Genomic DNA, 54,516 nt, shown 5'->3' on the forward strand with positions numbered 1-54,516 from the left:
TCTGATCGACACCGGCGCCGAAGGCGATCTGGTGCTGATCAACGATGCTGTGGGCGACCCGGCTCAGCATGCGCTCCTGCTCGAGTTTGACAGCGTCCATGGCCGCTGGGCAACACCGGTAGGCCACGACAAGGACGGCCTCACCCTGAAGGGTCGGCACGTCCGCCTCACCTCGGCCAAGCGCATCGAAGATGTGCCCTTGGCTGAGATGGGCGTCGATCTGGTGATCGACTGCACCGGCGTCTTCAAGACCGCCGAAAAGATCGCGCCGTATTTCGCGGCAGGGGTCAAAAAGGTCGTGGTTTCCGCGCCGGTCAAGTCGGAAGAGGCGGTGAATGTGGTCTACGGGGTGAACCACGACCGTTATGACCCTGCCGAGCATGCGATCATCACCGCGGCCAGCTGCACCACGAACTGCCTCGCGCCGGTGGTGAAGGTCATCCATGAGAACATCGGCATCCGCCATGGATCGATCACCACGATCCATGACGTGACCAACACCCAGACCATCGTCGACAGGCCCGCCAAGGACATGCGCCGCGCCCGCTCGGCGCTGATGAACCTGATCCCGACCACTACGGGCTCGGCCACGGCCATCACGATGATCTACCCGGAACTGAAGGGGCGGCTGAACGGCCACGCGGTCCGCGTGCCGCTGCTCAATGCCTCGCTGACCGACTGCGTGTTCGAGGTCGAACGACCGACAACGGCGGAAGAGGTGAACGGGCTGTTCGCCGCCGCGGCGGAGGGCGAGCTGAAGGGGATCCTCGGGTATGAAACCCGTCCCCTTGTCTCGACCGACTATCTGAACGACCCCCGCTCCTCCATCATCGATGCCCCGTCGACCATGGTGGTGAACGGCACCCAGGTGAAGGTCTATGCCTGGTATGACAACGAATGGGGCTATGCCTGTCGCCTGGCGGACGTTACCCGTCTGGTTGCACGGTCGCTGTGATGGCCGAGAGCGCGATCTCCAACCCGCTTCGGGCCTATGCGGCGGTCACCGCCGCCTATTGGGCCTTCATGCTCTCCGATGGCGCGCTTCGGATGCTGGTGCTGTTGCATTTCAACAGCCTCGGGTTCTCGCCCATCCAGCTTGCCTATCTGTTCCTGCTCTACGAGATGGCCGGGATCATCACCAATCTTTGCGTCGGCTGGATCGCCGCCCGGTTCGGCCTGGCCGCAACGCTCTATGGCGGGCTCGCCCTCCAGATTGCTGCCCTGGCCGCGCTGACCCAGCTCGATCCATCCTGGAGCGTTGCCGCATCGGTGGCCTTCGTCATGGCTGTCCAGGGCGCGAGTGGCGTCGCGAAGGACCTGGCCAAGATGTCCTCGAAGTCGGCGGTCAAGCTGCTCGCGCCATCCGGTGAAGGCGGGCTCTTCCGCTGGGTCGCCATTCTCACCGGCTCGAAGAATGCGGTGAAGGGCGCCGGGTTCTTCCTCGGCGCGGCGCTCCTTGGCCTTGCCGGCTTCGCGGTGGCCATCTGGTCCATGGCGGCCGTCCTGGCGGTGATCCTGATCGCCACGGCCATTTTCCTGCCGAAGGGCCTGCCAGTCGGTAAGAAAGGCACGAAATTCAGCAGCGTGTGGTCGCGCGATCCGCTGATCAACCGCCTCAGCCTGGCGCGGATGTTCCTGTTCGGGGCCCGCGATGTCTGGTTCGTGGTCGGCATCCCGATCTACTTCCAGGCCGTGCTGTCCGATGGCACCGCGGAGGGGCGGCGCGAGGCCTTCTTCCTGATCGGGGGCTTCATGGCACTGTGGATCATCGCCTATGGCGCGGTCCAGGGCTTCGCCCCGAAGATCGTCAGGTCCGCGACCGACCCGAAACGCGCCGCGATCCGGTGGGCCGGGCTGCTGGTGCCGATCCCCTTTGCCCTGGCGGCGCTCGCCTTCCTCTCGCCGGCTCCGGCGATCTGGCTGACGGCCTCGATCGTCACCGGACTGCTGATCTTCGGCTTCGTTTTCGCCGTCAACAGCGCGGTCCATTCCTACCTGATCCTCGCTTTCTCGAAGAATGAGCGGGTCACCATGGATGTGGGCTTCTACTACATGGCCAATGCGGCGGGCCGTCTTCTCGGAACGCTGCTTTCTGGCCTGAGCTACCAGTTCGGCGGCCTGCCGCTCTGCCTCGCGACCTCGGGCGTGATGGCACTGGCCAGCTGGCTCGCCATCCAACGACTGAAGCCGGACGCGACACCCGGCCTCGAAACCACCTCTTCCGCCAAATCTGCCTAGGAGAAAGCGCCGCATCGCTCTGAGGCGTCGGACCCGACTTTCCTGGTAGCTCCGGCGGCTTGGGTGAAGATGGCCGCGAACGATCCATCTGCTCACTCGAATAATACGTTCAAGACACCCAACGGCTGTGAAGATATCGTGGCCTATCTTCGCGGAATTGTGAGATAGGTTCGGGCGAGCTTGGGAGGGTATACCCGCCTGGGTGTCAGACGAGTTTTAGCGCTCCTCGCTACCCGGAGAGGACGCATCCGGCAGGCAGACCCTTCCCGCACAGCAGTCTTCCATTAGAAATCGCAGCAGGCCGTTCAGGGCATCGAACTCGGCGGTGTAGAGGATCGACCGGCTTTCTCGGCGCGAGGACACCAGGCCCGCACGCTCCAGCTCTTTCATATGGAAGCTGACATTCGATGCGGTGACCCCGGCTTGTTCGGCGATCAGGCCCGCAGCCAAACCTTCCGGCCCCGCGACGACCAGCATCCGCAGGATGCGCAGGCGGGTTTCCTGAGACAGGGCCCCGAAGGACAAGAGCGCTTGACGTTCATCCATTATTTGACGATCCTAGAAGTGTCGAATCAATAGGTATCGCAAATGACGGTCCAAAGCAACATCGGCGCGCCGACCGGCGCGGCCGACCCGCAAGATATCACCATCGGCGAGCTTCTCGAGGCCCTCCGCAACGTCGAGGATCGGCCCTTGGTCTTCACCTATGACGGCCAGGAGGTGCGACCCGGTTACCACGTCACCGAGGTGAAGGCCGGGCAGTTTCGCGCGCTGGATTGCGGCGGAAACCCGGAGGCCTGGACGGAGATCTTCGTCCAGCTCTGGGACGTCAATGAGGATCGGGCGCATATGCCCGCAGGACTTTTCACCAGGATCATCGGCAAGGTTATCGATCATGTGTCTCTCGACCCACAGGCGAAACTGACCTTCGAGGTCAGTGACGCGGTGAGGCCGATGCAACTGCATCGCGCGGCTTACCCCAGCCTCGCGGACGACCGCGTGATCGTTGCGCTGTCACCGCGCCCGGCAAGCTGCAAACCACGCGACCGCTGGCTTGATGACCAGAAGGCCGCTTCGGCCTGCTGCGCACCCGTGGCGAAACAGAGCTGCTGCGGGTGATGTGGGAATGGACGTCATCATCTACCACAATCCGGAATGTGGCACCTCCCGGAACACGCTCGGGCTGATCCGCAATGCCGGTATCGAGCCGCATGTGATCGAATATCTGAAGACCCCGCCGTCGCGGATCATGCTGGAGAGCCTGGTGGCGCGGATGGGCATCCCGCTTCGCGCGCTGCTGCGTGAGAAAGGCACGCCATATGCAGAGCTGGGTCTTGGCGACCCGGCGATGACGGAGGCGCAGATCCTCGATGCGATGCTCGAACATCCGATCCTGATTAACCGTCCCATCGTGGTGAGCCCCAAGGGGGTGCGTCTCTGCCGCCCCTCCGAGGCGGTGCTGGATCTCTTGCCGCCCCAGCTGGGCGCATTCTCGAAAGAAGACGGCGAGCCGGTGGTCGATGCGAATGGAAATCGCGTCCTGCCGGAAGCGCCCTGAACGGAGTTCATCCCTTATGACGTCCCCTCAACCGACCAGACGGCTGTCCTTTCTGGACCGCTGGCTGACGCTCTGGATCTTTGCGGCCATGGCGATTGGCATCGCCCTGGGCACTGTATGGCCGGGGCTGCCGGTCGCACTCAACGACCTTTCGATCGGCACGACCAATATCCCGATCGCCATCGGCCTGATCCTGATGATGTATCCGCCCCTGGCAAAGGTCAGGTATGAGGAGTTGCCGCGGGTGTTCCAGGATCGCCGGGTGCTGATCCTGTCGCTGATCCAGAATTGGATCATCGGTCCGGTCCTGATGTTCGTTCTCGCCGTCATCTTCCTGCACGATCAGCCGGAATACATGACCGGACTGATCCTGATCGGGCTGGCACGCTGCATCGCCATGGTGCTGGTCTGGAACCAGCTCGCCCGGGGCGACGGCCAGTATGTGGCGGCGCTGGTCGCCTTCAACTCGGTGTTCCAGATCCTGTTCTTCTCGGCCTACGCCTGGTTTTTCCTGTCGGTCCTGCCGCCGCTGTTCGGGCTGGAGGGAAGCGTGATCGACGTGAGCTTCTGGACGATCACGGAGGCGGTGCTGATCTATCTTGGAATCCCGTTCCTCGCCGGTTTCCTGACCCGCCGGATCCTCGTCGCGCACAAAGGCGAGGCCTGGTATGAAACCGCCTTCCTGCCGCGCATCGGCCCGATCACCCTGGCGGCGCTTCTGTTTACCATCGTGGCGATGTTCAGCCTGAAAGGCGGCGATGTCGTCGCGCTGCCGACGGATGCTCTTCGCATCGCCGTGCCGCTGGCGCTCTACTTCATCATCCAGTTCCTGGTCAGCTTCGCCATGGGCCGGATGATCCAGGCGGATTATCCGCGCACCACCGCCATCGCCTTCACGGCGGCCGGGAACAACTTCGAGCTGGCCATCGCGGTGGCCATCGCCGCCTTCGGCCTCGCCTCGCCCGTAGCCTTTGCCGCGGTGATCGGCCCCTTGGTCGAAGTGCCCGCGCTGATCCTGCTGGTCCATGTCGCCCTGCGGCTCGGGCGGCGCTGGTTCCCGGACGCGCCTCCGGCTGAGGAGGTCCGCGCATGACCGATCTGCCGAACCTGACTGATGCCGTTCAGCTGCCGTCACTAGCGGACCTGACCGGCCCCGCATCCGGCCACCCGCCCCGCATTCTGCTCCTCTATGGCTCGCTGCGGGAACGGTCCTACAGCCGCTTTCTCACCCAGGAAGCGGAACGGCTGCTCCGGCACTTTGGCTGCGAGACACGGGTGTTCGACCCTAAAGGGCTGCCCTTGCCGGATGAGACCGATGCCGATCACCCGAAGGTGCAGGAGCTGCGCGAGCTTTGCCTCTGGTCCGAGGGCCAGGTCTGGACAAGCCCGGAACGCCACGGCGCGATGACCGGCGTCATGAAAAGCCAGATCGACTGGATTCCGCTGTCCATGGGTGCGGTCCGCCCGACCCAAGGCCGGACACTGGCGGTCATGCAGGTCTCGGGCGGCAGCCAGAGCTTCAATGCGGTCAATCAGATGCGCATCTTGGGGCGCTGGATGCGGATGCTGACCATCCCGAACCAGTCCTCCGTCGCCAAGGCCTATGAGGAGTTCGACGCGGCAGGAAGGATGCGGCAATCGCCCTATTACGACCGGGTGGTCGACGTGATGGAAGAGCTGGTGAAGTTCACCCTTCTGACCCGGGACATCTCCGGGCACCTCACCGACCGCTACAGCGAACGCAAAGAGGCGGCGGCCAAATTGCACCATCGCCTCAACCTCGGGGCCGCGACGTGAGGCAAGCCCCAATCGTGGCCGCCCTGGGCGTCACGCAGATCATCGGCTACGGGTCGATCTATTACGCCTATCCTATCCTCGCGCCCGCGATTGCGGCCGAGTTCGGCGTGCAGGAGCCGGTCCTATTCGGCATCCTCTCCGCGGGCCTTCTCCTCGGCGGGCTGGCCTCTCCGGTGCTCGGGCGTCAGATCGACCGGTTCGGCGGGGCGCAGGTCATGTGCGCGGGCAGCCTGGCGATGGCGCTGCTGAGCCTGCTCATCGCCGGATCCCCGAACATCTATGTGTTCGGGGGCCTGACACTTCTGATCGAGCTCCTTAGCTTTGCGGTCCTCTATGACGCGGCGTTTTCCGTCCTGGCGCAGAAGAGGCCCAATGACACGCGGCGCGCGATCACCAATCTGACCCTGATCGCAGGCTTCGCCTCGACGATCTTCTGGCCGGTATCGGGCTGGCTTGTCACAGAGATCGGCTGGCAGGGAGCTTACCTCGTCTTTGCGGCACTTCACCTGTTCCTGGCCGTGCCCTTGCACGGCTGGATCTCCGCGGCGCCACGTTCGGCCGAGAAGGCTGCGGTTGAAGAGCAGAGGCCGAAACCAGACGAGAGATACATCCCTCTTAAGGGCCGAACCGCGCGGCGCGCCTTCATCCTTCTTGGGATCGCCTTTGGGCTGACAGGCATGGCGATCTCGGCCCTGGGTGTCCACCTTGTCCTCGCCCTGCAATCTCTCGGCCTCGGAAGCTCATCCTACCTGATTGCCATGCTGATGGGGCCGGCACAGGTCGCCATTCGGGTGGTGGATGCCACCCTGTGGCGCAACCAGCATCCGCTCCTCGTCGCCATCGTGTCCAGTGCGGCCATCCCGGCGGCGCTCGCCCTCCTGCTGCTACCGGGGCCGGCAATGATACTGGCCGTTTGCTTCGCGATCAGCTTCGGTGCGGGTCAGGGCCTGTCGAGCATCGTGCGCGGCGCGGTGCCGGTGGCGTTGTTCGGGTCAGAGGGAACAGGGCAGAGGCTGGGCCGCCTAGCCGCTATCCGCAGCGTGTTGGGTGCCTCTGCCCCGTTTCTATTTTCCTGGATTGCCTCAGCATCCTCGATGCCGTTTGCTATCGGCATCGTAATGACGGTGGGCCTGTGCGGCCTTGGAGCGCTGGTATGGCTTTATCGTGAGCTTCGGCTGGCAGAGAAGTATGGTGCAAGGTGAAATAACGAAGAGTGGCAGAGCATCCACTTGGTCGGCTTTGTTGCAAAAATCGGTCGTTGTTGAGATGTGCTCCTTTTCCGCTTTGTAATTAGGCTACGCGTTTGATCTCGGCGGTGCCGAGTGCATTGAAGCGGTTCATGAGTGCTACGCGGGTCTGGACTTCAGCTGTCTGGCGATCCGGATCACGTGATGCGATACGTTCCCCGAATGCCTTGAGACACTTCATCTTTGCCTCTATCCGACTTCGGGCATGATCTCCGGACCAGCGTTTCCAGGCTGCCCGCCCTATGCGTTGTACAGCCTTGAGGGTCTCGTGGGCGGGACAGCTCTCCCTCCATAGTCGGCCGCTCTTGCGGATGGGTATGACCGCTGTGCCGCCGCGCTCCAGGATCGCGGTGTCGCATCCCCTTGTGTCAAAGGCACCGTCGTAGATCCAACCGTGCGCGAGTCATATCGCTATGCCCGCAGTTCATGACTTCTCGATCCGCCGCAGGTCAGCGACGAGTTAGACATCATTTCTGTATGATGGGAACAGCTACAGCCCGAAACGCCCTCAGTTTCGCAGGCCAAGCGCTTTCAGCCAAGCATCGACCTGACCGAAGGCATCTCGCTGCCATTGATCCGCATCTCGGCCACCCAGTATCTGGCTGTCCTCCACAAAGCGACGAACGCTGGTGGGACCAAAGCCTTCAATGGCGTCAAACTTTCCGTCGATGTAGCGGTATCCTGTAACTGCGCTGATGTGCTCCACCAACGGCCTGCACGCGGCGGCTAAGGCGTCTACACCCTCGGGATAGTTACGGATGCAGTAGTATATGTCGTAGGCGTCCTTCTGCTTAAGGCGGTTCTGCAGCGCATGCCCTTTCATCGCGAGCAAAGCAGGCACCGAACAAACCGCCAGCTCAACGGTGTTGCGACCGCCGTTAGGCATGGTGCCATCAATCGAGACCAGTTCGTGAAAACGAATGGCCAAATCTGCTCCGTCGGCTCGCTGCACAGCAAAGTCTGCGATGATCGGCGGATTATTCTTCACGACCTCTGCGTCGCGCGGCATCAGAAAATCAACTACGACATCAATTCCAGGACCGTCGTCACGAGCCGAAACGGTCCGGACGAGCTGAAACCTTCTGAAGCCAGCTCGCTGACTGTAACCTTGCGCCATTAGCGCTTCGACCAGCGTGGCGTATTCACCGTCCCCCAATGCTTCTGCGTCGAGGCTCAGATCGACGTCAAGCGTGCCGACATGAGGCATTTCCTCGTTTTCGAGCAAGAGCCAGGGAACCGCACCCCCGATAACCGCAAACTTTCCACGGAAACTTCCGAGCACCTGGCCTATTTCTATCAAAACGCTTTTGACTGCCTCGGTGGTGCGGTCATCATAGTCGTTGGCAGATTGCGGGTCTTGCGGCATTACTACCAACTCAATTTCTCCTGCCGCAAATGTTCAGCAGCCTCTTTACCTCTTTCACCGCTAGCAGACAAATCGAGATAGGTCTGGACCGCACCCGTACAACGGATGCCTTCCGCAGGCATAATCGTATCTCGGAACAGGCCATCGTCCTTCAAGACCGTGATCGCCACATTTTCTCCCTTGGCTGTGCGCTCGAGCCCCAGTTCCGCGACGAGACGCTCGAGCCCATCATTGTCACAATAGAAAAACTGCGTGGAATGCCGCCCGAACGGAGCGATCCACTGTGCCGCTGAAAACGACGCAAGAACGACTGTGCCGCCTTTCGCTCGCGCGCCAACTACTTTCCCGATGGCTTGTTGCAATGCGCTCCCATGGAGTGGCGTATAGAATCGCAGGCGCTTGCCCATCGGAGGCTCGTAATCTTCAGCCCAAGCATCCAACAATTGATCAGGTTCCGAAATAGCGAGGCCACCGTCCACAACACTGGCCCACTCTCTCGCCAGCAGCGCATTCCGGACATTGCTCACATGCCCGATGCTGACCCCTGCCGCCTCTGAGATATCCGTGACCCGCCATGGGCGCGCAGGATCCTGCAGCATGACACGAAGAACCTGCGACGCCTTTGGCTTGAATAACGACTTCATTTCACGTGCCTCTGCCGCCGGAGAACCAGCAGCTTCGCGCTCGATGAAGGTATTCCCAAAGATCAGTCGAGCATTGCCATGCAAGTCGACATAGCTGACGTCATCATCGACACAGAGCTTTCGGGCTTGTGGCGACAGGTAGGGCGCTATCAGAACTGAGACCCATTGGGAGTTGTTGTGCTGACGGTACTCGTCCATTTCGTGCAGAGCTGCCCGCACATGGCGGGGCTGTCCGTTGGAAGTTATCTCGCAGACGAGCGTCCAGTCTTGACCTCCAGCTGTAATGTCGACCACCAGATCCAGCCTGTGATCCCTGTCGACATGCATCTCGAGTGTGTGGCTATGAATGTTGAGCCTGGGCACACGATCCAACAGGCTCAGCAGGGCCGCCTGAGCTTGCTCTCCAAGTCCTATCACTGGTCGACCACCTTTCAGCATTCGCTGAAACTATGCCAACCAGTGAAAGTTGGCAAGATATTTCATCGAAATCCTTCATTTCAGCACACGTTGAAAACCTCAACATCGCTGAAATTTCCCGATGCCTTGCCAGATCGACATGTTCGGCCAAACGCCTAGCCGCCCTGAAACTCTTGGCAATCCAATGCCGGCAGGAACGGACAGACCCTCGTAGCCTACTCTGCGTCTTCCCCCGTAGCCTCGCGCTCCTCTCCGAAGACCGGCATGTCAGAAATGCCACCGCCGTCCTTTTGCAGCAGGCCCGCATCCTCGAGCGCCTCCATGTCCGGCAGATCGCGCAAGGTGTCCAACCCGAAATGCTCTAGGAAACCCGCCGTCGTCACATATGTATAGGGGGCACCCGGCTCGGGACTGCGGGGACCACGGGCAATGAACCCGTTGCGATGCAGGCGGCCGATCACGTCCCGGCTGACCTCTCGCCCCACCATCCGGGAAATCTCGCCACGGGTCACCGGCTGCAGATAGGCGATCGCTGTCAGCACGAGACCCTCGGTCGGAGAGAGTGGCCGCGTCTCATCAAGGCTACCACGCACGGCCCGGATTGCATCTGAGAACCTGGCGCGCGTGCGGAACTGCCAGCCGCCGGCGACCCGGGCTATCTCGTAGGGCCGGTCGTTCAACTCGCTGGAGATGTCCTCGATCAGGAGATCGATGCTGCACTCGCGCCCGACAATCCCGGCCAATGCTTCGCGCCCGACGGGATCGGCTGAGGCGAAGAGGACGGCTTCAATCCGACCCATCCAAGTTCGCCAGCGCAGTGCTTGCGGCAAATCCGCGAGCTCCGTGTCGAGAGCAATCCCTTCCGCGCGCGCCATGGTCAGAGCCCGAACAACCGGAAGCCGGGACGGCCGCTCAGTTCGCGCACCGCACCCTCCGACATCAACCGTTCGAACAATCGCCTGCTCGCCCAACGGGACATCTTCGCCGAACTCCAGGAGCCAGATACCGCATCATCGCCACGTAGCAGAGCCAGTACCTCGCCAGCGCCTTTGGCCCGAAGTTTCGGCTCGATCTGATCCAGGCGCTGCGCGATCACGGCCATCCCGGCAGCCAGCCGACAAGCCTCGGCCGCACCACTCGCCGCCGCAAGAAGGATCGCACGCTCGAAACCATCACCGCCCGGCCGGGACCGCCCCCTCCCGGGACCAAAACGCATGAAAGAAGCATGAATCTGGTTCGCGAGAACCGGGACCGGCAACGACCATCGCATCCGCATCGAAAGTGCGAGATCGGCGGCCCACCATGCCAAAGCCTCCGCATCCGCCTGCCGCGCCACGATGGCAGTCGCTACCCTGGCAGCCGTGACCGGGGCTGGCGCCTGGAAGCCCAGAAGTTCCGTGAGCACCTCGGGAAGATCTCCGAGCGCTTCCGTCCATCTGACGCCGAGCAACCCGGCGGCGCTCCGCAACCGCTCTTCGTCGAAGGACGCCGAACGTCGGCACACCCGCCGCCAGGCTAGCAGTACATTTCCTGCCGGTCCGGGCTCGCTTCCGGACGGTTGCAGGCACCAGCCATCCCGTAACGCATTTTCGTCTTCCCGACGCCCCAGCAACCGAACCGTTGCAGCCGCCGCTTTGAGCGCCAGACGATGCCGCCATGCCCCACTCCAGGAGGTCTCGCTGCGCACAAGATTATCCAGTGCGGACAAGGCGCTACCTGCCATAAAGGAGGCTTCGACATCCGACGAGACCGCGGCCCTCGGTACCGCCCAGGCAGGAACTTGGTAAGCGGCGCAATGGTGTCCCGATGCCGGTTCAATCTTCTTGTTCATAGCCCCGGAAGCTAGCGCGCATGTGCGCTTTATGCCAGTATTATTGCGAATTACCGCACCACATGTCTGGGTGTGTATATGTCCAATAATGTTGAATTATCGGATGTTTCTCCGCCTTAACAGGAGAAACACATGCAAAAACAACTACTTAGCAAAGCACTTGTGGCAATCGTGCCCATGGTGCTTGGCTTTCTCGGTGGAACCCTTTCCGCCTTCTATCCGGCGCACTTCAACGCCCTCTGCGCGGGAGCCTTCTGATGGGTGTGCCTGCTCATTTCCAGCTTATCTCGCTGGAACCCCGCGCCTCCCGCCTCTCGGTTCTTGCGGAGGCGCAAGAGCCTGTGTCGTCCTATAAGGATGCACTCTGGCGGCTGTTCGAAATCCGCCCCTCTGAGGGCGGCATGCTCTCTCAGAACATCACGTTTGAGCTGGACCCCATCGCGGGCCGCATGGTCACGCCGATATATGCCGAGCTCACGGTGGTTTACGTCCCCGTCGAGGCCCTGGAAGCGCTCAAAAACCCCGATGGCGACTATCCCGGCATCACTGAGGTTGTCAGGCAGAAGTTCCTTTCTGGCAATCCGCTCTTCGGCATTGAGGCTGAAAACGAGATTTCCAAACGCTGCCGCATCAATCCGCGCTCCATCGCCGGGCAAAAGCGCGTCTCTGAGATGATCAGTCTCGGGCATAACGCGGCTGTCAACTTCCTGCGGACCCGGAAATATGTCAAAGCGACAAAGCTGCTCGCGGCCTCGACCGCGATCACTCCGGCGCTGATCAGCCGCACCTCGCTTGAATTGCTGAACGGCGTTCTTGATCCCGACGACCGGATCAACGGCGAGGTGCAACTGAGCCTTCCGACTGTGCAATTACCCGTGCGGAATCTCGTTGCCGGTCAATCTGCGTCCAGTCCCGTCCATAACGTTGTTGCTAACGGTATTCTTCCCGCTGCGGTGAGTATCCCAAACCGGCCGCTTGCGGCGCGATCTGTTGGCGCTGGTGCCATTGAGCCTATCTTTGTCCAGCTTGATGCGATCGCTGCTGGCGGCATCTCGCTTGTCGATCTCTACAATGCTGAGAAAAAAGACAGTCTCGTTCGCGTCCTGCGCGGGATTGTCGATAACAACCCTGAATATGGCGAGGAAATTGCCGTGCGCTATGCGCATGGTATGTCCGTTGATAGCGGATACTTGCCTTTCATCCTCTCGGAACAGCGCGTCCAGTTCGGTCGTAACCTCGTCGGCGCCACTGACTCGAACGGTGTTCAGGAAAACGTCCGGCGCTCCGATATGGCCGCGACCATCAACGTGATGGTGCCGGTTCCGAAAACCGAATTGGGCGGCGTGATCATCACCTTCGCCTCGCTCAAGCCGGATGAAACCATCGCCTCGCAGCCGCATCCCTTCCTGTCTGACAATTGGGGGCCGGACAACTTCCTCGCCGATGAATTGGCGCTTGATCCTGTTCCGGTCAGCCCCGGCACCACCGGTCAGGAGATCATTGCCAACGCCTCAACTCAGAACTTCATTAGCGGCGCCGCCGAGAAGCGTGTCACTACCGCTCCCGCCAAAGAAGGCGGTCTTCCCATTGAGGCCGGAGAGCGGTTGCCCCCCGAGGGTCCGATGATCGTATTGCCAAGCGCGTTTCCAGTCCCGGCAATGTCGGACGTGCCGGTGTGGGTCAGGTTCTCGACACTATCGCCCAGCGTCCATGCGTCCGAGCTCCGCACCAGGGGGCGGTGGCTGTGACGCTTCCTTTCGTTGTCAGTCTTTTCTTCTTGACACCATGTTGTGTACCGCGCCAGCTCTTGTGTCATTTCTTTTAAATACTGATAATATTGTATTATTTTATTTTCATGCGCCGTGCCGGACACGCCACCCGCGAAGCAGACTGTTCGTCGCGGGAAGGGCGGCGATGCAGAACGGTCCGGACCTCTTGCGGCAAAGGCTGAATACCCCCCCTCTTCGTGCGGCTTTGGTTGGCTGCGCGAAGAGGGGGGCGGTTCAGGCCTGTGCCGCCACAGGGCTCTCAGCATAGCGGTTGCGCAGCGCAAGCAGGCGAAGCGCGTTGAACACCACGATCAGCGTCGAGCCTTCGTGAACCGCCACGGCCGCGCCGATGCTCATACCCATGATCGTTGCGGGCACGAGCACCGCCACAATGCCCAAAGACAGGATCGTGTTCTGCAAGATGATCGAGCGGGTCTTGCGGCTGAGATCGACCGCAAAGGGCAGATGCGCCAGATTGTCGGCCATCAGGGCCACATCCGCCGTCTCCAGTGCCACATCCGAGCCCGCCGCCCCCATGGCGATGCCCACGGTCGCGCTGGCCATGGCGGGGGCGTCATTCACGCCATCGCCGACCATCGCCACCTTTTCATTGGCGCGCAATTTCTTGATCGCCTCGACCTTGTCTTCGGGCATCAGATCGCCCCAGGCCTCGGTCAGGCCGACATCTTTGGCGATGGCATCGGCCACCTTCTGGTTGTCGCCCGAAATCATGATCATCCGGGTGATGCCGATGTCCTTCAGCTTCAGCAGCGCCTGTTTCGCGGCCTCGCGCGGGGTATCCATCAGGCCGATCACGCCCATGTCACGCCCGCCCTGGCGCACGACCATCGTGGTGCGCCCGGCCTCACGCAATTGCGCGACGGCGGTCGTCATCTCCTGGCCAAGTGCCGGAATGCCATCGGTGCCGAACATCTCGGCTTTGCCAATCCAGACCGTCTCGCCGCCGATCGTGGCATAGACGCCGCGCCCGGTCAGGCTCTTCAAATCGCCCGCCGCCGGAATCCCGGCGCCGTTCAGCCGTGCGGTGCCATCGGTGACGATGGCCTGGGCCAGCGGGTGATCGCTCAGCGCTTCAACCGCGACGGTGACGCGCAGCAGCTCATCTTCGCTGACGCCCGAGGCGGTCACAACATCGGTGATGCGCGGCTTGCCCTCGGTCAGGGTGCCGGTTTTGTCAAAAGCGATGGCCGTCAGCGAGCCGAGGTTTTCCAAAGGCGCACCGCCCTTGACCAGAACACCGCCACGCGCTGCGCGGGCCACACCCGACAGCACCGCGCTCGGGGTGGCAATGGCGAGGGCGCAGGGGCTTGCGGCCACCAGAACCGCCATCGAGCGGTAGAAGCTGTCGCGGAACGGCTCGTCGATGACCACAAAGGCGAACAACAGCACGAAGGCCAGGATCAGCACCGCCGGCACGAAAATCCGCTCGAATTTTTCGGTAAAGCGCTGCGTGGGCGACTTCTGCGTTTCCGCCTCGCTGACCATCTTGACGACTTTGGCCAGGGCCGATTCCGTCGAACGGCGTGTAACCTCGATCTCGATGGCGCCAGAGCCGTTGATCGTGCCGGCAAAAACGCGCGACTCAGCAAGGACGGAATTCGGGCGCGCCCGCGCGAGCGCAGGGTCAGCCACCGGGGCCTTGTCGACGGGAATGCTTTCGCCCGTCACCGGTGCCTGGTTGATGGCGCTGTTGCCAAGGATGACGAAACCGTCGGCGGACAGCCTTTCGTTCGGCCGCACGATCACGGTATCGCCGATCTCCAGCTCTTCGACCGGGATTTCGCTGGTCACGCCATCACGGCGCACCCTTGCTGTTGGTGGCGCAAGCTCGGCCAGGGCCTCGATGGCCTTTTTGGCACGGCCCATCGCATAATGCTCAAGCGCATGGCCAAGGCTGAAGAGAAACAGCAGCAGCGCGCCTTCGGCGAATGCGCCAAGCGCCGCCGCACCAGCCGCCGCCACCAGCATCAGCGTGTCGATCTCGAACTTCTTCTGGCGCAGATTGTCGATGGCTTCGCGCAGGGTGAAGAAGCCACCGAAGAAATAGGCCAGCAGGAACAGTGCGGTCGGCAGCCAGCCGGGGGCCGCTCCGACAAAATTATCGATCAACACGCCGATGATGAGCGCCGCGCCGCTTGCAAGGGCAAAGATCATCTCGGTGTTCGGGCCAAGGAAATTGGCATGTGAATGGTCATGGCCGTCGCCCGGCCCATGCTTTTCACCCGAAGGCCCGTGATTATGGCCGGCGTGATCCCCCCTGGAATGATCATGGCCCGCGTGGTTGTGTTTGGAATGGTCGGCGCCAGGGCGGTGGCCCGGTGATGCTGGATCTTTGGATGTCATTCGTGTTCGCCTTATATGTGCAGCGCCTCGGCAAACCACAGCGCGCAGGGTGCGTTGTGGTCAAATTCATTCGTCAGCAAGCCTGTCGCATTCGCCCTGACGCAGATCACGCCGGACATCGCCTGCACATCTTTGGCAATGGTGCGGACGCGCCGCTCCTGCTTGAGGCAGCCCCTGCGCCCGCACCGTGCTGGCGCTGCCCGCGCCACGGCGGCGATCTGCGAAAACAGGACGGTTATATCCAGGCGCAATTCTGTCATAACAGTTCCATCGCTGGTGTGCGGCCCAATGCGGAGTCGTAACGTGCTGACGATACCATCATGGCGGACCCAATATGGCGTTGGTAGAGCAATCTTTGTCCTCTTCACAAATTGAAGAGATCTCACCCTCTGGCCGTGCCACCACATAAAACGCAGCTATGGGCTGATCGCGAAGAGCCGGTCGATATTCTGCTGCAAGCTTTGGCCAGCCGTCAAAGAACGTCAGTCGCCGCCCCGTTCTCAAGATCGCGCCATTTTGCGCCATCGGGTCAAGCATAACAGCGACGCCTCAGGTCCGGTCGCCGGCCCTGAACCTTGTCTCGATCGCCGTGACAGGCGTGGCGTCATGGATCACGCGGCGGCGGGTCGGGCGGTGGAGCCAGGCGTGGAAGCCGGCCCAGGAAACGCCGGCTCGCAGCAGAGCCAACTGGCCTCCGGCCTCTGCCAGAATTCCCATGGCCCCTCTTCTCAAATTTCTGTGATGAAACGCAGTGGCCCTAAACCTATAGCTGCTATAGGTTTTATATTTCATTCAGAGTGTCCGGGCATCCCTGCCCTCGCCATACAACGCCACCACAACAGAGGTCTCGCCATGAACGAACGCACCGTCGTATTGCAACAGCCCGGCCAGGGGCTTCTTTGCCCTTCCTGCCGGGTAAACCTGGTGATGAGCGAACGCCTGGGCATCGAGATCGACTATTGCCCCAACTGTCGCGGGGTATGGCTGGACCGGGGCGAGCTGGACAAGATCATCGAGCGCAGCCTTGGCGAGCTGGCGGTGCAACCGCAGGCCAGGCCCGAGCCGCTTCGCGATCCCGGCCCCGCACGGCGTGACAGCTATTACGAAGACCAGGAGTATCGGTCCGGTTACTCCGGCAACCGCCACGGCGGGCACCACGGCAGCAGCCACGGTGGGCATCACGGCGGGCATCGCGGCGGCCACGGTTCATTCCTGCGCCGGTTGTTCGACTGACCTGGCAAACAAGAGAGGCAACGATGTCACATAAAGGTTATCGCAAGGGTGGCTCACACGGCGGGCGCCGTGATTACCCCAGCCCGCGCCCCTATGACGATGGATATAACAATATGGGCAACGGCCGGGATCCCTATCGGTCCGATCCCTATGACACCGCGCCCGCCGCAGGGCGCCGCGCCTCAAGCGGTATCATACTTGTTGTGATGATGGTCGGTATTGTGGTGTGGTCGCTGCTGGCCTGGGTGGGCTATTCCCTCGCCGATCCGCTGCTGGCCTGGCTGGGCGCGGCGGTCCTTGGGGTTGCCGAAGGCGGTCGAGGCCTGGCTGTGGCCGTCGGCGGGCAGCCGGCCGGGGCGGCGATGGATATGGTCAATGCCGGTGGCCTTGCGGCGCAGGCAATGGCCTTGCTGCAGCTTCTGGTCAAACCGGCCATCGTGTTGATCTGGCTGTTGGGGATTGTGGCCCTGTTGGCCCTGCCCTTCCTGCTGCCACTGGCCCGGCGCCTGGCCTCACGATTCCGCTAACGGACCAGGCCAAAGGTCTGATGCCCTGGTTTGACAGGCCCATCCCTTCTTGGGTCCTGTTGACAAAAGGGCTGCCCTTGTCGCCGCCCCATGCGTGGCAAGCTCGTCTCTGCCTGCGAAACGAGCTTGCCACGCAACCTGATATCCGACGAGGACTGGCCCCTTCCTCAAGGGCCACATTCCTGCGCCGTCCGGCATCCGAACGGGCGCGCCATGGCTTGCGCTCCCCGATGCGTGCAGCACGGCGCCATTGGTCTGCCGTCAGGTCCGCAGTTGGACGCTCGCGGGCATAGAGGAAGGCATTCCTGATGCCCTGAACCAGGCTGGGCTTGCGACGGAAAAGCTTCAGATGGTGGACGTCGAACAGGTCGAGCGCCGTCGGTTCAGGCGAGGCCCGTGAGGGTGATACATGCCATCATCATGCGTCGCGCGCAAAAGGGGGGCTCCGAATACGGCTTCCGACCGTGATCCGCCTCCGCGTCAACAGTGCTGGCCTCCCGATGAAAACCAGGATCACGCCAGGACAGGTTCCAACGACACCGCCACGCCCTGTCGATGACATCCATGCGAAAAGCACCGTAAGCTGCGCAAGACTGTCGACAGAAACATCCATACCCTGTGCACCATAATCAAGCGCGGCTTCAACAGGCTCAGGAACCGTCATCCCATGGCAGCCGATACGACAAGACCGCCGACAGCATCAGATGATAGTTTCGCCATGTGTCAACATAAGCCAAGAATGAAAGCAGGGCATTATCGGACGCCGATTTGCCTCGCTGGTCAAGGAACAGTGATCTAGCTGTTAGGCCCAACCCCGTGCCGTCTGGATTTCCCGCCCGATCTGAACGCGCAGGCGATCTGGCACACCGCAACCGCGCGCGACTTCGTCCCATTGATCCAAGGCCCCATCCACCGCCTCAATGATCGCGTTGCGGCGGGTGAGTTTGATCCCGGCAATCCGCGCGACCTCGGAGATCGCTTTGATTCCCGGTCTGCGCCCCTCGCCCGCGACCGCCAGCGAATGCTCGCCCCCCGGCCCATCCGAGAACGAGACATCATAGGCGGGGGCAAGCGACCAGCAACCCGCAGCATCCATCAAATAGGCATGGTTGCGCACATGGTCGTCGCGGTTGAACGCGCGGATATTGAAGACCATGCGGCGGAAGACCTCTTCTACCTCGGTCATGCCGCCACCAATGGCGCGGGCGATCTTGATCAGGTCCACATAATCAACCGCGCCATGCACCATGCCGATATCAAGCATCCCGGCCACTGTTGCCATATGCAGCCGCCCCTGCCCCGGCCTGTCAAACCGCACGGTCGCGAAAAAAGCCTCGGTCGCACCCGTAAGTGCGAACATCGGGCTGGTCGCGATCCCGGCGCCTTGCATAAGCTGGCCGTAAGCAACCTCGGCCTCGACAACGCCATGCGGATCTGAAGACGCCCGCCCCTTGATCAACACATGCCGCCAGCCCGCGCTACGCTCTGCACGGTGATCGCGGAGGCTATGCATGTCCTGATATAATTGCGCCACAAATTTGGGGCGTGCGCCCTGACTGCCGCCAGAGATGACCCGCAGACGCGACAGATCTTCCGCTGACGCCCCTGCCCCCACCTGCGGAATGATTTCCTCGAACCAGGCCAAATCAATCGCGCCGATCGGCTCGCGACCCGTATCAGGCTGATAAGTCAAGGCACCTGCCCCGTGACGGCCCACATATGCCAGACGTTCCAGATCGCCGATCTCGGCCCGGCTGATGCCGCGCGCCTCCATCTCGCGGTCGAGCAGCAGCCGTCCCCAGCCATCGGGGAGACTATCTTCAAATAGCCCCGGCAGCGTGGCACCGCGGGCCTTGTTGGCGGGCAGCAGACGGTCATAGCTCAGACCGCGCAAGGGGCTTAAGTTCAGCGGACGGGCCGCGAAATCCTTATTCCATTCGAAAACAGCCGTGCGGCTGGCCCCATCTCGGCCAAGCTGACCAAGCGGCACCGGATCGGCGCCCGCCCCAAAATCTAGCTGCACGTTCAGTCGCATCATTCAGCTTTCACCCTGGAAACGCGCTTGCGGACCTGCCGAACGGCAAGCTCATCAAGTGAGTTTGCCGTTGGCAGCGGAAACAGGTCCGAGAACGCAACCAAGGCACCCAGCGATTCCGCCACGGCCAAAACTGTCGCGAGTGTGGCAGGCCCGCCAGCCTCGAACCGGCGCAGGGTAGCAATGGCCACACCCGACCTCGCGCTGAGATCTTCCTGGGTTATGTTCAGCGCAATCCGGCGCACTCGCGCAGCGGCTGCCACATCGGCCTGCATCTCAGCAGCGGTTTTAAGATGTGTCAGATAGCTCATCCTTGCCTCCTCTCGCTGAACGCGACTGCGAAGCGCCCATTTGACAGGATTATAGAGATGGCGTATTTATAAATCAAATATGATCTTCCAGGCGCAAATTTTGCGCTTAAAATATCATATTTGATCAGTTTTACTTGCAAACATTCAATCGCCTGGAAGGAACCTGCGCCGCGCTCGCAGTTCAGGTTCCTTCCGTGGCTGCCAGCCGAATAACATCATAGATCAAACGGGCTAAACGGGTTTTCCAGCGCAGGGCGTCAAGCATACTATGCAACATCGCCTCCATGGTGTTTTTGCCCCGAACTTCCCCAAGATCTAGAAACTGCTTGATCGAATCTGTTTGTCGGGGCAATAGTCTCGAAAAATAACGCGCGATGCATAAAAAATCGTGACCACGATTGGGCAGTGATAATGAGCGAGACGGAAAAAGACCTCGACGTCGCCATCGGCCACTACGCGGAACTTCTCGCGTCAAACCTTCATGCGCAACGCGCAGCACATTTCCCGCCAGACGCGAAGAAGACCATGCGCCACCTGAGCAGTGGCGAGGCCGCCGAGCTTCTCGGGGTCGATCATACCTACCTGCGCAAGCTGCATCGCGACGGCAAAATCCCGGATGTTGAACTGACGGCCGGCAGCCATAGGCGCTACTCGCTCGAGGATATCTGGGAAGTCCGCAAGAGTCTCGATGCCGGAGCCAGAAAACCTGGAACATACCTGCCCGGCCGCCGCGACGGCGACGAGCTTCAGGTGATCTCCGTGGTGAATTTCAAAGGCGGATCCGGCAAAACCACCACTTCGGCCCATCTCGCGCAGCGCCTCGCGCTTAAAGGCTACCGGGTGCTTGCGATCGACCTCGATCCCCAGGCCTCATTCTCGGCCCTGCACGGCATTCAGCCAGAAATCGACCTGATTGACGGCGGCACGCTTTACGATGCGGTGCGCTATGATGACCCGGTTCCGATCACCGATGTGATCCGTAAGACCTATATCAAGGGCCTCGATCTGATCCCCGGCAATCTCGAACTGATGGAGTTCGAGCATGAAACCCCCGCTGCGATCCAGCGTGGCGGCGCAAGGGCCTTCTTTGCCCGCGTTCGCGATGCCCTCGACGCGGTTGAGGCCGACTATGATGTCGTGGTCATCGACTGCCCGCCGCAGCTCGGCTTTCTGACCATGTCCGCCCTCTCGGCTTCCTCCGGGGTGCTGGTAACCGTTCACCCGCAGATGCTTGATCTGATGTCGATGTCGCAGTTTCTGCGGATGACGGCGGATCTGCTTGGCGTGATCCGGGATGCCGGCGCGAACCTGCGGTTCGATTGGCTGCGCTTCCTGCCGACGCGCTACAAGGTTGGCGATGCGCCCCAGACCGAGGTGATCGCTTTCATCCGCGGGCTTTTCGGCAGATCAGTGCTGACCAATCATATGGTTGAATCGACAGCAATTTCAGACGCAGGCCTGACGAAGCAAACTCTCTATGAGGCCGACCGCAAGGAATTCACCCGGCAAACATTCGACCGGGCCATCGAGTCGATGAATGCCGTGAACGATGAAATCGCCGTCATCGTGCAGGAAACCTGGGGGCGTCATGTCAAGAAAGCCTAAGCTCGGCCTGCCGCTGCAGACACTGCGCAATGCGCCCGATGCCCTGGAAGGGCGCCGCCTGCGTGGCGGTGTGCAAGACATCGAGACTGACCTCATTGATACCGCCGGGCGACTGCCAGACCGGCTGGCGCTGGAGGCAAGCGGTCTGGCCGAGTCAATCCGAGCCAGTGGGCAACGCGTTCCGATCCTGGTCCGGCCGATCAGTGACGGGCGCTACGGGCTGATCTACGGTCGACGCCGGCTCGAGGCCTGCCGCATCCTCGGCATCAGGGTTCGGGCCATCGTGACCGAGACGGATGACCGCCATGCCCTGCAAGACCAGCTGATCGAGAACCAGGATCGCCGTGACCTGAGTTTCATCGAGCGGGCACTTGTCGCCACCGCCCTGCTCGACGGCGACCATTTTTCCGACGGCGAGCGGACCAACCGGGCGGTGGCCGAAATTCTCGGGCTGACCGAGGCCGGCGTCTCGCAGCTGTTAAGCGTCGCGCGAACTGTCGGCGAGGGTCTGATCCTCGCAATCGGGCCTGCTCCGGGCATTGGTCGCCCGAGATGGGAAGAGCTGAAGAAGTCCCTTGCGGACTCTCAGGCTGACCCTGCGGCTTTGATCGAGGTGGCAGAGCGGGCGAGATCGCTGGATGCAACCGCGCCGGACGACCGCTCTGATGCCGCGTTTTCTGCCACGCTCGCTGCGGCGAAGAGATTGAACGCGGCGCCTTTTGGCATGAATCCGTACGTTCCAGACGGCTTGTTGACCATCGCGGGCGTCGGCACAGCGCGGATCACAACCGGCCAACGTGGCCGGCGGCTCCGGCTCGACTTCGACGCAGAGGACAAGACATTCGTCGCCTGGCTGGAGGCCCGCGCCCCCGAGCTGATCGCAGAACTTCACGAGCGTTGGCGCTCGGAAGACTGACCCCGCAAACGGGATCGGAAGACTGAGGCAGAGCAACTTAACAAGAAAAGGAGGCACGAGACAGGCATATAGAAAAAAGGCCCCGCGAAGCCGGCAAGCTTCTCGAGACCTTTTCCACGTTTCGCATTGGGGGCCAGCCCCGCTACAAAACCAGTTTTCACACCTCTGACTGTAGCGATCAGGCCCCTCACCCGCAAGCGCAAAGCGATTCGCGGGACGGGGATTTTTTGCCTTCGTGATCGTCGCACATGTCCTATATTCCTCTTTCGCCGTTTATGCGGCAGATTTCGCATAGCCATCTGAAACTGATTTCGGACCAGGGCACCCCCCTGCCCGATCCGGTTAACAAATGGAAAGTGCTGCGTGATCTGTCCAAAGGCCAGGCAGCTTTTGGGGTCAACGAACGGGATCTGACCGTTCTGCAGGCCCTGCTGAGCTTTCACCCCGAGGATGACATCAGTGGCGCTCCGACAATCGTCTTCCCTTCGAACAAAACCATCTGTGACCGGCTGCATGGCATGCCCTGCTCGACGATGCGGCGACACCTTAGGCGGCTGGTTGATGCCGGACTGATCAGGCGCAAGGACAGCCCCACCGGAAAGCGTTACATGCGCAAAGGCCGTGAGGGTGAGACCGCTTTCGGCTTTGATCTCTCGCCATTAAACCGGCAGGCAGACATCATTGCCCGCGCCGCTGATGAAGCGCGGGAAGCCGAATGCCAGCTCAGGCAGAAGCGTGAAACCATCAGCCTCATGCGCCGTGACATGATCGCGCTTGAAACCCTTGGCCGAAGCGAAGCCCCCGACCATGGCCTTTGGGACAAGCTCGGCGATGCTCTCGCGCTTACAGGCAGAAGCTTGCGCCGCAAGCTTCTCGCAAACGCATTGGATGATATTATCACAAACTTCACAGCGATAATTGCCGAAGCGCAAGCGGTGCTGTGCCCTGCTCAAACGCCCATTCCGGGCACCGACGACGCTCAAAATGAGCAGCGCCTTCTTAATTCAAATAAAGACTCTCAAGAATCTGAATCGGACATATTGATAAGCCCACCGGACCAACCACAAACAAACAAACAAGATGCTGAGAAGCGGTTCTCCCTGCCGTTGAGCCTTGTCACAAGCGTTTGCCGAAGCTTCCAGGACTTTTATCCTGAGAGAGTGCAAAGCTGGAATGAACTGTTCAATGCAGCCTCAGACTTGCGACCCGCAATGGGCGTTAGCATGCCAGCGTGGCAGGAAGCCATAGCGCGAATGGGGAAAGACATCGCCGCGGTTACTCTGATGGCAATGTTGGAGCGGTTCTCAAAGATCCGAAACCCTAGTGGATACCTTCGCGCTTTGAGTGTCAAAGCCACCAAGAACACCTTCACCCCTGCCCCGATGATCATGGCTCTATGCCGTGAACGGAAGGGTGCTTAACAGCTGTTAAAGTCGCCCAAATGCAACCACAATCAGCCTCACTCACGACCTTAACAGCTGTTAAGGTCATATTTCGCAAATCACGCAAACTGTCGAGCGGTGCCATCACGCCGGAAACGGAACAAGTCCGTCTCGGAGTGACTGTCATGAACACTGTGGAAATTCTGGAACCCGTGCGCCCGATGCGCAGCGGTTACAAGGTGGATGTCAGTCGGGGAGAGCGCAACGGGCGGGTGTCTTCGGAATGGTGCAACCGCCCTGACGACGAGCGCAATCTCTCGCTCGATGAACTCTGGGCTTCGTGAACGGCATCAGGGCGGCGCGGCAGCAGATCCTGGCCCGGGACGATGAGGACCGCGAGACCTTCCCGCGCAAGCGCGGCTTCTCGAAGACGGATACCGCCAGGATCATCGACACGGTGCTGGTCGAAGAGGGCCCCCGCATGAAAGCATCTTCGACTTCGTGCAGGGGATCACACGTCTGGCACGGACGAAGACCCAGCAGGACACGCGCCTCGACCTCGAAGGCAGGGCGAAGAGACTGCTCGACCGCGTGGGCTGAGACCGCTCGTCGCATCACCGATGCTTTTCCTCCCCATGCGGCAATCTGCGGCTTTTCGAACGGGTTTCAGTCCTGTCCCTGCAGTGAGGTGGTTGATCATAGACGTGCTACCCTCCGATCAGGGCTGCAAACTGCGCAGCACTGGCTCGGCTTTCATCCGTTCGAACAGGGCGCCAAAATCCTGCCCGTCTGGCGCGAACGGGCGCACCCCGGCGGCCTTAAGGTTCGCCGCACAAGTGTGGCGATGGATCCCGAATTCTGCCTGCATCTGCGTAAGTGTCAGAAAGCGCCGGTTAAAGTCAGCGATATCTGCCTCAGAAACATAGAGAAGCCGGACATTCGTTCTGGGGTGCTGAACCCATGTTGCGCTGGCGTGGCCTGCCTCAAACAGCGTCTGGAACCAGCCTTTTGACCTCATTCCGATGCCTCGGGCGAAGGCCGAGGCAGGTCGTTCCTTCAGTGGGATACCACCCTCTATACTTGGCGGTAACTCTCTCGTCAGCCTTGGTAGCCCGTCAACTTCTGCCATCAAAACCAGGAAGGATCGGTAGCCATAAACTCCGGGAGCGCGGCCCAAACTGAGGTCGCCTCTTCGAGCAGCTTCTATGATGTCACCCACGCGCAGGCGTCGGCGTTTGCTCGCAGCCTGAATGTCTTCCCAATGCTCGTCATCCGGAGGCATCGTTATTGCCAGCAGTCCGAGTTCTCTCAGAAACGCATGACCATCCGCGACTCTCCACGGTGAATTGATCTTTGGTTGTGAGATCCGTGGCACCAGAACCGCATCCTCGCGCAGGGATCTCAGCTGGGCCTTTGTCGCGCCGATGGCGTCCTGCATTTCGATAGGCCCGACAAGGTCCGGAATTTCGGCCAACATTCCCGCATACTGCACGGCATCGAATATGGTTGCGCGCCATTGAACCTATTCGGACAGGAAGATGCGGCTATCTATATCCGACCACACAGCTTCCTCTATTTTGGGCCGTTCTGGCGGCGTGACGTAGATGCCCAGCCTAAGAGTTCTTTCTCGAACATGACAGGTGGCTGTGACGGCTTGCAGGAATGCAGCGGTCGTTGGAGACCTAATGTATCGACGTGAGGTCACGGCCTCTCGCCGGAAATGGTAATAATCTCGGTGTGATTTGAAAGTCGGGCTTGAAATGTCTTTCATCACGATTTGGCTCCCGCAGGACACGTCGAAGATGATCAGTGTCGTAATTGCTTCACCGCTGTGCCACGATGTCGGCTAACCTCCTGAAACGTGCATCTGTCGCCAACGATGGGTCAGCTTCCACGATGGTATCCAGCACCTGTGAAAGATCGTAGGGGGCATCTCTGGGTTCATCAGCAATTATGCCGTTCAGCATATCCAAGGTCTCCGATGGGAAGCGCAGGGACAGGGGCTCGTCTCCACCCATTTCCCTAGTAAAGCCGAGCAGCCAATGGTGAGCACCCCGTATCGGCACCAAGAACTGTCGAACTGCTCTGAGCGCCTTAGGGAAGGCCGAACTCGCATCGTCCAATATGGATACCCAGGCCCTTGATGCAGACTCGATCTGAAACTTCACTTCCTGTGGCCAGAAATTCTGGATGAACGGAAGGGCAAACCGGTTCCAGCCATCATCGTTTTCCTTTCCAACGCGTCCGATGAAGTGAATGACATGTTCACGGCTAGCATCATCCATGTTTCGCAGAGCATCCCTCGCCTGGGCAAACGTGATCCCATCGGTCTCATCGGATGTAAAGGCAGCCCTTCTCGAACTTGCCCGTAGTCAAGACAGACCAAAGCCCCTCGGTGGCCTGGCCAATCGGCCCATTGATTGCGTGATCCAACGTCCTCCTCGAACGTTCAACCGGGATCCCTCCGACCGTCACGGTTCCCATCCCGCTCTCGGTGTCATGGCCGCCACTGGAAACAAGTCCGCCCACAAATCGATCAAATACCATATCGGCCAAATCCGGTTCGTGACCATGACGTCCGGGGTATTTGTCACGGAGCCAGTTTCCAAGTGTATGGTGCATCTCCACCATAATGTTCGATGGAAGCTGAGAAATCCGATGGCAGAAAAGCCTGGTCAATCGTAGCCTCGCTCCATCTGGCCATTGACTGATCAGTGCAGACCAAAGACTGGTCGGAAACTGATCTCGCTTTGCTGCATATGCCAAGGCGGCCAATGCACGGCCAGGGTGGCTTTTCACCAAGCCCCGGAATGGACGGCGTTCCGTGAAACTTTCCCATTCTCGTGTTGAATGTGTGATCGCCGCTGGAACGATCTCACCAATGGGCAATCCAGTAAGTGAAGTTGGGTCCTCATCGGTCCCAACCCATCGAACCTTGGATGTTCGGAGTGCTACAACAGTGGTAGCCCATCCATCCAGTTGCATATCGACAGCTTCAAAGCTTCAAGCTTTTCCTGGTAGTGGGGTAGAAGCTCACAACCTTGGCTGCTCAGCCAACTAAGGTAACGCGCTGCAATCTCTGGCCGGTTGGATTTGTAATCCTCATCCGATTCATTTTCAGTTTTATCCGGCCCACTCAACAAACGTTTGACGATTTTTTTACGTTCATCGGGACTAAAGCCGTTCCAGCGGTCATGCAGCAAAAACAACATTTCACGCCTGAGATCAAAGTTCCAGAAGGAGCCCGAATGCATCTCGAGGAGATGCTTTGCGACCTCTGATGCGGTGAATACCTGAGGGTTATTCCAGATGAACAGCCGGAGTTTGTCGAAGAAGAACCGGTCGGGTGTGGGCCATGTCTCGCTGTATGACTTGATGAGGCAGGGGTTCAGTGACGCCAATCGGCCAAGTAGGTCCAGCATGGACGAAAAGAACATAGCGGATTCGTTTAGGTGAAGATCATCATCGCCATAACATCCCGGGTCGGATAGGAGGTCGGAGTTTCGAACCACCTGGTGTTCCGCTCGGTCAGCATGCGGGAAGCTAGGATCGCATTCTGTTGGGCACTGAGCCAAATTTCTGGAACAATGGTATCAGGTATGGTCAGTGGATCGCCATGATGACTGGGGAATACCACCTCGACCCCTGCCACATCCTTAGACGACGTATCGGGCCAAGCACCAAACGGAGGCTTTGCTCGACCCAGTGCAAGTGGAACATCAACTTTGAACCTCGGTCTAGTGACCTGCTCGTAGTCTCTCAGGACGTTGAGGGTCGAACCCTCCCGCTTGACCCGCTCACGTAGGTCATACCACCCCATATCGTGAGCGCCGGTATTCTTCCCTTGAAGAACTTCGAGAATGATATTCCAGAGCCGTCGAGCATCATCTATCAGATTGTCGGATTTGCGTATCTCATGTGTAAGATTCCGGAGTAGCTGCGGGTGGACGAACGACGGTGCGGTTCAGTAGAGCGGCTTCGAGATCAACTACCGCCCGCACCACCGGGCTGGCTACCTGCGATGCGGCCGCGCCGGACCAGCCGGAGTACCAGCTGACTGAGGCGACAAAGCATCTGGAAACGGCAATCGAGGTATGGGTGGCCGCTGATACTGCCGTGGCTGGCGCCATCTTCCGGGTTCGTCCACAGTCATCCGGGCAGCACAGCCTTCTGCGGCAGTGCTGCCCGGCACAGAAGAATATGCTGCGCCAGCCCGTAATTCGACGATTTTGAGTGGTACTTTCCCCGCAAACTAAAGCGAATTCGGCACAATTCGGATCACTCTGAAAGGGATCCGGTCAGACATACTGGCTGGTCCCGTTTCCGAAACGTGTCGGATGCAGGGTTGAACGCTGATACAGCAACGGGAAGGTGAGATGGCTCTCAAACCGCTGAACGATTTTCGCTACATGTCCTTTGATGTCGTGGGCACATTGATTGATTTCGAAGGGGGGCTGGTGGGCAGCCTGACGGATATCGGTCGTGACCATGGTGTTGAGGTCAATGCGGCCCGCGCTCTCGACCTTTATCGCAGCGCCCGTTACATGCCCGATGTCGGCCATTTCCCGGATGACCTTATACGGGTCTACAAGGTGATCGCGCCTGATCTCGACCTGCCGGCGACCGAAGAGCTGGGTCAGCGGCTGCGCGATTCCGTGCCGGGCTGGAAGGCCTTCCCGGATGCGGCGGCGGCCATGGCAAAGCTGAAAACGAAATACCGCCTGATCGCGATGACCAATGCGCAACGCTGGGCGTTCGAGCATTTCAGCGCGGCGCTTGGCCATCCCTTCCACGCGGCGTTCACGGTGGATGATGCCGGCACCGAAAAACCCGATCCGGCTTTCTTCCACAAGGTGTTCGAGTTCGTTGCCACTGAGGGCGCCACGAAGGACGACATCCTGCATGTGGCACAGAGCCAGTATCACGATATCGGCGTCTCGCGCGATCTGGGCATGACCAATTGCTGGATCCAGCGCCGCCACGCCCAGAAGGGCTATGGCGGCACCATCGAGCCGAAGGAATTCACGAAACCCGACTACCACTTCACCTCGATGGCGGAGCTGGCGGCGGCAGCCGTGGGCTGAGCCCCCGCGCGGGAACAACAATCCGGCCCGGAAAACGGGCCGGTCACATTTACAACAGGGAGACTGCGATGACGGAAAAGACATCCAACTGGACCGGCCGCGATGACGCGATGGTCGAATCCATGATCCGCCGCGGCGCTACCCGCCGCGATCTTCTGCGTATGTTCATGGCGGGCGGCATGTCGCTGGCCGCCGGCTCGCTGGTGCTGGGCCGCGCGACGGCGGCGCTGGCCGATACTCCGGTCACGGGGGGGCATTTCAAGGCGGCGGGCTGGTCGGCCTCGACTGCTGATACGCTGGACCCGGCGAAAGCCTCGCTCTCGACCGATTACACCCGCTGCTGCGCCTATTATAACCGCCTCAGCTTCATGGTCGAAGACGGTTCCATAGAGATGGAGCTGGCCGAGAGTATCGAATCCTCGGATGCGAAGACCTGGACGGTGAAGCTGAAATCCGGCGTCACCTTCCATAACGGCAAGACGTTTGATGCCGAGGATGTGGTCTATTCGCTGAACCGCCACAAGGATCCCGAGGTCGGCTCGAAAGCCGCCGCGATGGCCGGACAGATCGCCGAGGTCAAAGCCATCGACCCGACGACTGTGCAGATCACCCTGGCCGAACCGAATGCCGACCTGCCGATCCTGTTGTCGATGCATCACTTTATGATGGTCGCCAACGGCACCACCGATTTCACCACCGCCAACGGCACCGGCGCGTTTGTGTCGGAAGTGTTCGAGCCGGGCGTGCGCTCGATCGGGCGGCGCAATGAGAACTATTTCAAAGCGCAGAAGGCCCATCTCGACAGCTTTGAATATTTCGGCATCGCGGATGAGACGGCGCGGGTGAATGCGCTTCTGTCCGGTGATGTGCAACTGGCGGGTGCAGTAAAACCGCAATCGGTGCGGCTGATTGAAAGCCAGCCGGGCTTTGTCGCGCAGCGCAATGATGCGGGCAATTACACCAATCTCAACATCCGCCTTGATATGGACCCGGGCGAGAAGGCCGGTTTCATCGAGGGCGTCAAATACCTGATGAACCGTGACCTGATGGCGAAATCGGCGATGCGCGGCATGGCGACCATCGCGAATGACCAGCCGGTCTCACCCGCCAGCCCCTTCCACAACGCCGAGCTGAAAGCGCGCGAATACGACCCCGAGCGTGCAAAATCGCTGTTTGAAAAGGCAGGCCTTCTGGGCAAGCCGGTGCCGCTGGTCACCTCTGAAGCCGCGCCTTCGGCGGTGGAGCTGTGCATGCTCTTCCAGCAGGCCGGCACCGAGATCGGCATGAATTTCGAGCTGCAACGCGTGCCCGCCGATGGCTACTGGTCGAATTACTGGCTGAAAGCGCCGTTCCATGTCGGCCATATCAACCCGCGCCCGACGCCGGACACGCTGTTCTCGCTGCTTTACGCATCGGATGCGCCGTGGAATGAAAGCCAGTTCCGCAGCGAGAAGTTCGATGCGATGCTGGTCGATGCCCGTGGCGAGCTGGACTTTGCCCGCCGCAAAGAGATCTATGACGAGATGCAGGTCATGGTCTCGAATGAGGCGGGAACCGCGATCCCGCTCTGGATGTCGATCATTGACGGGGTGTCGCCGCGCCTGAAAGGGCTGCGTCCGAACCCGCTGGGCAACCAGATGGGCTTTGCCATGGCAGAGTATGTCTGGCTGGCCGACTGATCGCTTGTAACCTGGCGTCTCCCGGGGGCTTTGCCTGCGGGAGACGTTTTCCATTCGCGAAAGGTCACCCATGAATTCTCAGATCAGGTCGCTGATCCTTGCGCGTCTCGGGATCGCCGTCATCACGCTGATCATCGTCAGCTTCATCGTATTCGCCGCGACCGAGATGTTGCCCGGCGACATCGCGCAGATCCTGCTGGGCCAGGCGGCAACACCCGAGGCCGTGGCGGGGTTGCGCGAGGCGATGGGGCTGAACGATCCCGCTTTCCTGCGTTTCCTGCGCTGGATGGGGGGGCTTTTGCAGGGTGATCTTGGCAAGTCCTACGCCAATAACATGCAGGTGGCGGATCTGATCGGCGGGCGGCTGGCGAATACGCTGCAACTGGCAGCGGTGACCGCGCTGTTTTCCGTGCCGGTGGCGCTTTTTCTGGGCATCACCACGGCGATGTATCAGGGGTCCATCTATGACCGGGCGGTGAATTTCATGGTGATCGGGGTGATCTCGGTCCCGGAATTTATGATCGCAACACTGGCCGTGCTGGTCTTTGCGGTCTGGTTGCAATGGCTGCCCGCTTTGTCCTTCGCCAATGATGTCAAAAGCTTCTGGGAGCTTTTGCGCGCCTATGCCATGCCGGTGATCACGCTGAGCTTCGTGATCTCGGCCCAGATGATCCGCATGACGCGGGCGGCGGTGATCAGCACGCTGGGCGCGCCCTATGTTGAGATGGCGCTGCTGAAAGGCGCGTCGCGCCCCAGGATGGTCTTGCGCCATGCGCTGCCGAATGCGGTCGGCCCCATCGTCAATGCGGTGGCGCTGTCGCTGTCTTACCTGCTGGGCGGCGTGATCATTGTCGAGACGGTGTTCAACTATCCCGGCATCGCGAAGCTGATGGTCGATGCGGTCGCCACCCGCGACCTGCCGCTGATCCAGACCTGCGCCATGATCTTCTGCCTCGGCTATCTGATACTGATCACGCTGGCCGATATCATCGCCATTCTCTCCAACCCGAGGCTGCGCAAATAATGGCCATTTCCTTCCCCACCCCGCGCCGCCTCGGCTATCGTTTCAACCTCGTGGGCATCGTCTCGGCGTTCGTCGTGCTGGCCTGGGCGCTGATCGCGATCTTTGCGGCCTGGCTTACGCCTTACGGACCCGGCGAAGTGGTCGATTTCGATTATTTCGGACCGATTTCCTCGCAATTCTGGCTGGGGAGCGATTATCTTGGTCGCGATATTCTGTCGCGGATCATCATCGGCACCCGTTACACGGTCGGCATTTCGCTGGCGGCGGTGCTGATCGCCTGTTTCACCGGCGTGGTGCTGGGGATGACGGCGGCGGTGATCGGCGGCTGGTTCGACACCATCCTCAGCCGCTTCCTCGATGCGCTGACCTCGATCCCGTCGAAACTGTTCGGGCTGGTGGTGGTGGCGGGGATCGGCTCGTCGATCCCGGTGCTGATCGGGGTGCTGGCGGTGATCTATACGCCCGGCGCCTACCGTTTCGCCCGTGCGCTTTCGGTCAATATCAATACGATGGAATATGTCACCGTGGCGCGGGCGCGGGGCGAGCGCACGCTCTACCTGATCCGCCATGAGATCCTGCCCAACATCACCGGGCCGGTGCTGGCCGATATGGGGCTGCGTTTTGTCTTCATTGTGCTGCTGCTCTCGGGCCTTTCCTTCCTTGGCCTCGGCGTGCAGCCGCCGAATTCCGACTGGGGCTCGCTGGTGCGCGAAAATATCGGGGCGCTTTCGTTCGGAGCGCCGGCGGTGATCATGCCCTCCATCGCGATTGCCACCCTGACGATCAGCGTCAACCTGTTGATCGACAACCTGCCCGTCAAGATCCGCGACAGGAGTGAATGATGTCAAACCTCGTTGAAATCAGGGATCTTCGGATCGGTGCGCGCACCGATTCCGGGCGTGAGGTGGAGATCATCAAGGGCGTCAGCCTTGATGTGGCCCAGGGTGAGATCGTGGCGCTGATCGGGGAATCCGGTTCCGGCAAGACGACGATTGCGCTGTCGCTGATGGGCCATGCGCGGCCCGGCTGCTATTTCGCGGGCGGCTCGGTCACGGTGGCGGGGCGCAATATGACAGCCTTGCGCGAAAGCGAACGCGCGAAGCTGCGCGGCACCGATGTGGCCTATATTCCACAAAGCGCGGCCGCCGCCTTCAACCCGGCGATCAGGCTGATCGACCAGGTGATCGAGGTGGCCAAGATCCACAATCTGATGCCTTTGGCAGAAGCGCGGGTCAAAGCGGTGGAGCTGTTTCGCGCCCTTGCCCTTCCCGATCCCGACACGATTGGCGAGCGGTATCCGCACCAGGTCTCCGGCGGGCAGTTGCAGCGCCTTTCCGCTGCGATGGCGCTGATTGGCGGGCCGAAGCTGGTGATCTTTGACGAGCCGACCACCGCGCTGGATGTGACCACCCAGATCGAGGTGCTGCGCGCCTTTAAATCGGTGATGAAGGCGGGCGGCATGGGCGGGGTTTATGTCTCGCATGACCTGGCCGTGGTGGCGCAGATTGCCGACCGGATCGTCGTTCTGCGCGGCGGCGAGGTGCAGGAGGAAGGTACGACCGCCGCTATTCTCGACAATGCCCAGCACCCCTATACCCGCGATCTGCTGGCAGCCTTCCATCCGGTCACCCATGCGGCTGTGGCCCTGGCGGAGAGCGCGACGCCGATCCCGCCTGCTCTGGAAGTGCGTGGGATATTCGCAGGTTACGGCCCGATTGATGCGGATGGGCTGCCGCTGAAGCAGGTCTTGAAGGATGTCAGCTGCAAGCTGGAAAAGGGCCGCAACCTTGGCGTGATCGGCGAATCCGGCTGCGGGAAATCCACGCTGGCGCGGGTGATCGCGGGCCTTGTGCCGCCTGCCAAAGGGCAGATCCTGCTGAATGGCAAAGAGATGGCGGGCGATCTGAAAAAGCGCAGCAAAGAGGAGCTGCGCCGCTTGCAGATCGTGTTCCAGCTCGCGGATACCGCGCTGAACCCCTCGACCCCGATTGGCGAGATCCTCGGCCGCCCGCTGACCTTTTATCACGGGATGAAAGGGGCTACGCGTGATGCCCGGGTGGCGGAGTTGCTCGACATGGTGCATCTGCCGAAAACCATGCGTCACCGGCTGCCATCCGAGCTGTCGGGCGGCCAGAAACAACGGGTCAACCTGGCACGCGGCCTGGCCGCCAACCCCGAGGTGATCCTCTGCGATGAGATCACCTCGGCGCTGGATGCGGTGGTGGTGGCGGCGGTGATTGAGCTGCTCAAAGAGCTCCAGCGCGAATTGCAGCTGTCTTACGTGTTCATCAGCCATGATCTGGCGACGGTGCAGGCGATCTGTGACGATGTGATCGTGATGAATGGCGGCGTCAATGTCGAGACGCTGCCCGCCGCCGACATCATGGCGCGGGCCGAGCATCCCTATACGCGGCTTCTGCTGGCCTCGGTCCCGAAACTGGACCCGGCCTGGCTGGACAGTCTGGCGGATGATCCGGCGTTCGAGAGGGCAGGGCGCAGCTCCCTTCTGGCACAGGTCTGAAATGGAAAAAGCCCCACAGTGATGTGGGGCTTTTTTGGTTCAGTAGCCGCGAAGCCTGTCCACCAGCCCCTCGGGCGGTTTGCCCTCCAGATCGGCCAGCACGCCGGCGACCAGATGCGCCGCCGCATCGCCTGCGCGGGTCTGGCAGGCGATATGCGGCGTCACAATCACGCGCGGATCGCGCCAGAGCCAGTGATCAGCGGGCAAAGGCTCCGGCTCGGTCACATCCAGAAAGGCCGACGCGATGCGCCCCTGGTCCAGCGCGCGCCGCAGCGCGTCAGTGTCAAGCTGCCGCCCGCGTCCAAGCTGCAAGAGGCGCGCGCCCATCGGCAATTGCGCGAAAAGTGCGTCATTCAGGAAGCTTTCGGTTTCGGGCGTCAGGGGCAGCAGGCAGATCAGAATGTCGGTCTGCGCCAGAAAGGCGGGCAGATCGGTGAAGCAGGTGACACCCGCAATCTCACGCGGGCTGCGCGCCCAGCCCGACAGCGGAAAGCCGAAAGGGCGCAGGCTTTCCAGCACGGCCTGGCCCAGATTGCCAAGCCCCAGCACGCCCACGCGCCGGTCCTGGGCTGCGACATTGCGGCCCTCAACCCAGGCCCCGCTGCGCGCCTGTGCCAGATAGGCGGGCATATCGCGATGCAGAGACAGCACCGCCATCGTGGCGAATTCCTGCATCTGCGCGGCAATCCCGCCCGACAGCATCCGGACGACACCGATATGATCCGGCAGGGCGGCGAGGTCAAACTGATCGACCCCGGCCCCGGTGGAAAAGATCAGCCGCAGCGCAGGGTAGCGCTCCGCCAGCCGGTCGGGGGCCTGCCAGGTGATCAGCCAGCGCACGGCCGCCGGATCGGGCGCCGCGCCGATATGAAAGGGCATATCGGGAAGCGCCCGGGCAAAGGCCGCGCGAAAGACCTCACTGCGCGCCGGGTCTGACAGCGAAAGGACCGCCATCAGCGCAGCGCGGCCCGGACGTCCGGGTCATCCAGCGTCAGGTCCAGCACTTTGCGGGTGCGTGCGACGATCAGGTCGATCTCCTCCTCATTGCAGCACAGAGGGGGCGCGTAGCCCAGCACCCCCCAGGCAAAGGCGCGCACAATGAGCCCCTCATTCCAGGCGCGCTCAAAGACCTTCACTGCCGGTTTGGCCGCAGCGGGCAGGGGGGTCTTCTTGTCTTTGTCGGTGACCAGTTCGACGGCGGCGAGCATGCCGCGCCCGCGCACATTGCCGACCAGCGGGTGATCGGACAACCCGCGCAGGCCCGCCTGGAGGCGCTCGCCCATCCTGCGCCCATTCTCGAACAGCCCACCCTCATAAAGATCCAGCGCTGCCAGCCCCACTGCGGCGGAGACCGGATGCGCCGAATAGGTCAGCCCGTGGCCCACGGCAGCCATGCCCGCGCCATCCGCGATGGTCTGATAGATCCGGTCCGACATGAAGACCGCGCCCATCGGCACATAGCCCGAGGTCAGACCCTTGGCGGTCGTGACCATATCGGGGACGATGTCTTCCTCGGCGCAAAGCAGCATCGGGCCGGTGCGGCCAAAGCCGGTGATGACCTCATCCAGGATGAAGAGGATATCGAGTTCCGTGCAAAGATCGCGGATCGCCTTCAGCCAGCCTTTCGGCGGCATCAGCACGCCGCCCGAGCCCTGGATCGGCTCGCAATAGAAAGCGGCGACATGCTCTGGCCCGCCAAGCTCGGCCACCTTCGCCAGGAGCTGCGCTTTTGAGGCGGCGATGATCGCCTCGGGATCGGTCCCCGCCGGATTGCGATAGGTGTCGTAAGAGCCGATTTTGTGCTGCCAGTCGAAAGGCACGCCAAAGCCCGCATGGAAGACCGGCAGCGCGGTCAGCCCGGCCCCCACGGTCGAGGCTCCGTGATAGCCCTGGTCCAGCGAGATGAAATGCTCTTTCAAAACCTTGCCGCGCGCGTGCCAGTAGAAGCGGGTGAAACGCACCGTGCTGTCGACGGCATCCGAGCCGCCCAGCGTGAAGAAAACGTGATCCAGATCGCCCGGAGCTGCCTGCGCCAGCCGCGAGGCCAGCCGGATTGGCGCTTCCGAGCTGATGCCGAAATAGCCGGTGGCATAGGGCAGCTCGGTCAGCTGTTTCGTGGCGGCGTCAACGATGCTTTGCTGGCCGTAGCCCGCATTGACGCACCACAGCCCGGCGAACCCATCCAGCAGGTCGCGCCCCTCGGCATCCTTCAGCCAGGCACCTTTGCCCGAGGTCAGGATACGCGCGCCCGCAGCCTCATGGCCGCGCCAGCTGGCGACGGGGTGGATGAGATGGGCGCGGTCGAGTTCGACCAGGTTATTGGCGAGCATGTCTTGTCTCCTTGACGATCAGCCGAGCGCCTGGGCGGCGAGGGCGAAACGGTAAAAATTCGCAGGCGTTGGGGGTGTCGCCTGGCTGCGGGCAGGGCGGATCATCTCGGTTCCGCGATTGACCAGCGGCAGGCCTGCTGCGGCCAGAGCTCCGGCCAGCGGGCAATCCGCGCCCTGGGGGGTAATGGTGTCGAGCCGCAGGAAGCGGCCGGCCACTGCTACGGCCACGCCACGCAAAAGACCGGTTGCGGCCTGCGCATCGCGCGCAATCAGCGGTGCAAGGGAGAGGCCCTGGCCAAAGGGACGCAGCAGGCCAAAAGCGGTAATGCTGTCCGGGTGCTGCCCGCCTGTCACCGGCAGGACGGCGAGCCGGGCCTCTTTGGGCAAAGCCGCGTAGAACGATCTGCGGTCGGCCCCCGTCGCCTCCAGGTCCAGCGCGATGAGGGTCTGGTGGTCAGCGGCGTCGCTCCAGCGGAGTTCTGCATCGCCGGGCAGCGGGGCAGAGTTGCCCGAGAGCTGCCCCTGATATTGCCGCACGATCCCGGTGGGGGTGAAGCCGAGGCTCTGGTAAAGCGGCAGCCCCTCGGGCGTGGCCACCAGCCGCCACTCATCATCGGGTGCCAGAGCCAGCACCGCCTCCAGCAAACGTCTCCCGATACCGCGCCCGCGCAGGCTTTGACTGACGATGATCATATTCGCCATCGAGACCACGCCAAAATGGCTGCGCATCGCGGTGCCCAGCACCTCGCCGCCTGGGCCGGTGGCCACAAAACCCTCGCCCGTCTGCAAGACCAATGCCCAGTCTTCCGCACGATGTGGCCAGCCCGCCTCACGCGAGAGCCGCAGCGCCGCAGGAAGATCGGCAGCCATCATCGGGCGAAGGCCGGGGCCGAAGGGGCGGGATGTCATGCCAGTATCCGCGAAGATTTGCCTGTAAAGGGAACCCCGGGGCGCGACAGTATGGCGCCGCCTGCCCCGGGGGAACACTACATCTCGGCGCTGTCAGCCGACGATCACATAGATCTTGCGGACGGTTTCAATCGTGCGCCAGATGCCTTTGAAGCCGGGCTTCATGATGAAACTGTCGCCGGCGCGGTAGGTGACAGGGGCCTCGCCGTCTTCCTCGATCTCGATATGACCCTCAAGGATGTGGCAGAACTCGAATGTTGTGCCCTTGATCGAGATGCTCTCGCCGGCGGTCGCCTGCCAGATGCCGGTGCGGACCTTACCCTCGGTCGCCTCTTCGCGTGAGGCATCCAGCGCCCAGGTCAGGAAGGAGGGATCGCCCGAGATCAGCCGGTCTGCGGCGGCTTTTGAGGCAACCGGGGTCGTGTCGGGGCGGGTATTGACGGTGATAAGAAGTGACATTCGGGACCCTTTCAGCGGATCAGATCGAGGAATTTGTAATACTGGCCCACCAGCGGCAGGAACCACGGCTTGCCGGTATGGAAGGGCACCGCAGTCCAGGGCAGACCGTCCCAGGGGTTGCGGTTGATGCGGCCGGTGATCAGATCCGCCATGATCTCGCCCATATGGGTGGCAAGCTGGGCACCATGGCCGGAATAGCCCATCGAGAAGTAAAGCCCGTCCGCCTCTCCCGCGCGCGGGTAACGGTCGGCGGTCATATCCACCAGACCGCCCCAGCAATAGTCGATCTGAATATCGGCCAGATGCGGGAAGACCTCTGCCATCGCGGCGCGCAGGATCTTGCCGCTTTTGGCGTCGGATTGCTGGTCAGAGCGGCCCGAGAACCGCGCCCGCCCACCAAAAATCAGCCGGTTATCGGGCGACAGGCGGAAGTAATTGCCGATATTGCGGCTGTTGACGTAAGTCCGGTTGCCCGGCACCGTCCGCGCGATCTCTTCCACCGTCAGCGGGCGGGTGGCGATGATGAAACTGCCTACCGGCACGATGCGGCGGCGGAACCATGGGAAAGCGCCATCGGTATAGGCGCCGGTCGCCAGCAACACCTTGTCAGCCGTCACATGACCCTTCGGCGTGTTCAGCTTCCAGCCCTTGCCATGCGCCTCACGCGAGGTGACGGGGGTGTTCGGTAGTGTCGCAAAGTTTCCGGTTCCATCTCGGCTTATGATATTGCAGCGTTGTCAGGCAGTTGGCGAGGGTCTTGGGACGTGATCGATTTCAAAGGTGTACACTATCCGAAGTCGGTGATCCTGCATGCTGTTTTCTTCTACCTGCGCTATCCCGTCTCCTACCGTGACCTGGAAGAGATCATGACCGAGCGTGGTGTGAAGGTCGACCACGCAACGCTGAACCGCTGGGTCGTGAAATTCGCTCCTTTGATCGCGGCTCAAGCGCAGGCCAGGAAGCGATCGACGGCTACCTCCTGGCGGGTGGACGAGACCTACATCAAGGTTAAGGGTAAATGGACATACCTTTACCGGGCCGTGGATCGCGACGGCCAAACCCTTGATTTCATGCTGTCCCACCGCAGGAACCTTGCTGCAGCCCGACGGTTTTTCAAGCAGGCGATTGCCGCTCATGGCGTGCCAGACCGGATCGTGATCGACAAAAGCGGTGCCAACCTCGCGGGTTTGCAGGCCGTGAACGTGATCCTGAAATTCACCGGCGACGGGCGCGTCATTCAGGTGCGGCAGGTCAAATACCTGAACAACATCCTCGAGCAGGACCACCGCTTCATCAAACGGATCACCAACCCGATGATGGGCTTCAAGGCGTTCCACTCGGCCGCAGCGACCATCGCCGGCATCGAGACCGCGCATATGATCCGCAAAGGCCAGATCCCGGCAAACGAAACTACACCATTCCAGACCTTTGCGAGCCTGGCGGCATAATTCTGTACAGACGGTGGTGTCTGATATCCTCCAGAAAAATACGCGACAGAACCCTTCCCACTCCTGCAGCAACGCCGGGATGCGCTCGCTGAGATAGGATAGGAATGGCTGGTCCTGCACGTTGACGGCGGACAGTGTAATTTTTTTCGCGGAAGTGGTCGCCAGTATCCGACCTGGCACCAGATTCGAGCTCTCTCGCCCGTTATTGGCTTTTGCCACAGTCGCTGCAATTGCCAGCTCCAAGCGTTCCGGGCTTGAGGACGCCTGCGCCGAACCGACTGCGTCCTCCACACGTCGAAGATCTCCAAGTTTGGCAGAACGACAGAAGGATGCCAGGGCCTCCCATTGGCGGCGGCCAGCTCCGTGTGCCGGTCCGATAGCCCGGATAAGGCTTTCAGGAATGGCTGAGACAATGGCCTTCATCTTGTAGATAAGGGTGTCGTTTACGCCTGTGGCGCGATGGACAACAACGCCTTTAAAACCTGCATCAAGAATTCGGGTGATGAAGAGGGCTTTCTCGATAAATGAGGTGTCAAGGCGCTGGTTGTTCTCAACGCCCTGCGCGATTAATGCCTCCTCCTCAGTCATCTCCATGACCGAAGCACGCACATCTAAGCCGAGTGCCTTGCAGGCCAGCACGCGGCGACGCCCATAGACGACCTCTAGGTCGCCGTTATCGAGCCGACGCAACAGGATGGGCACTTGCTGACCGTGCTGCCGGATGGACTCGATCAGATCACTGATATCCTCCGAGGCGTCAATCCGATCGCTGAAGCGCGATGCATGGATGAGCGTGGGACTGACCAGCCGCGTTGCGCGCCGATCTTCCTCTTTCAGCGATGCTTCCGCCCGCGCCATGTTTGGGCTGCTACGGCGGGGCAGGGGGCTATCGTCTTCCGGTTCGTCGAATTTTCCTTCGAGCGCGTTCTTCAGCGAGTTACCGAAAATTCCTTTGCGGGCCATCAGCTGCGCCCCCAGGATTTCATGAACTCGGCTTCAAGCTCGTCTGTAATCCGACCAATGGCTTCAATCACCCGGTCATATGTCTTTTTGTTGACGTCCCGGGGCTCGATCTCAAACACAGGTTGCTTGGTGTTTGCCGCATCGCCGATCGCCGTCGATTTGACGAACTCCGTGCTCATTACGGCAGTGCCGAGTACGGTCCTCAGGAATCCGGCCATCTGGACCTGTGGTTGGTCCGTCGCCTCATAGCGCGTGATAAGGAACTTGATGAAGTCGAAGCTGTGGTCTGGCGCATGCTGCTCGACAACGCCCATGAGCTCGCTTGCCAATCCAAGGAAGCTCGCCAGAGACATGGCATCGAGCATGGACGCGTTCAGCGGAATCAGAACGCCTGTTGATGCGAACAAGGCTGCAATGACAGCGAAGCTCATCTGCGGTGGAGTGTCGAAGATGACGACGTCGTAATCCTGCTGAACCTGATCAATGGCATCTGCCAGTCGGCCATGGAACGGCTTGGAGCTGTCCGGAGTCCGGAACGACAGCGCAGTTTCGTATTCGAATTCGATCACGTCCATCGAGCCGGGCAGGAGGTCGATGTTCGGAAAGTAAGTCTTACGGATCGCATCCCGGCAGGGGAGGGGGTCAGTGTAGCGGATGACGTCGTAGGCAGATAGCATGTCGGGCGCGAGTTCGGGTGTGATCCCGAACATGTTCGTCATCGACGACTGCGCATCGAGATCTATGGCCAAAACCCGATACCCCCGCAGTGCAAGGATCTCGGCAAGGTGGGTGGCCGTCGATGTCTTCGACACGCCGCCTTTCAGATTGAAACAGGTGACGACCTGACATTTTTCGCCCGCGCGGCGGCGCGGGTAGTGTTCTGGGCGGATCTTGCCTTCTTCGAAAAGAACCCGTTGGATTTCGTGGAATTCGCTGGCGCTGAAGTAGCGACGGTTGCTCTTGTCTAGTTCGCCAACCGGAATGCGGTCTGCCATTGTCGTGATGTAGTGGCGGAATGTATTCTGGTTTACCCGAATGAACTCTGCCGACTCGCGCATCGAGAAGCGCCGGAGCGTCTTCTGAGCGTCAGGCGGAAATGCTTCGCGCGAATGGTCTTGCAGCGCCCTGGAGAGGCGCCCAGAATATGCTTTGAAGCGCCCGGTCCTCCATCAGGGTGCGCGCCAGGGCCACCCGCTGGCGTTGGCCACCCGACAGGGCGGCGGGGCGTTTGTGTGCATGCTCTGCCAGCCCGGTCTGTTGCAGAATATCTGACAGCCGCGCCGGATCGGGCGCCTCGCCGCGCAGCCGCGCGCCAAGGGCGGCGTTCTGGCGCAGGTCCAGCCAAGGCAAAAGCCCCGGATCCTGCGCCATCAGGGCGACGGGCGGCGCGCCAGTGACGGAACCCTCGAACGCGCCGCCGACCGGCAGACCGGCAATCAGCCGCAGCAGGGTGGATTTCCCCACGCCCGATGGACCCAGCAATGCGGTCCACTGCCCCGGCGGTATCTCCAGCCGGATCGGCGGGAAGAGCGCCTGCCTGCCGATCCGCACCTGTCCTGTCAGGGTGACGAAGCTCATGCCCGGCCGAGGCCCCAGAAGGCCGCTTCCAGCCGTGTGGCGGTGGTGAAATGGCGGCACAGCTGCTGCCAGCGCGGCAGGCTCTGCGCATCAGGCCCCAGCCGGTGCGCCACGGCCCGGTCGATCAGCGCGCCGGTGTCGCGGCAGAGCGTCTGGAATTCCGCGCCGCCATAGGTCTCGATCCAGTCGCGATAGGGGGTATCGCCGGCCTCGGCCAGCAGTCTTGCGCCGATCTCGCCATAGCCCAAAACGCAAGGCGACAGCGCCGCCATCAGGTCGAGGAAATCACCCGAATGGCCCGCCTCCAGCACATAGCGGGTATAGGCGAGGTTTTCGGGGGCTTCCTCGGTCGCCTCCAGTTCGGCGCGGGCAATGCCCGCCGCTTCGCAGGTGCGGATATGCAGATCCATCTCGAAATGCAAAAGCGCATGAACGGTGGCGCTGGCGGCCTTCATCTCATCGAGAGTGCCCGCCTTGACCACGGCCAGCGACCAGGCGCGGGAGAAATGGATCAGGAAGACGTAATCCTGCCGCAGGTAATTCAGGAACGCCGCGCGTGGCAGCGTCCCGTCCTTCATGCCCTCAAGGAAGGCATGGTGGCTGTAGGCGCGCCAATGATCTCCACTGGCCGTCCGCCATGCCGCAAAGCTTGTACCGTAATCGGGGGCGCTCATTGTTCGGCCCCCGGATCGAGTGCCAGCGCCGACACCGGCAGGATGCTGCCCACCAGCCCGGCCTCATGCAGGAAGGCCTCGAAGCGGGCATATCGGCCATGGTCCAGCGCCGCCGGGCTTTGGGCAAAGCGCGGCAGGGTGTCGGCCCAGGCGCGGGTGTTCAGCTCGTCCGAAAGGTCGGGCGAGGTGGCGGCGAACACCGCGAAGGCTTCATCGGGGTGGTTCAGCATGTATTCGGTGCCGCGTTCGATGGCGGCGAGGAAGCGGGTGATGCGGTCGCGGTCGAAGGTCTCGGAATTGGCGACGAAAATCAGTTCGTCATAGCTGGGCAGACCGGCTTCCTCTGGGAAGAAGCACCGCCCGTTCGCGCCCGCCAGCCGCATCTGCGTCAGCTCGAAATTGCGAAAGGCCCCGATGACCGCATCGACCTGGCCCGTCATCACGGCGGGGGTCAGCGACCAGTTGACGTTGATCATCTCGACATCGGCCAGCGTCAGATCCACCGAGGCCAGCATGGCGGCCATCACCGCCTCTTCGACGCCCGAGACCGAATAGCCGATCTTGCGCCCGCGAAGGTCGGCCAAGCTTTGCACCGGACCATCGGCCTCGACCATCAGGCAGTTGAGCGGCGTTGCGACCAATGTACCGACGCGGACCAGCGGAAGGCCCTCATGCACCTGCAGATGCAGTTGCGGCTGATAGCTGACCGCGAGATCGGCGCGGCCCGCCGCGACCAGTTTCGGGGGTTCGGTCGGGTCGGCGGGGGCGATGACTTCGACCTCAAGCCCCTGATCTTTGAAGAAACCCTTCTCCTGCGCGAGGATGATCGGGGCATGATCGGGGTTCACATACCAGTCGAGGATCAGCGTTAGCTTGTCTTGCGCCATGGCGGGGGTGGTCAGCAGCAGGCTGGCGGCAAGGGTGGCGCACAGGCGGGTCGGGGTCATGGGGTTCCTCCTCCGGTAGTGGATGTGTCGGCCAAAAGGGCGATTTCGCCGGGCCAATGCGGGCGAAGCCGGTCGGCGGCACGCCATGCGCGCAGGCCGGAGCGGCAGGTGAAGACGGCACGCTGGTGTGGTGCGGGCATCGGGCCATTTGCGCCAAAACCCTCGGGCGGCAGACGCAGGGCATCGGGAGCGACAGGCGTCGGGGCCTCGGCCTCGGGGCGCAGTTCGATGATGAAATCACCCGCGCGCAGGTCGGATTTCGCGACGAACAGATGGGCAGCTTCCGGCTCCGGCGCAGCGTCGAATCGGAAGGAGGAGCTCCTGAACCCCGCCATGTCATAGCGCCAGAGCAGCCCGAGCGGCGAGGGGTCTGCCTTCAGGATCACCGCCAGCGCCATTTGCGCCTGCATGAGGCCGAACATGCCGACAACCGGCCCGAGGACGCCCGCCGTGGAGCAGCTCGCCAGATTGTCGGGCAGGTCGGGGAAGACAGCCCGCAGCGATGGCGCACCACCGCAAAATCCGCCGACATAGCCCGATGTCCCGAGAACCGAGGCCGAAATCAAGGGCTTGCCCTGCGTGTGGCACAGATCCGACAGCGTATAGCTGGCCGCGAAACTATCGGCGCAATCGAGCACCAGATCTGCGTCCGCGATCAATCCGGGCGCATTGGCTGGGGTCAACCAGTCGATCACCGGGGTGATCGTCACCTCGGGGTTCAGCTGCCGTGCGAAGTCCTTGGCCCCCTGCGCTTTGGGCTGGCCGATATGGGCGGCGTAGATCGGCTGGCGGTGGAGGTTGCTTTCCTCGACCCGGTCGGGATCGACCAGCGTGATCCGCCCCACGCCCGCCCCCGCCAGATATTGCACCACCGGCACGCCAAGCCCACCGGCGCCGACCACCAGCAGATGCGCGGCGCGGATGCGGGCCTGACCGGCTGGCCCGATTTCGGGCAGGATCTCTTGCCTTGCATAGCGGCTCATCGCGTGGCGTCCAGCCAGTCGCGCAGGCGTGCTTCGGGGTCCGGGTTCAGCGTGATATCGGTGACGGCCGAGACCACATCTGCGCCTGCCGCAAAGGCCTCGGGTGCGCGGGCGATGGTCAGCCCGCCGATGGCGATCAGGGGGATGTCGCCGATCTTCGCCTTCCATTCGGTCAGCTTTTCGCTGCCCTGCCGGTGCCATTTCATTTGTTTCAGGATCGTCGGCCAGATCGGCCCGAGCGCGATGTAATCGGGCTTCGCCGCCAATGCGCGGGTCAGCTCCTCCTCATCATGGGTTGAGATCCCGAGCTTCAGCCCCGCCGCGCGGATCGCGCCCAGATCGGCGGTGTCGAGGTCTTCCTGCCCCAGATGCAGCCAGTCGCAGCTTTCCTCGATGGCGAGTTGCCAGTAGTCGTTTATGACGAGGATCGCCCCCGCCGCCCGGCACAGATCGCGGGCACGGCGGATCTCGGCGCGGGTCTCGGCTACCGGGCGGTCCTTGATGCGCAGCTGCACCAGTTTCATGCCCAGCGGCAGCATACGGGCGATCCAGTCGGCGCTGTCGAAGATCGGGTAAAAACGCGGCAGGGTCATGCGAGGAACGCCTTTCCGATCACGGGGGTCGAGGGGGCGGCCATGTCGCGCGGCTCCATCGGATCGGCGCGGTGGGCTTCGCGCCCGGCCTCAATCGCCAATGCCATGGCGCGGGCCATGGCCGCCGGGTCGCCCGCCTTGGCGACGGCGGTGTTCAGCAAAACGGCGTCATAGCCCAGCTCCATCGCCTGCGCGGCATGGCTCGGCAGGCCGATCCCGGCATCGACGACAAGGGTGGTGTCGGGGAACTCTGCACGCAGCGCCCGCAGCCCATAGGCGTTGTTGATTCCAAGGCCCGAGCCGATCGGCGCCCCCCAAGGCATCAGCACCGCACAGCCCGCATGCAGCAGGCGGTCACAGACGATCAGATCCTCGGTGCAATAGGGAAAGACCTTGAACCCATCCTCGGACAGGATCCGCGCCGCCTCGACCAGCGCGAAGACATCGGGTTGCAGGCTGTCGGTGTGGCCGATCACCTCCAGCTTGATCCAGTCGGTATCAAAGAATTCCCGCGCCATATGGGCGGTGGTCACCGCCTCTTTGACGGTATGGCAACCGGCGGTATTGGGCAGGATGCGGGTGCCAAGCCCCCGGATCAGCTCCCAGAACGCCTGACCGCCGCCATGTTCGCGGCGCAAGCTGACCGTGGCGATCCCGGCCTTTGACGCGCGGAACGCCTCGGCCAGAACGGCGGGCGAGGAATATTGCGCGGTCCCGAGCATCAGCGCGCTCTCGACCTCGGTTCCGTAGAAGACCGGCATGGCTCAGCCCCCCTGCATGGCGGAAAGCGCCTCGATCCGGTCGCCCTGGCCGATCTCGGTCGTGGCGCGCAGGCTGGCGGGCACGAAGGTTCCGTTGACGGCCGTTGCGACCTTGGCGGTCAGGCCCTGTTCGATCAGCAAATCGGCAAGGGTAGCGGCAGATGTCCGCCGCGCCTCGCCATTGAGGGTGATATCCATCAGGAGGTCTCGTCCATGAATTCGGGGGTGATGCCGGTATCGATATGCTCCGCCGCCATGCGGGCGACAGCGGGCGACAGCAGGAAGCCGTGACGGTAGAGCCCGTTGGCATAAAGCGTGCTGCCGCGTCTGCGTAGGCGTGGCAGGTTGTCAGGGAAGGCCGGGCGGGCATCGGCGCCCATTTCCAGCACCTCGGCCTCGCCGAAGCCCGGATGCAGCGCCCAGGCGGCGGAGAGCAGTTCCAGCAGCGAGCGGGCGGTGACCACGCCGCGCCGGTCGCTCTCGATCATCGTGGCGCCCAGCATGAAGATGCCATCGCCGCGCGGCACGATGTAGAGGGGGATGCGCGGATGCAGCAGCCGCACCGGGCGCGAGAGGCTGACCTCGGGGCAGCGCAGCACCAGCATCTCGCCCCGCACGCCCCGCAGGTCCGGCAGCGCGTCCCGGGCGGCCAGGCCACGGGCGTCGATGGTCAGTTCGGAAGAGGTGGAGGGAGGGCTGGTGTGGAAGGCCACCCCGGCGGAGTAGAGGCGGGCTTTCAGCGCATGCAAGGCCTTGCGGGGGGCAAGATGCGCCTCGGTCTCGAAGAACAGGCCCGCGTTGAACCGCCCCGCCAGATCGGGCTCCAGCTCCGCGATACCCTCGGCATCTAGGCTGTGGTGGTTGCGGCTGCGGCGGGCGAAGCGGGCCAGCTCGCCTTTGTCGCGTTCGGGAGCCAGCACCAGCGTGCCCTTTCGCTCCACCGCACCGGTGTGGCGTTCCCACCAGTCCAAGGCGTCGAGCCCAAGGCGCTCCACCGGCTCTTCGGCGTCCACCACTTCGCAATGCGGTGCGAGCATCCCGCCTGCCCACCATGAGCAGCCATGCGGCCCGGGCGGGCCTGCGGGATCAATGATTTCGATCCGGTGGCCGCGTGTGGTCAGTTCTGTGGCGATGGCAAGGCCCATGACGCCCGCGCCGAGTATGCGGATGCTCATGCCGTCCACCAGGCATGGAAGTGATGTACCGGTCCGTGCCCCGAGCCGACCGAAAGCCTGTCCGCAGACGCGATGGCTGCTTGCAGATAGCCATGCGCGCGGGTCACGGCTTCGGGCACGGTTGCGCCTTGCGCCAGCCCTGCGGCAATCGCGGCCGAGAGCGTGCAGCCGGTGCCATGGGTGTTGCGTGTAGCCAGGCGCGGCGCGCTGATCTCCAGCGGATCGGGGCCGATCAGCAGATCCGTGCAGGTCGGGCCTTCGGCATGGCCGCCCTTCATCAAGACCCAGTCCGGGCCCATGGCGCGCAAGGCGTCACCCTGTGCCAGCCGATTGGCATGGTCGGCGGCGAGGGCCTGCCCCAGCAGATCGGCGGCCTCGGGCAGGTTCGGGGTCAGGACGGTCGCGAGCGGCAGCAGATGCGCGCGCAGGGCCGCGATCGCCTCGGCCGCGAGCAGCCGATCGCCTGATTTCGCCACCATCACCGGGTCGAGCACTACGGGGACCGCGCAGCCCTTCAGCGCCGCTCCCACGGTCGCGATCACCTCGGGGTCGCCCAGCATGCCGATCTTGACCGCGCCTACGGCGAGATCGTCGAAGACCGCCTCGATCTGGGCGCGCACGATGGCGGGGGGCAGGCTTTGAATGGCGGTGACGGCGCGGGTGTTTTGCGCGGTGATCGCGGTCAGCACGCTTGCGCCGTAAACCCCGAGCGCGGAGAAGGTCTTCAGATCAGCCTGAATCCCCGCCCCGCCGCCGCTGTCGGAGCCTGCAATGGTCAATGCGATGGTCGTCACGTCACCCCCAAAAGTGACCGACGGACTGGTTCTGGGGGCTTGGCGCACGGACGGAATCCCGCCGTCAGATGCTAGAGCTACCCGTTCCCTCCGCCGGTATGAACCGGATCAGGTTCGATGGGTTGGCTTTCGCCTCTCAGCCCCGGTTGCCCGGGACACCCCAACGAGTAAGTGGAGAAAAGGTTAGAGCGATTTCGTCTCCGGGGCAAGACCGGAACCGCAAATCGGACCCGGATAGAACAGCGGGTCACATCAGCAGCTTTATCCCGGATGAGAACAGCAGGATCGAGAGAATGCCACGCAGCCAGCGATCCGACAGATAGCGGCTCCCGATCCAGGCGCCGGCCGACCCGCCAAGTGCGACTGCACAGAGCCAGCCTGGCAGGGCGGACGGCATCTGGTCCCAGGCAGCGTAGGCACCGATCAGCGCCGCGGCCGAGTTCAGAAGGCTGTACACGGCCGTGGTCGCCGCAGTCTGGCGTGCAGTGACCCAGTTCATGCCAAGAATGACGGGGCCAGGAACACGCCGCCGCCCGTTCCCGTTGTTCCTGACACAAAACCAATGACGGCATCGGTCATGAGTGCTGCCATGAATGGCGGCTTGATCGGGGTATCCGGGCGGGAGGTGCTGGCGAGAAATGCTGATCGTGCCATTTGAAGCGCGGACAGGATAAGAACGGCCCCGACCAATGGGAAATAGAGCGCTCCTGGCAGATGGATGGCACCACCCAGCATCGAGAAGGGGAAGGCGAGGTTGGCAAAGGGCGAGACATTGTGCCACGACAAGCGGCCATTACGAAGAAAAAGTGCCGTGCCGATTGACGCGACGAGGAGGTTCAGCGAAAGCGCCGTCGTCTTCATGGCGAGCGGTTCAAAGCCGGCAACGCCTATGATCGCGATATAGCCAGACGCGCCCGCTTGCCCGACCGCCGCATAGACCAGAGCGACCGCCAGAAATGCGACCGCAAGCAGTGGCCCCGGTCGAAAGGCCGGGGCTTCTGGTCTTGCGGATGCCCGACGGCTTTCGGGCGGACCACGGATCAGGTGTTCACGTCATCCTCAAAACGCTGGATGCGGGCGAGGATGTCATCGAAACTCGGCGGCTTCGTATCGAACATCATGGGTGCCATGTCCTTGTAGTCCGCACGCAGATCCTTGATTCGATCCTCGCCGGGCAGAAGTCGCAACGTGCCGGGCCTGGCCAGGTCATAGCTTGCCCATGCCGAACGGAAGAAGATGGCTTTATGCTTCGCCACCTGCGCCAGAAGCTCGAAGTTCCGCGATGCAGCGTCTCCCTCCGCGGTCTCGAGGAGCATCGCCAGATCGTAGAAATGCCGGGAGAAATACTGAGGTGTCGGCGAACCGGTAGGGCGATGCGCTTCGGCATGGAGTGCGGTCGCCTTTTCCCAGAAGGTGCGCCGGGCAGACAGGACGGTGACCTTCGTGTCACGCTCGTTGAAGAAGTCAGGGTAGTCCTCGGCCGCATAGGGCCGGATCACCTTTTCCTCAGTTGGCCAGGGGTCTCCGCGCGCCCCCAGTTCGAGCTTCACGCGGGGGGTGATGTAGGACATGCCCGCATAATCCGTGCCGCCAAAGGCCGGGGGATACTGGAAATTCACCGTCTGCGCGTCATTCGGGTCTATCTCGAGCGACCAGCCACCATCGGCGGGATCACCCAGATGGCGCGCGAATTCTGCTTGCAGCGCTGGAAGCAGCCGTTCGGCAACATGCGTTTCGACATCGGTCACCAGATCCGCAATCAGCCTCGCCGCCTTGTTCTTTCCAAGCCCTTCCTGCTCAGGGTCCCGTTCGCCGCCATATCCCAGTTCTGTCCGGTCAAAGGACAGGTCGATATCCTCGGAGAACCGACGGATCGCGTCATAAGCCTTGGACAGCGAGGTGCCGCCTTTGAACACCAGCGACGCGGTTTCCCCGGGCGGCAGCGAGAAGACCCGCCGCAGGGTCCAGCAAACCCAGAAGTCCTTCTCGATGATCGTGTTCGCGACGCCGCGACCAGCGGCGGTTTCGCCAAAGAGTGCGGCACGGTCCGCGGCCGACAGGCGGGCAACCTTATCCAAGAGCGGCTCCCGCGCCGGACCCTGAAGGTTTTGGGTCGGCAATCGAGAGCAGGGTTGCCCGCATCCACGCGGGCGCCTGCGTTGCGCTCCTGGCGAGAAGCTTCTTGTCACTGACCGAGAGGTGACGGCTGGCCGCGTGCATCACGTCAGAGGCCCGTGCAGCACCTACATGGCGCAGGGCCTGAACGACCGTTCCGGCCGGGCTGCCGGGGGCAATCAGATGCTTGGGCGAGGTATGGCGAAGATCGATCACCCGCTTCCCCAGCACAACGCGGCGCGAAGGCCCATCCGTCAGCCAGTGGCTCTGCGCCGCGACCTGCGTCGAGAGGCCGAGCGCATTGGCAGCTTGCGGACCATCAATCTGCAGGTTTGATCCGGTTTCCCGAGCGAGGGCTTTGGCCACATTGTCGGGCAAGGGGGCCAGGGCACCGAGCTTCGGATGGATCTTGGGGAAGTCATAAAGGCCGCGGGCGAGACGCCGGAGGTGTCCGGCCTTCGCCAGTCGCGACAGGGCCTGATCCACCGCGCCACGGACTGCCACGTCCAGAAAGTCGCTGGGCGTAAAGACGCTGCCGCGTCCGCTTGCGCGGACACGCTTCATGATCCGATCGGGAACAGAGGCAGATACAGTCTTCATGTGTCAGAAAATAGGCTATGTTTTTCTTCCAATCAAGTGTGCGAGGTAACGCGCCCTGACTCTTGTTCAGACTGAGATTGTCGCGGTCGCGGACAGGGGGGACGAGCGGTGTGCTCGGCGGTGTGCGAAGGGGCCGAGCTCGGCGCTTGCGCCCTGTGCCAAGGGTCTATCAGGCATTCGCTGGAAGCCACCGTATTCATCGTCGGCGCGGTGCAGTTCTGTGATCTGGTCTGAAACACGTCGACACCTTTGATCAGCGAAGCGCCAAGGCTGGCGGCAGCGGAGGCATCCCGCCATGGGACATGGCTCCTGTCAGAGCCAAAGCCCCATCCCCGCTTCCATTCGCAAACCTTGGTCCGATCCGTCTCTTTGAAATCAACCCGTAAAGGGTCGGCTTGACGCTTCGCGTGCCGCCCTCGGGGATTCGGGCAAGAGGCCCGAACGCCCGAGGGTGATTGCAGATCCGGTCAGACACTTCGGGCGCCTGTCGAGCGGGGGATGGTCCCTCGTCTCCCAAGACAGGAGCCAGTCCCATGTCCAGGAAGGATGCCACCGCATACGCTGCCAGCCTCGCCGTTACGCTGATGGTCTCGATCGTCGTGTTTCAGGCCGGTGATGGCAGCCATGCCGCCATGCCCGCCGATGAATATGATGGCGATGAGGCCCTCATCGCCCTCGAGATCGACCCCTGGCAGTGAGGCGCGCAAGCGCCTCACCCCTTCCGGGCGGCCCTCGCGCGGCGAGCCGCGGGGCCGGCCGGGGTTGCGCGATCACCCGCCTGTGGCGCGCGCCGCGCAGCTGTGCCGGGATGAACCCCGGCGCGGGAGAGGCAGAGGTGGGGTCCGGGAAGGGCGAGCCTTCCGGTCCCAGAGAGAGCGCCGGTCGGCTTCACCTGTCCCTTCGCTCTCAGGAGAAGTCCCATGACTCACGATATCGCAGCATCCCCGGAAGCCAGCCTGGCGGCCGTCATGGCACAGTTTGATGCCTCGCAATTGGCGCATCAGACGCTCAACACCACCGCAATGGCACAGAATAAGGAGGCCCTGTTCGCGGCCATGCGCGCTGCCGGGATCACCGAGATCATCGTCACCTTCGATGGTGCCGGCGACAGCGGGCAGGTCGAAGACATCGACGCCCGCTGCGGCGATACCGCGGTGCCGATGCCGGACACGGAAATCACGCTCGCACAGGTCAGCTGGGGCGTCACCGAGATTGCGACCAACACCATGTCGCTCTCCGAGGCCGTCGAGTCCTTGGCCTATGACCTCCTGTCGGACAGCCATGGTGGCTGGGAGAACTGCGACGGCGCGTTCGGCGAGTTCCATTTCGACGCCGAGGCCGCGACGATCCTGCTCGATTACAATGAGCGGTTCACCTCGTCCGAGCAATTCAACCACAGCTTCTGAGGGCGGAGAACATGGCACATCCATATCATCACGCCCTGTCCTCGGTTAAGAAATGGGGCGTGGTGGTCGAGGATTACATCAACCTGCATTCCTGGTTCGATGCCTCGAAACTCATCCTTGCTGACTTCCGGCATCGCGCTTTGCGCCACCATGCCGAAGGCATCTTCCTCATGGAGACCGTGTTCGGCAAGACGCTGACTCTTTCCTCGGGCCGGGTGATCCCGACCCGTTGGGTGGGCGAGCAGCATGTCCGTGAGGATCTCGGGCACATCCCGAGCTTTGCCGACTGGGCGCGAGCGATCCGTCCAGAGCCGTGGATGGGGCGCACGCCGAAGATCGAGGCCGAAGTGGAGCCTTTGCCTGTGGCACCAACACCGGCCCCTGATCCGTTCTACTCCCTTCTCGGCCTTCCACCCGATGCTACCGCGTTCACAGTTCTGCGCGCCGCTGCCCGCGCCTTCCATCCCACTATCCGCAAGGATCCCGGTCTCAGGCTCGCCCGGCGGCGGTTCTACCGCCAGATGCTGGGCGCCCATGCGGCGGCAGCGCCGCAGGGTTCTCTGACATCCTCGGGCACCTGACCGCTTCCTCCTTCGAATCCCAACCAGTCCCGGCCTCGTGCCGGGTTTTCCATTTCTGAAAAGGAGCCTGTCATGGCTGACTATTATACGCACTTTTCCTGCCTGCTCGATGCGGGTTCGTCTGAAAATGCCGCCAAGGCGATGGCGCTTTTCCACCGCTTGCGCGCCGAAGAGGCGGATGCCGACGAGCCTGCTTTCGACGGCTTCGAACTTGTCCAGCAGGACGGGCCGAGCGGCTCGCAGCTTTGGATCCATGATGATGATCAGGGTGATGTCGAGGGCGTCATCAACTTCGTGCTGCGCCTTGCCGAAGAGCTGAACCTCACCGGCCTCTGGGGGTTCGACTATGCCAATACCTGCTCTCGCCCCAGGGTCGAGGCTTTCGGTGGCGGGGCGCATGTCATCGATCTCGGGGCCCGCAAGAGCATCGGCTGGATCAGCACGCATGAATGGCTGAACGCCGTTCTGAATGGCACGGACATCGACGCCGTGGAGGCGGTCGCAGGATGAACACCACGGTCCCGATCACCCCCGCTTCTCCCTCCTGGCATCTGCCCGTCATCGAATTTGGGCGCAGCGCCGACGGCCTGCTGGTCGCCCGTGTCGGCGACACCGCCTTCGCCATGGTGCCGACACGGCAGGGGCGGCATTTCCTGGCGACGGGCTGGCGACTTACTCGCCCGCTGGACACATGGAAGCGTGGGGACTTCTACGGCCATTCCGGCGATGTGGCGGATGAGGCCGCGTTTCGGGCGCTGGTCGCGGAGAGTGCCAAACACCAACGTGAGCGCGTGGCACTCGGGCGCCGTGAGATCGCCTCTCGGGCCAATACGCCCTGGGGTCCATCGCAGGGTGCGACGATCTATGGAGAAGGCGTCCTCTGCCATTCCACCGCCGGGCATGGCGGGTTCCAACTCGCACCAGAGCAAAATGTCCGTGTGCATCCGCTGCTGCGATCCTCCTCCGGGTTCTACGAGGAGGACGCTGAATGGGCAGCGGTTGCACAGGCTTTGCCGGATCTCTTCACGGGTTATGAACGCCGCCTGGCTGATGAGACGCTGCGCAATCACTGGCCTGAAGCCTGGGAGGCCATACATGGTCGCGCCCTCCAGGCCGGCGAATCCCGGGAACGGGATCGCCAGACCTTCGAGCGCCAGCATGCACGGGACTGGATCGTGATCGCGGCGGTCAGTTCGGATCGCTTTCCCGGCTTTGTGGAAACGGTCGCGACACCGGGCGGGAAGCGCGGACCGGGCATCGAGCGCTACGGCTTCCTCGTTCCGTCAGTCGAGTATGAGCCCGGTCTGTTCGGGTTCGTGATCGATCCCGCGCGGCATTGCGCGACCGATGAAAAAGACCCGGGAGATTGACTTTGCTCCGTAGGTTTCGAGTCTCCGAGGCAGGTGCGAAAGGCTTGCAGAATATGCAAAATATCTGTATATTCTGTATGAAGGAGATTTCGCAATGCCCCATCTGCCCGAGTTCAAGGCCGCCGACCTCACGCGGCATACCAGCGAGTTGTTCGATGCTGCGATCCGCTCTCCGATCGCGATCACCAAACATCGCAAGCCGAAGTTCGTCCTGATGAGCATGGACCAGTACCAGAAGCTCGCAGGCGAAGCGAGCCAGCAGGCGCATTTACTCGATGAGATGCCGCTCGACCTGAAGGCGCTGATGATTGCCGGGTTGGAGCGCGATCTGGGGGGCCGGTGTTGAGAGAGAGCGCTGTCCGGGGCCGTCCCGCGTACTGCTCTCCCGAGGATCTCCCCGATGAACGACCTGTCCCCCGCGACCACGGCGCAAGCGCCGGTCGCGCCCTCTCCTGTTCTGACCGCCCCCTTCATTCTGACGGCAGCGGAGGCACTTCTCCCGCATCTTGAACACGGTCGGCGCGTCGACAGCACGATGCTGCGCGGCGCCATGGAAACCGCATTCGGCGCATCTGACGCTTCTGGCCTCTGGGATTGGAAAGACGCCTATGAGGCCTGTGAGGTCGCCACAGTCCTCTTCCTGCGCAAATTCGGCCGCGCGCTATTCCGCAAGGCGGCAGCGCCCGAGGCGCGCCTCGCGGCGCTGACGAAGATCGCGGGCCTGCTGCCGAGCCATACAAGGCGCTCTGAGGAGAGCCAGGCAATGCAGCAGTTCAGCACGCCCCTTTCGCTCGGGCTCGCAGCTGTCACCGCCGCAGCGATCTCGCCTGCGGATGTGGTGCTCGAACCTTCGGCCGGCACTGGCCTGATGGCAATTCTCGCCGACATTGCTGGCGGCAGCCTCGCGCTCAACGAACTGGCCGAGACCCGCGCGGATCTCCTCTCTACCCTCTTTCCGGCCCTGCCTGTCACCCGGTTCGATGCCGCGCAGATCCATGACCATCTCGATGCCGGGGTGGTGCCCTCGGTGGTCCTGATGAACCCGCCGTTCTCGGCGCTGGCCAATGTCACCACTCGCGTGGCCGATGCCGCTTTCCGCCATATCGCTTCGGCTCTGGTGCGGCTCGCCCCTGGCGGGCGGCTGGTCACGATCACCGGTGCGGGTTTCGGCCCTGAGGCACCGGCCTGGCGCGATGCCTTCATCCGGCTGCAAGAGCATGGCCGTGTGGTCTTCACGGCGGCCGTGGACGGCGCGGTCTATGCAAAGCACGGCACAACATTC

Annotated in this window: 60 protein-coding genes, 5 pseudogenes and 1 riboswitch (1 of these 66 only partly in view); of the genes and pseudogenes, 30 read left to right on the top strand and 35 right to left on the bottom strand. The window is 62.1% G+C overall.

All coding sequences use genetic code 11. From position 1 onward, the window contains the following. Window position 1 precedes the first annotated feature (1 nt). Entirely contained in the window at window positions 2-955 is a 954-nt protein-coding gene (locus DRF71_RS07715; RefSeq protein WP_232831351.1) for an ArsJ-associated glyceraldehyde-3-phosphate dehydrogenase, read from the top strand. After that, complete coding sequence (gene arsJ / locus DRF71_RS07720; RefSeq protein WP_112309823.1) at window positions 955-2,238, top strand: organoarsenical effux MFS transporter ArsJ; 1,284 nt, start codon at window positions 955-957, stop codon at window positions 2,236-2,238. Before DRF71_RS07715 ends, arsJ begins: the two co-directional genes overlap by 1 nt. A gap of 216 nt (window positions 2,239-2,454) precedes the next feature. Here the strand turns inward: arsJ and DRF71_RS07725 are convergent, their stop codons facing one another. Beyond that, a complete protein-coding gene (locus DRF71_RS07725; RefSeq protein ID WP_112309824.1) occupies window positions 2,455-2,784 on the bottom strand; it encodes an ArsR/SmtB family transcription factor in 330 nt (109 codons plus the stop codon). A 42-nt stretch (window positions 2,785-2,826) separates the two neighbouring features. Between DRF71_RS07725 and DRF71_RS07730 the strand changes: the two genes are divergently transcribed. Genes DRF71_RS07730 through DRF71_RS07750 form a run of 5 tightly spaced genes read left to right on the top strand, consistent with a single transcriptional unit; the run spans window position 2,827 to window position 6,795 of the window. Then, window positions 2,827-3,357, top strand: coding sequence for a DUF6428 family protein (locus DRF71_RS07730; RefSeq protein ID WP_112309825.1), 531 nt, complete (start codon window positions 2,827-2,829; stop codon window positions 3,355-3,357). A gap of 7 nt (window positions 3,358-3,364) precedes the next feature. Continuing rightward, window positions 3,365-3,796, top strand: a complete 432-nt coding sequence (gene arsC, locus DRF71_RS07735) for an arsenate reductase (glutaredoxin) (protein ID WP_112309826.1) — start codon at window positions 3,365-3,367, stop codon at window positions 3,794-3,796. Window positions 3,797-3,812: 16 nt separating this feature from the next. After that, window positions 3,813-4,889: an ACR3 family arsenite efflux transporter gene (gene arsB, locus DRF71_RS07740; protein ID WP_112309827.1), complete on the top strand. Its 1,077-nt coding sequence runs from the start codon at window positions 3,813-3,815 to the stop codon at window positions 4,887-4,889. After that, a complete protein-coding gene (gene arsH, locus DRF71_RS07745; protein ID WP_112309828.1) occupies window positions 4,886-5,593 on the top strand; it encodes an arsenical resistance protein ArsH in 708 nt (235 codons plus the stop codon). The genes arsB and arsH overlap by 4 nt, the downstream gene beginning before the upstream one ends. A gap of 14 nt (window positions 5,594-5,607) precedes the next feature. Further along, entirely contained in the window at window positions 5,608-6,795 is a 1,188-nt protein-coding gene (locus tag DRF71_RS07750) for an MFS transporter (protein ID WP_157970980.1), read from the top strand. Window positions 6,796-6,883: 88 nt separating this feature from the next. Here DRF71_RS07750 and DRF71_RS07755 read toward each other — a convergent pair. From DRF71_RS07755 to DRF71_RS07775, 5 genes and pseudogenes are all read right to left on the bottom strand, one after another. Then, a pseudogene (locus DRF71_RS07755) lies at window positions 6,884-7,222 on the bottom strand (transposase); the annotation flags it as partial. 126 nt (window positions 7,223-7,348) lie between these two features. Next, on the bottom strand, window positions 7,349-8,206 hold the full coding sequence (locus DRF71_RS07760) for a nucleotidyl transferase AbiEii/AbiGii toxin family protein (RefSeq protein WP_112309830.1): 858 nt from the start codon (window positions 8,204-8,206) through the stop codon (window positions 7,349-7,351). A gap of 2 nt (window positions 8,207-8,208) precedes the next feature. Continuing rightward, on the bottom strand, window positions 8,209-9,267 hold the full coding sequence (locus DRF71_RS07765; RefSeq protein ID WP_232831352.1) for a type IV toxin-antitoxin system AbiEi family antitoxin: 1,059 nt from the start codon (window positions 9,265-9,267) through the stop codon (window positions 8,209-8,211). A 215-nt stretch (window positions 9,268-9,482) separates the two neighbouring features. Next, complete coding sequence (gene scpB / locus DRF71_RS07770) at window positions 9,483-10,142, bottom strand: SMC-Scp complex subunit ScpB (protein ID WP_112309832.1); 660 nt, start codon at window positions 10,140-10,142, stop codon at window positions 9,483-9,485. A gap of 2 nt (window positions 10,143-10,144) precedes the next feature. Continuing rightward, complete coding sequence (locus DRF71_RS07775) at window positions 10,145-11,098, bottom strand: DUF1403 family protein (protein ID WP_112309833.1); 954 nt, start codon at window positions 11,096-11,098, stop codon at window positions 10,145-10,147. Between the two features lie 132 nt (window positions 11,099-11,230). On the opposite strand from DRF71_RS07775, the gene DRF71_RS29010 reads away from it, so the two are divergent. Next, window positions 11,231-11,356, top strand: a complete 126-nt coding sequence (locus tag DRF71_RS29010; RefSeq protein WP_269814343.1) for a hypothetical protein — start codon at window positions 11,231-11,233, stop codon at window positions 11,354-11,356. Then, a complete protein-coding gene (locus DRF71_RS07780; protein WP_112309834.1) occupies window positions 11,356-12,846 on the top strand; it encodes a hypothetical protein in 1,491 nt (496 codons plus the stop codon). Before DRF71_RS29010 ends, DRF71_RS07780 begins: the two co-directional genes overlap by 1 nt. 255 nt (window positions 12,847-13,101) lie before the next feature. On the opposite strand, the gene DRF71_RS07785 is transcribed toward DRF71_RS07780, so the two are convergent. Genes DRF71_RS07785 through DRF71_RS27335 form a run of 4 tightly spaced genes read right to left on the bottom strand, consistent with a single transcriptional unit; the run spans window position 13,102 to window position 15,948 of the window. Next, window positions 13,102-15,231: a heavy metal translocating P-type ATPase gene (locus DRF71_RS07785; RefSeq protein ID WP_198672090.1), complete on the bottom strand. Its 2,130-nt coding sequence runs from the start codon at window positions 15,229-15,231 to the stop codon at window positions 13,102-13,104. An 11-nt stretch (window positions 15,232-15,242) separates the two neighbouring features. After that, the gene (locus DRF71_RS07790) at window positions 15,243-15,491 is read right to left on the bottom strand and encodes a hypothetical protein (protein WP_112309835.1); all 249 of its coding nucleotides are present in this window, start codon (window positions 15,489-15,491) and stop codon (window positions 15,243-15,245) included. 58 nt (window positions 15,492-15,549) lie between these two features. Continuing rightward, a complete protein-coding gene (locus tag DRF71_RS27330; RefSeq protein ID WP_157970981.1) occupies window positions 15,550-15,768 on the bottom strand; it encodes a hypothetical protein in 219 nt (72 codons plus the stop codon). Window positions 15,769-15,780: 12 nt separating this feature from the next. Further along, the gene (locus tag DRF71_RS27335) at window positions 15,781-15,948 is read right to left on the bottom strand and encodes a hypothetical protein (protein ID WP_157970982.1); all 168 of its coding nucleotides are present in this window, start codon (window positions 15,946-15,948) and stop codon (window positions 15,781-15,783) included. A 135-nt stretch (window positions 15,949-16,083) separates the two neighbouring features. Between DRF71_RS27335 and DRF71_RS07795 the strand changes: the two genes are divergently transcribed. From DRF71_RS07795 to DRF71_RS27945, 3 genes and pseudogenes are all read left to right on the top strand, one after another. Beyond that, window positions 16,084-16,464: a TFIIB-type zinc ribbon-containing protein gene (locus tag DRF71_RS07795; RefSeq protein ID WP_112309836.1), complete on the top strand. Its 381-nt coding sequence runs from the start codon at window positions 16,084-16,086 to the stop codon at window positions 16,462-16,464. Between the two features lie 23 nt (window positions 16,465-16,487). Next, window positions 16,488-16,991: a hypothetical protein gene (locus tag DRF71_RS27940; protein WP_198672091.1), complete on the top strand. Its 504-nt coding sequence runs from the start codon at window positions 16,488-16,490 to the stop codon at window positions 16,989-16,991. Between the two features lie 90 nt (window positions 16,992-17,081). Further along, window positions 17,082-17,699: pseudogene (locus DRF71_RS27945) on the top strand (hypothetical protein). 94 nt (window positions 17,700-17,793) lie between these two features. Here the strand turns inward: DRF71_RS27945 and DRF71_RS07810 are convergent. Both DRF71_RS07810 and DRF71_RS07815 read right to left on the bottom strand, forming a co-directional pair. Next, window positions 17,794-19,029 carry a type II toxin-antitoxin system HipA family toxin gene (locus DRF71_RS07810; protein WP_198672092.1) on the bottom strand — a complete coding sequence of 412 codons (1,236 nt, stop codon included), beginning with the start codon at window positions 19,027-19,029 and terminating at the stop codon, window positions 17,794-17,796. Further along, entirely contained in the window at window positions 19,026-19,337 is a 312-nt protein-coding gene (locus tag DRF71_RS07815; RefSeq protein ID WP_112309837.1) for a helix-turn-helix domain-containing protein, read from the bottom strand. The genes DRF71_RS07810 and DRF71_RS07815 overlap by 4 nt, the downstream gene beginning before the upstream one ends. Before the next feature lie 411 nt (window positions 19,338-19,748). Here DRF71_RS07815 and repA (DRF71_RS07820) point away from each other — a divergent pair, with 411 nt between their 5' ends. The 5 genes and pseudogenes from repA (DRF71_RS07820) to DRF71_RS28485 form a co-directional block, all read left to right on the top strand. Beyond that, window positions 19,749-20,942 carry a plasmid partitioning protein RepA gene (gene repA, locus DRF71_RS07820; RefSeq protein ID WP_112309838.1) on the top strand — a complete coding sequence of 398 codons (1,194 nt, stop codon included), beginning with the start codon at window positions 19,749-19,751 and terminating at the stop codon, window positions 20,940-20,942. Then, a complete protein-coding gene (gene repB, locus DRF71_RS07825) occupies window positions 20,926-21,858 on the top strand; it encodes a plasmid partitioning protein RepB (RefSeq protein ID WP_112309839.1) in 933 nt (310 codons plus the stop codon). The genes repA (DRF71_RS07820) and repB (DRF71_RS07825) overlap by 17 nt, the downstream gene beginning before the upstream one ends. Window positions 21,859-22,106: 248 nt before the next feature. Further along, entirely contained in the window at window positions 22,107-23,279 is a 1,173-nt protein-coding gene (gene repC / locus DRF71_RS07830) for a plasmid replication protein RepC (protein WP_112309840.1), read from the top strand. 146 nt (window positions 23,280-23,425) lie between these two features. Then, the gene (locus DRF71_RS27340) at window positions 23,426-23,584 is read left to right on the top strand and encodes a hypothetical protein (protein ID WP_157970983.1); all 159 of its coding nucleotides are present in this window, start codon (window positions 23,426-23,428) and stop codon (window positions 23,582-23,584) included. Continuing rightward, window positions 23,575-23,840: pseudogene (locus DRF71_RS28485) on the top strand (DUF932 domain-containing protein); the annotation flags it as partial. The gene DRF71_RS27340 and the pseudogene DRF71_RS28485, both read left to right, overlap by 10 nt. Window positions 23,841-23,958: 118 nt before the next feature. Here DRF71_RS28485 and DRF71_RS07840 read toward each other — a convergent pair. From DRF71_RS07840 to DRF71_RS07855, 3 genes are all read right to left on the bottom strand, one after another. After that, complete coding sequence (locus DRF71_RS07840; protein ID WP_232831353.1) at window positions 23,959-24,714, bottom strand: hypothetical protein; 756 nt, start codon at window positions 24,712-24,714, stop codon at window positions 23,959-23,961. 349 nt (window positions 24,715-25,063) lie between these two features. After that, window positions 25,064-25,525, bottom strand: coding sequence for a hypothetical protein (locus tag DRF71_RS07845; protein WP_112309842.1), 462 nt, complete (start codon window positions 25,523-25,525; stop codon window positions 25,064-25,066). Between the two features lie 666 nt (window positions 25,526-26,191). Then, a complete protein-coding gene (locus DRF71_RS07855; protein WP_112309844.1) occupies window positions 26,192-26,677 on the bottom strand; it encodes a hypothetical protein in 486 nt (161 codons plus the stop codon). 939 nt (window positions 26,678-27,616) lie between these two features. Between DRF71_RS07855 and DRF71_RS07860 the strand changes: the two genes are divergently transcribed. The 5 genes from DRF71_RS07860 (at window position 27,617) to DRF71_RS07880 (ending at window position 33,548) form a co-directional block, all read left to right on the top strand. Then, complete coding sequence (locus DRF71_RS07860; RefSeq protein WP_112309845.1) at window positions 27,617-28,324, top strand: HAD-IA family hydrolase; 708 nt, start codon at window positions 27,617-27,619, stop codon at window positions 28,322-28,324. A 68-nt stretch (window positions 28,325-28,392) separates the two neighbouring features. Next, window positions 28,393-30,003 carry an ABC transporter substrate-binding protein gene (locus DRF71_RS07865; protein ID WP_112309846.1) on the top strand — a complete coding sequence of 537 codons (1,611 nt, stop codon included), beginning with the start codon at window positions 28,393-28,395 and terminating at the stop codon, window positions 30,001-30,003. 70 nt (window positions 30,004-30,073) lie between these two features. Continuing rightward, a complete protein-coding gene (locus tag DRF71_RS07870; RefSeq protein ID WP_112309847.1) occupies window positions 30,074-31,027 on the top strand; it encodes an ABC transporter permease in 954 nt (317 codons plus the stop codon). Beyond that, window positions 31,027-31,869, top strand: a complete 843-nt coding sequence (locus tag DRF71_RS07875) for an ABC transporter permease (RefSeq protein ID WP_112309848.1) — start codon at window positions 31,027-31,029, stop codon at window positions 31,867-31,869. The genes DRF71_RS07870 and DRF71_RS07875 overlap by 1 nt, the downstream gene beginning before the upstream one ends. Continuing rightward, window positions 31,869-33,548 carry an ABC transporter ATP-binding protein gene (locus DRF71_RS07880; protein WP_112309849.1) on the top strand — a complete coding sequence of 560 codons (1,680 nt, stop codon included), beginning with the start codon at window positions 31,869-31,871 and terminating at the stop codon, window positions 33,546-33,548. The genes DRF71_RS07875 and DRF71_RS07880 overlap by 1 nt, the downstream gene beginning before the upstream one ends. A gap of 39 nt (window positions 33,549-33,587) precedes the next feature. Here the strand turns inward: DRF71_RS07880 and DRF71_RS07885 are convergent, their stop codons facing one another. The 5 genes from DRF71_RS07885 to DRF71_RS07905 form a co-directional block, all read right to left on the bottom strand. Beyond that, complete coding sequence (locus DRF71_RS07885; RefSeq protein WP_112309850.1) at window positions 33,588-34,502, bottom strand: 2-hydroxyacid dehydrogenase; 915 nt, start codon at window positions 34,500-34,502, stop codon at window positions 33,588-33,590. After that, window positions 34,502-35,878, bottom strand: a complete 1,377-nt coding sequence (locus DRF71_RS07890; RefSeq protein ID WP_112309851.1) for an aminotransferase class III-fold pyridoxal phosphate-dependent enzyme — start codon at window positions 35,876-35,878, stop codon at window positions 34,502-34,504. The genes DRF71_RS07885 and DRF71_RS07890 overlap by 1 nt, the downstream gene beginning before the upstream one ends. Before the next feature lie 18 nt (window positions 35,879-35,896). Beyond that, entirely contained in the window at window positions 35,897-36,787 is an 891-nt protein-coding gene (locus DRF71_RS07895; protein ID WP_112309852.1) for a GNAT family N-acetyltransferase, read from the bottom strand. 93 nt (window positions 36,788-36,880) lie between these two features. Beyond that, window positions 36,881-37,246: a cupin domain-containing protein gene (locus DRF71_RS07900; RefSeq protein WP_112309853.1), complete on the bottom strand. Its 366-nt coding sequence runs from the start codon at window positions 37,244-37,246 to the stop codon at window positions 36,881-36,883. Window positions 37,247-37,257: 11 nt separating this feature from the next. Further along, window positions 37,258-37,971, bottom strand: a complete 714-nt coding sequence (locus DRF71_RS07905; RefSeq protein WP_332872053.1) for an NAD(P)/FAD-dependent oxidoreductase — start codon at window positions 37,969-37,971, stop codon at window positions 37,258-37,260. A gap of 39 nt (window positions 37,972-38,010) precedes the next feature. Between DRF71_RS07905 and DRF71_RS27950 the strand changes: the two genes are divergently transcribed. Then, window positions 38,011-38,694: an IS6 family transposase gene (locus tag DRF71_RS27950; protein WP_112309854.1), complete on the top strand. Its 684-nt coding sequence runs from the start codon at window positions 38,011-38,013 to the stop codon at window positions 38,692-38,694. Window positions 38,695-38,760: 66 nt separating this feature from the next. On the opposite strand, the pseudogene repB (DRF71_RS28490) reads toward DRF71_RS27950, so the two are convergent. From repB (DRF71_RS28490) to DRF71_RS07980, 15 genes and pseudogenes are all read right to left on the bottom strand, one after another. Beyond that, window positions 38,761-39,657 (bottom strand): annotated as a pseudogene (gene repB, locus DRF71_RS28490) (plasmid partitioning protein RepB); the annotation flags it as partial. After that, complete coding sequence (gene repA / locus DRF71_RS07920; RefSeq protein WP_112309855.1) at window positions 39,657-40,778, bottom strand: plasmid partitioning protein RepA; 1,122 nt, start codon at window positions 40,776-40,778, stop codon at window positions 39,657-39,659. The gene repA (DRF71_RS07920) and the pseudogene repB (DRF71_RS28490), both read right to left, overlap by 1 nt. Next, the gene (locus DRF71_RS07925) at window positions 40,744-41,235 is read right to left on the bottom strand and encodes an ATP-binding cassette domain-containing protein (RefSeq protein ID WP_112309856.1); all 492 of its coding nucleotides are present in this window, start codon (window positions 41,233-41,235) and stop codon (window positions 40,744-40,746) included. The genes repA (DRF71_RS07920) and DRF71_RS07925 overlap by 35 nt, the downstream gene beginning before the upstream one ends. After that, the gene (locus tag DRF71_RS07930) at window positions 41,232-41,909 is read right to left on the bottom strand and encodes a TenA family protein (protein ID WP_112309857.1); all 678 of its coding nucleotides are present in this window, start codon (window positions 41,907-41,909) and stop codon (window positions 41,232-41,234) included. The genes DRF71_RS07925 and DRF71_RS07930 overlap by 4 nt, the downstream gene beginning before the upstream one ends. Then, window positions 41,906-42,856, bottom strand: coding sequence for an ABC transporter substrate-binding protein (locus tag DRF71_RS07935; RefSeq protein WP_112309858.1), 951 nt, complete (start codon window positions 42,854-42,856; stop codon window positions 41,906-41,908). The genes DRF71_RS07930 and DRF71_RS07935 overlap by 4 nt, the downstream gene beginning before the upstream one ends. Then, a complete protein-coding gene (locus DRF71_RS07940; protein ID WP_112309859.1) occupies window positions 42,853-43,839 on the bottom strand; it encodes a HesA/MoeB/ThiF family protein in 987 nt (328 codons plus the stop codon). Before DRF71_RS07940 ends, DRF71_RS07935 begins: the two co-directional genes overlap by 4 nt. Then, the gene (locus DRF71_RS07945) at window positions 43,836-44,432 is read right to left on the bottom strand and encodes a thiamine phosphate synthase (RefSeq protein ID WP_112309860.1); all 597 of its coding nucleotides are present in this window, start codon (window positions 44,430-44,432) and stop codon (window positions 43,836-43,838) included. The genes DRF71_RS07940 and DRF71_RS07945 overlap by 4 nt, the downstream gene beginning before the upstream one ends. Beyond that, complete coding sequence (locus tag DRF71_RS07950; RefSeq protein ID WP_112309861.1) at window positions 44,429-45,193, bottom strand: thiazole synthase; 765 nt, start codon at window positions 45,191-45,193, stop codon at window positions 44,429-44,431. Before DRF71_RS07950 ends, DRF71_RS07945 begins: the two co-directional genes overlap by 4 nt. A gap of 3 nt (window positions 45,194-45,196) precedes the next feature. Continuing rightward, complete coding sequence (gene thiS, locus DRF71_RS07955) at window positions 45,197-45,391, bottom strand: sulfur carrier protein ThiS (protein ID WP_112309862.1); 195 nt, start codon at window positions 45,389-45,391, stop codon at window positions 45,197-45,199. After that, window positions 45,391-46,368, bottom strand: coding sequence for a glycine oxidase ThiO (thiO, locus tag DRF71_RS07960; protein WP_112309863.1), 978 nt, complete (start codon window positions 46,366-46,368; stop codon window positions 45,391-45,393). Before thiO ends, thiS begins: the two co-directional genes overlap by 1 nt. Then, complete coding sequence (thiD, locus tag DRF71_RS07965) at window positions 46,365-47,162, bottom strand: bifunctional hydroxymethylpyrimidine kinase/phosphomethylpyrimidine kinase (RefSeq protein WP_112309864.1); 798 nt, start codon at window positions 47,160-47,162, stop codon at window positions 46,365-46,367. Before thiD ends, thiO begins: the two co-directional genes overlap by 4 nt. A gap of 68 nt (window positions 47,163-47,230) precedes the next feature. After that, window positions 47,231-47,335, bottom strand: a riboswitch (TPP riboswitch). 74 nt (window positions 47,336-47,409) lie between these two features. Next, entirely contained in the window at window positions 47,410-47,619 is a 210-nt protein-coding gene (locus DRF71_RS28495) for a hypothetical protein (protein WP_232831354.1), read from the bottom strand. 38 nt (window positions 47,620-47,657) lie between these two features. Continuing rightward, window positions 47,658-48,206 carry a TSUP family transporter gene (locus DRF71_RS28500; protein WP_332872054.1) on the bottom strand — a complete coding sequence of 183 codons (549 nt, stop codon included), beginning with the start codon at window positions 48,204-48,206 and terminating at the stop codon, window positions 47,658-47,660. Further along, window positions 48,203-49,240: a nucleotidyl transferase AbiEii/AbiGii toxin family protein gene (locus DRF71_RS07975; protein WP_112309865.1), complete on the bottom strand. Its 1,038-nt coding sequence runs from the start codon at window positions 49,238-49,240 to the stop codon at window positions 48,203-48,205. Before DRF71_RS07975 ends, DRF71_RS28500 begins: the two co-directional genes overlap by 4 nt. Continuing rightward, window positions 49,233-49,841 carry a DUF6088 family protein gene (locus tag DRF71_RS07980; protein WP_112309866.1) on the bottom strand — a complete coding sequence of 203 codons (609 nt, stop codon included), beginning with the start codon at window positions 49,839-49,841 and terminating at the stop codon, window positions 49,233-49,235. Before DRF71_RS07980 ends, DRF71_RS07975 begins: the two co-directional genes overlap by 8 nt. Before the next feature lie 569 nt (window positions 49,842-50,410). On the opposite strand from DRF71_RS07980, the gene DRF71_RS27955 reads away from it, so the two are divergent. The 7 genes and pseudogenes from DRF71_RS27955 to DRF71_RS08010 all read left to right on the top strand — a co-directional run. Continuing rightward, window positions 50,411-50,575: a hypothetical protein gene (locus tag DRF71_RS27955; protein ID WP_198672094.1), complete on the top strand. Its 165-nt coding sequence runs from the start codon at window positions 50,411-50,413 to the stop codon at window positions 50,573-50,575. A gap of 222 nt (window positions 50,576-50,797) precedes the next feature. Then, window positions 50,798-51,283, top strand: coding sequence for a DUF6878 family protein (locus DRF71_RS07985; RefSeq protein WP_112309867.1), 486 nt, complete (start codon window positions 50,798-50,800; stop codon window positions 51,281-51,283). 11 nt (window positions 51,284-51,294) lie between these two features. Further along, window positions 51,295-51,654: pseudogene (locus DRF71_RS07990) on the top strand (DUF6915 family protein); the annotation flags it as partial. A gap of 282 nt (window positions 51,655-51,936) precedes the next feature. Beyond that, on the top strand, window positions 51,937-52,374 hold the full coding sequence (locus DRF71_RS07995) for a hypothetical protein (RefSeq protein ID WP_112309868.1): 438 nt from the start codon (window positions 51,937-51,939) through the stop codon (window positions 52,372-52,374). Continuing rightward, a complete protein-coding gene (locus DRF71_RS08000) occupies window positions 52,371-53,234 on the top strand; it encodes a DUF7007 domain-containing protein (RefSeq protein ID WP_112309869.1) in 864 nt (287 codons plus the stop codon). Before DRF71_RS07995 ends, DRF71_RS08000 begins: the two co-directional genes overlap by 4 nt. 94 nt (window positions 53,235-53,328) lie before the next feature. Beyond that, on the top strand, window positions 53,329-53,580 hold the full coding sequence (locus DRF71_RS08005) for a type II toxin-antitoxin system Phd/YefM family antitoxin (protein WP_112309870.1): 252 nt from the start codon (window positions 53,329-53,331) through the stop codon (window positions 53,578-53,580). Window positions 53,581-53,634: 54 nt separating this feature from the next. Then, window positions 53,635-54,516, top strand: part of the annotated coding region (locus DRF71_RS08010; protein WP_198672095.1) for a strawberry notch family protein (this coding region is incomplete at its 3' end). The annotated region continues 1,688 nt past the right edge of the window; 882 of its 2,570 annotated nt are in view.

Origin of the sequence: Pseudogemmobacter bohemicus (assembly GCF_003290025.1) — a bacterium.
Taxonomy (GTDB): Bacteria; Pseudomonadota; Alphaproteobacteria; order Rhodobacterales; family Rhodobacteraceae; genus Pseudogemmobacter; species Pseudogemmobacter bohemicus.

What these genes read in the sequence shown, in the direction of transcription:
- DRF71_RS07900 (WP_112309853.1), bottom strand. Translation starts at nt 37,246, where the DNA reads ATGTCACTTCTTATCACCGTCAATACCCGCCCCGACACGACCCCGGTT.
- DRF71_RS07940 (WP_112309859.1), bottom strand. Translation starts at nt 43,839, where the DNA reads ATGAGCCGCTATGCAAGGCAAGAGATCCTGCCCGAAATCGGGCCAGCC.
- DRF71_RS27940 (WP_198672091.1), top strand. Translation starts at nt 16,488, where the DNA reads ATGTCACATAAAGGTTATCGCAAGGGTGGCTCACACGGCGGGCGCCGT.
- repB (WP_112309839.1), top strand. Translation starts at nt 20,926, where the DNA reads ATGTCAAGAAAGCCTAAGCTCGGCCTGCCGCTGCAGACACTGCGCAAT.
- DRF71_RS07855 (WP_112309844.1), bottom strand. Translation starts at nt 26,677, where the DNA reads ATGTTCTTTTCGTCCATGCTGGACCTACTTGGCCGATTGGCGTCACTG.
- DRF71_RS07880 (WP_112309849.1), top strand. Translation starts at nt 31,869, where the DNA reads ATGTCAAACCTCGTTGAAATCAGGGATCTTCGGATCGGTGCGCGCACC.
- DRF71_RS07925 (WP_112309856.1), bottom strand. Translation starts at nt 41,235, where the DNA reads ATGAGCTTCGTCACCCTGACAGGACAGGTGCGGATCGGCAGGCAGGCG.
- DRF71_RS07985 (WP_112309867.1), top strand. Translation starts at nt 50,798, where the DNA reads ATGACTCACGATATCGCAGCATCCCCGGAAGCCAGCCTGGCGGCCGTC.
- DRF71_RS07790 (WP_112309835.1), bottom strand. Translation starts at nt 15,491, where the DNA reads ATGACAGAATTGCGCCTGGATATAACCGTCCTGTTTTCGCAGATCGCC.
- arsH (WP_112309828.1), top strand. Translation starts at nt 4,886, where the DNA reads ATGACCGATCTGCCGAACCTGACTGATGCCGTTCAGCTGCCGTCACTA.
- DRF71_RS07730 (WP_112309825.1), top strand. Translation starts at nt 2,827, where the DNA reads ATGACGGTCCAAAGCAACATCGGCGCGCCGACCGGCGCGGCCGACCCG.
- DRF71_RS07895 (WP_112309852.1), bottom strand. Translation starts at nt 36,787, where the DNA reads ATGACATCCCGCCCCTTCGGCCCCGGCCTTCGCCCGATGATGGCTGCC.
- DRF71_RS29010 (WP_269814343.1), top strand. Translation starts at nt 11,231, where the DNA reads ATGCAAAAACAACTACTTAGCAAAGCACTTGTGGCAATCGTGCCCATG.
- DRF71_RS07795 (WP_112309836.1), top strand. Translation starts at nt 16,084, where the DNA reads ATGAACGAACGCACCGTCGTATTGCAACAGCCCGGCCAGGGGCTTCTT.
- DRF71_RS27340 (WP_157970983.1), top strand. Translation starts at nt 23,426, where the DNA reads ATGAACACTGTGGAAATTCTGGAACCCGTGCGCCCGATGCGCAGCGGT.
- DRF71_RS07725 (WP_112309824.1), bottom strand. Translation starts at nt 2,784, where the DNA reads ATGGATGAACGTCAAGCGCTCTTGTCCTTCGGGGCCCTGTCTCAGGAA.
- DRF71_RS07865 (WP_112309846.1), top strand. Translation starts at nt 28,393, where the DNA reads ATGACGGAAAAGACATCCAACTGGACCGGCCGCGATGACGCGATGGTC.
- repA (WP_112309838.1), top strand. Translation starts at nt 19,749, where the DNA reads ATGAGCGAGACGGAAAAAGACCTCGACGTCGCCATCGGCCACTACGCG.
- DRF71_RS07930 (WP_112309857.1), bottom strand. Translation starts at nt 41,909, where the DNA reads ATGAGCGCCCCCGATTACGGTACAAGCTTTGCGGCATGGCGGACGGCC.
- scpB (WP_112309832.1), bottom strand. Translation starts at nt 10,142, where the DNA reads ATGGCGCGCGCGGAAGGGATTGCTCTCGACACGGAGCTCGCGGATTTG.
- DRF71_RS27335 (WP_157970982.1), bottom strand. Translation starts at nt 15,948, where the DNA reads ATGGGAATTCTGGCAGAGGCCGGAGGCCAGTTGGCTCTGCTGCGAGCC.
- DRF71_RS07845 (WP_112309842.1), bottom strand. Translation starts at nt 25,525, where the DNA reads ATGGATGATGCTAGCCGTGAACATGTCATTCACTTCATCGGACGCGTT.
- arsB (WP_112309827.1), top strand. Translation starts at nt 3,813, where the DNA reads ATGACGTCCCCTCAACCGACCAGACGGCTGTCCTTTCTGGACCGCTGG.
- thiS (WP_112309862.1), bottom strand. Translation starts at nt 45,391, where the DNA reads ATGGATATCACCCTCAATGGCGAGGCGCGGCGGACATCTGCCGCTACC.
- DRF71_RS08005 (WP_112309870.1), top strand. Translation starts at nt 53,329, where the DNA reads ATGCCCCATCTGCCCGAGTTCAAGGCCGCCGACCTCACGCGGCATACC.
- DRF71_RS07780 (WP_112309834.1), top strand. Translation starts at nt 11,356, where the DNA reads ATGGGTGTGCCTGCTCATTTCCAGCTTATCTCGCTGGAACCCCGCGCC.
- DRF71_RS07810 (WP_198672092.1), bottom strand. Translation starts at nt 19,029, where the DNA reads ATGATGCGACTGAACGTGCAGCTAGATTTTGGGGCGGGCGCCGATCCG.
- arsJ (WP_112309823.1), top strand. Translation starts at nt 955, where the DNA reads ATGGCCGAGAGCGCGATCTCCAACCCGCTTCGGGCCTATGCGGCGGTC.
- DRF71_RS07950 (WP_112309861.1), bottom strand. Translation starts at nt 45,193, where the DNA reads ATGCCGGTCTTCTACGGAACCGAGGTCGAGAGCGCGCTGATGCTCGGG.
- DRF71_RS27955 (WP_198672094.1), top strand. Translation starts at nt 50,411, where the DNA reads ATGTCCAGGAAGGATGCCACCGCATACGCTGCCAGCCTCGCCGTTACG.
- DRF71_RS07775 (WP_112309833.1), bottom strand. Translation starts at nt 11,098, where the DNA reads ATGAACAAGAAGATTGAACCGGCATCGGGACACCATTGCGCCGCTTAC.
- thiO (WP_112309863.1), bottom strand. Translation starts at nt 46,368, where the DNA reads ATGAGCATCCGCATACTCGGCGCGGGCGTCATGGGCCTTGCCATCGCC.
- arsC (WP_112309826.1), top strand. Translation starts at nt 3,365, where the DNA reads ATGGACGTCATCATCTACCACAATCCGGAATGTGGCACCTCCCGGAAC.
- DRF71_RS07815 (WP_112309837.1), bottom strand. Translation starts at nt 19,337, where the DNA reads ATGAGCTATCTGACACATCTTAAAACCGCTGCTGAGATGCAGGCCGAT.
- DRF71_RS07935 (WP_112309858.1), bottom strand. Translation starts at nt 42,856, where the DNA reads ATGACCCCGACCCGCCTGTGCGCCACCCTTGCCGCCAGCCTGCTGCTG.
- DRF71_RS07860 (WP_112309845.1), top strand. Translation starts at nt 27,617, where the DNA reads ATGGCTCTCAAACCGCTGAACGATTTTCGCTACATGTCCTTTGATGTC.
- DRF71_RS07870 (WP_112309847.1), top strand. Translation starts at nt 30,074, where the DNA reads ATGAATTCTCAGATCAGGTCGCTGATCCTTGCGCGTCTCGGGATCGCC.
- DRF71_RS08000 (WP_112309869.1), top strand. Translation starts at nt 52,371, where the DNA reads ATGAACACCACGGTCCCGATCACCCCCGCTTCTCCCTCCTGGCATCTG.
- DRF71_RS07980 (WP_112309866.1), bottom strand. Translation starts at nt 49,841, where the DNA reads ATGAAGCGTGTCCGCGCAAGCGGACGCGGCAGCGTCTTTACGCCCAGC.
- DRF71_RS07785 (WP_198672090.1), bottom strand. Translation starts at nt 15,231, where the DNA reads ATGACATCCAAAGATCCAGCATCACCGGGCCACCGCCCTGGCGCCGAC.
- repC (WP_112309840.1), top strand. Translation starts at nt 22,107, where the DNA reads ATGTCCTATATTCCTCTTTCGCCGTTTATGCGGCAGATTTCGCATAGC.
- DRF71_RS07890 (WP_112309851.1), bottom strand. Translation starts at nt 35,878, where the DNA reads ATGCTCGCCAATAACCTGGTCGAACTCGACCGCGCCCATCTCATCCAC.
- DRF71_RS07995 (WP_112309868.1), top strand. Translation starts at nt 51,937, where the DNA reads ATGGCTGACTATTATACGCACTTTTCCTGCCTGCTCGATGCGGGTTCG.
- DRF71_RS07885 (WP_112309850.1), bottom strand. Translation starts at nt 34,502, where the DNA reads ATGGCGGTCCTTTCGCTGTCAGACCCGGCGCGCAGTGAGGTCTTTCGC.
- DRF71_RS07760 (WP_112309830.1), bottom strand. Translation starts at nt 8,206, where the DNA reads ATGCCGCAAGACCCGCAATCTGCCAACGACTATGATGACCGCACCACC.
- DRF71_RS07945 (WP_112309860.1), bottom strand. Translation starts at nt 44,432, where the DNA reads ATGACCCTGCCGCGTTTTTACCCGATCTTCGACAGCGCCGACTGGATC.
- DRF71_RS27330 (WP_157970981.1), bottom strand. Translation starts at nt 15,768, where the DNA reads ATGCTTGACCCGATGGCGCAAAATGGCGCGATCTTGAGAACGGGGCGG.
- DRF71_RS07875 (WP_112309848.1), top strand. Translation starts at nt 31,027, where the DNA reads ATGGCCATTTCCTTCCCCACCCCGCGCCGCCTCGGCTATCGTTTCAAC.